Annotated in this window: 62 protein-coding genes and 1 riboswitch; of the genes, 27 read left to right on the top strand and 35 right to left on the bottom strand. The window is 60.4% G+C overall.

The features are described 5' to 3' along the window. Positions 1–482 precede the first annotated feature (482 nt). Positions 483–1,115 carry a LysE family transporter gene (locus E1K68_RS05420; protein ID WP_003188636.1) on the bottom strand — a complete coding sequence of 211 codons (633 nt, stop codon included), beginning with the start codon at positions 1,113–1,115 and terminating at the stop codon, positions 483–485. Between the two features lie 84 nt (positions 1,116–1,199). Between E1K68_RS05420 and E1K68_RS05415 the strand changes: the two genes are divergently transcribed. The 3 genes from E1K68_RS05415 (at position 1,200) to E1K68_RS05405 (ending at position 4,038) form a co-directional block, all read left to right on the top strand. Further along, entirely contained in the window at positions 1,200–2,165 is a 966-nt protein-coding gene (locus E1K68_RS05415; protein WP_032900979.1) for a 2-hydroxyacid dehydrogenase, read from the top strand. A 30-nt stretch (positions 2,166–2,195) separates the two neighbouring features. Beyond that, positions 2,196–3,194 (top strand): class I SAM-dependent methyltransferase, encoded by a 999-nt coding sequence (locus E1K68_RS05410; RefSeq protein ID WP_034134882.1) that lies wholly within the window; start codon positions 2,196–2,198, stop codon positions 3,192–3,194. A 51-nt stretch (positions 3,195–3,245) separates the two neighbouring features. Continuing rightward, a riboswitch (yybP-ykoY riboswitch) is annotated at positions 3,246–3,365 on the top strand. Between the two features lie 88 nt (positions 3,366–3,453). Then, positions 3,454–4,038, top strand: coding sequence for a TMEM165/GDT1 family protein (locus tag E1K68_RS05405; protein ID WP_003188631.1), 585 nt, complete (start codon positions 3,454–3,456; stop codon positions 4,036–4,038). Positions 4,039–4,158: 120 nt separating this feature from the next. Here E1K68_RS05405 and E1K68_RS05400 read toward each other — a convergent pair whose 3' ends face one another. From E1K68_RS05400 to E1K68_RS05385, 4 genes are all read right to left on the bottom strand, one after another. Next, entirely contained in the window at positions 4,159–4,977 is an 819-nt protein-coding gene (locus E1K68_RS05400; protein ID WP_003188628.1) for a M48 family metallopeptidase, read from the bottom strand. Between the two features lie 120 nt (positions 4,978–5,097). Beyond that, positions 5,098–5,718 carry an SOS response-associated peptidase gene (locus E1K68_RS05395; RefSeq protein ID WP_003188626.1) on the bottom strand — a complete coding sequence of 207 codons (621 nt, stop codon included), beginning with the start codon at positions 5,716–5,718 and terminating at the stop codon, positions 5,098–5,100. Between the two features lie 37 nt (positions 5,719–5,755). Further along, positions 5,756–6,016, bottom strand: coding sequence for a DUF2007 domain-containing protein (locus E1K68_RS05390; protein WP_003188624.1), 261 nt, complete (start codon positions 6,014–6,016; stop codon positions 5,756–5,758). Positions 6,017–6,027: 11 nt separating this feature from the next. Continuing rightward, entirely contained in the window at positions 6,028–6,210 is a 183-nt protein-coding gene (locus tag E1K68_RS05385) for a CPXCG motif-containing cysteine-rich protein (protein ID WP_003188623.1), read from the bottom strand. 132 nt (positions 6,211–6,342) lie between these two features. On the opposite strand from E1K68_RS05385, the gene E1K68_RS05380 reads away from it, so the two are divergent. Continuing rightward, positions 6,343–7,506, top strand: coding sequence for a 1-acyl-sn-glycerol-3-phosphate acyltransferase (locus E1K68_RS05380; protein WP_003188622.1), 1,164 nt, complete (start codon positions 6,343–6,345; stop codon positions 7,504–7,506). 164 nt (positions 7,507–7,670) lie between these two features. On the opposite strand, the gene E1K68_RS05375 is transcribed toward E1K68_RS05380, so the two are convergent. Beyond that, positions 7,671–7,928: a hypothetical protein gene (locus tag E1K68_RS05375; protein ID WP_003188621.1), complete on the bottom strand. Its 258-nt coding sequence runs from the start codon at positions 7,926–7,928 to the stop codon at positions 7,671–7,673. Positions 7,929–8,110: 182 nt separating this feature from the next. On the opposite strand from E1K68_RS05375, the gene E1K68_RS05370 reads away from it, so the two are divergent. Next, positions 8,111–8,320: a hypothetical protein gene (locus E1K68_RS05370; protein ID WP_003188620.1), complete on the top strand. Its 210-nt coding sequence runs from the start codon at positions 8,111–8,113 to the stop codon at positions 8,318–8,320. A 61-nt stretch (positions 8,321–8,381) separates the two neighbouring features. On the opposite strand, the gene E1K68_RS05365 is transcribed toward E1K68_RS05370, so the two are convergent. Beyond that, entirely contained in the window at positions 8,382–8,966 is a 585-nt protein-coding gene (locus tag E1K68_RS05365) for a YajG family lipoprotein (RefSeq protein WP_094774461.1), read from the bottom strand. 181 nt (positions 8,967–9,147) lie between these two features. On the opposite strand from E1K68_RS05365, the gene E1K68_RS05360 reads away from it, so the two are divergent. From E1K68_RS05360 to mqo, 3 genes are all read left to right on the top strand, one after another. Continuing rightward, positions 9,148–9,381 carry a hypothetical protein gene (locus E1K68_RS05360; RefSeq protein WP_003188617.1) on the top strand — a complete coding sequence of 78 codons (234 nt, stop codon included), beginning with the start codon at positions 9,148–9,150 and terminating at the stop codon, positions 9,379–9,381. Between the two features lie 550 nt (positions 9,382–9,931). Next, positions 9,932–10,108 (top strand): hypothetical protein, encoded by a 177-nt coding sequence (locus E1K68_RS05355; RefSeq protein WP_212614934.1) that lies wholly within the window; start codon positions 9,932–9,934, stop codon positions 10,106–10,108. Then, positions 10,109–11,617, top strand: a complete 1,509-nt coding sequence (mqo, locus tag E1K68_RS05350; RefSeq protein ID WP_137204037.1) for a malate dehydrogenase (quinone) — start codon at positions 10,109–10,111, stop codon at positions 11,615–11,617. A 109-nt stretch (positions 11,618–11,726) separates the two neighbouring features. Here the strand turns inward: mqo and E1K68_RS05345 are convergent, their stop codons facing one another. The 3 genes from E1K68_RS05345 to E1K68_RS05335 form a co-directional block, all read right to left on the bottom strand. Further along, entirely contained in the window at positions 11,727–12,014 is a 288-nt protein-coding gene (locus E1K68_RS05345) for a PA4642 family protein (protein WP_017845962.1), read from the bottom strand. A 196-nt stretch (positions 12,015–12,210) separates the two neighbouring features. Then, positions 12,211–12,678: a WbuC family cupin fold metalloprotein gene (locus E1K68_RS05340; RefSeq protein ID WP_003188613.1), complete on the bottom strand. Its 468-nt coding sequence runs from the start codon at positions 12,676–12,678 to the stop codon at positions 12,211–12,213. Positions 12,679–12,681: 3 nt separating this feature from the next. Further along, positions 12,682–13,239, bottom strand: a complete 558-nt coding sequence (locus E1K68_RS05335; RefSeq protein ID WP_003188610.1) for a hypoxanthine-guanine phosphoribosyltransferase — start codon at positions 13,237–13,239, stop codon at positions 12,682–12,684. Positions 13,240–13,403: 164 nt separating this feature from the next. On the opposite strand from E1K68_RS05335, the gene upp reads away from it, so the two are divergent. Beyond that, on the top strand, positions 13,404–14,042 hold the full coding sequence (upp, locus tag E1K68_RS05330) for a uracil phosphoribosyltransferase (RefSeq protein ID WP_003188608.1): 639 nt from the start codon (positions 13,404–13,406) through the stop codon (positions 14,040–14,042). Between the two features lie 2 nt (positions 14,043–14,044). Next, positions 14,045–15,319, top strand: a complete 1,275-nt coding sequence (locus E1K68_RS05325; protein ID WP_034134877.1) for a uracil-xanthine permease family protein — start codon at positions 14,045–14,047, stop codon at positions 15,317–15,319. Between the two features lie 123 nt (positions 15,320–15,442). On the opposite strand, the gene hisC is transcribed toward E1K68_RS05325, so the two are convergent. The 10 genes from hisC to E1K68_RS05275 form a co-directional block, all read right to left on the bottom strand. Beyond that, positions 15,443–16,495, bottom strand: a complete 1,053-nt coding sequence (gene hisC, locus E1K68_RS05320; RefSeq protein ID WP_034134876.1) for a histidinol-phosphate transaminase — start codon at positions 16,493–16,495, stop codon at positions 15,443–15,445. Between the two features lie 3 nt (positions 16,496–16,498). Continuing rightward, positions 16,499–17,815, bottom strand: coding sequence for a histidinol dehydrogenase (gene hisD, locus E1K68_RS05315; RefSeq protein ID WP_003188601.1), 1,317 nt, complete (start codon positions 17,813–17,815; stop codon positions 16,499–16,501). Positions 17,816–17,943: 128 nt separating this feature from the next. Beyond that, entirely contained in the window at positions 17,944–18,579 is a 636-nt protein-coding gene (gene hisG, locus E1K68_RS05310; RefSeq protein WP_003188599.1) for an ATP phosphoribosyltransferase, read from the bottom strand. Between the two features lie 220 nt (positions 18,580–18,799). Next, a complete protein-coding gene (gene murA / locus E1K68_RS05305) occupies positions 18,800–20,065 on the bottom strand; it encodes a UDP-N-acetylglucosamine 1-carboxyvinyltransferase (RefSeq protein WP_005784861.1) in 1,266 nt (421 codons plus the stop codon). A gap of 23 nt (positions 20,066–20,088) precedes the next feature. Beyond that, positions 20,089–20,328 (bottom strand): BolA family protein, encoded by a 240-nt coding sequence (locus E1K68_RS05300; protein WP_003188597.1) that lies wholly within the window; start codon positions 20,326–20,328, stop codon positions 20,089–20,091. 114 nt (positions 20,329–20,442) lie between these two features. Next, positions 20,443–20,748: an STAS domain-containing protein gene (locus E1K68_RS05295; RefSeq protein ID WP_003188596.1), complete on the bottom strand. Its 306-nt coding sequence runs from the start codon at positions 20,746–20,748 to the stop codon at positions 20,443–20,445. Beyond that, positions 20,745–21,392, bottom strand: coding sequence for an ABC transporter substrate-binding protein (locus E1K68_RS05290; protein ID WP_003188594.1), 648 nt, complete (start codon positions 21,390–21,392; stop codon positions 20,745–20,747). Before E1K68_RS05290 ends, E1K68_RS05295 begins: the two co-directional genes overlap by 4 nt. A gap of 11 nt (positions 21,393–21,403) precedes the next feature. Beyond that, positions 21,404–21,871, bottom strand: coding sequence for an outer membrane lipid asymmetry maintenance protein MlaD (gene mlaD / locus E1K68_RS05285; RefSeq protein WP_003188593.1), 468 nt, complete (start codon positions 21,869–21,871; stop codon positions 21,404–21,406). Beyond that, positions 21,871–22,668 (bottom strand): lipid asymmetry maintenance ABC transporter permease subunit MlaE, encoded by a 798-nt coding sequence (gene mlaE / locus E1K68_RS05280; protein WP_003188592.1) that lies wholly within the window; start codon positions 22,666–22,668, stop codon positions 21,871–21,873. The genes mlaD and mlaE overlap by 1 nt, the downstream gene beginning before the upstream one ends. Then, on the bottom strand, positions 22,668–23,477 hold the full coding sequence (locus E1K68_RS05275; RefSeq protein ID WP_003188590.1) for an ATP-binding cassette domain-containing protein: 810 nt from the start codon (positions 23,475–23,477) through the stop codon (positions 22,668–22,670). The genes mlaE and E1K68_RS05275 overlap by 1 nt, the downstream gene beginning before the upstream one ends. A gap of 309 nt (positions 23,478–23,786) precedes the next feature. On the opposite strand from E1K68_RS05275, the gene E1K68_RS05270 reads away from it, so the two are divergent. The 10 genes from E1K68_RS05270 to E1K68_RS05225 all read left to right on the top strand — a co-directional run bounded on the left by E1K68_RS05270 (position 23,787) and on the right by E1K68_RS05225 (position 30,795). After that, entirely contained in the window at positions 23,787–24,761 is a 975-nt protein-coding gene (locus E1K68_RS05270) for a KpsF/GutQ family sugar-phosphate isomerase (protein WP_003188589.1), read from the top strand. Then, a complete protein-coding gene (locus E1K68_RS05265; RefSeq protein WP_003188588.1) occupies positions 24,762–25,286 on the top strand; it encodes an HAD family hydrolase in 525 nt (174 codons plus the stop codon). Positions 25,287–25,294: 8 nt separating this feature from the next. Beyond that, entirely contained in the window at positions 25,295–25,867 is a 573-nt protein-coding gene (gene lptC / locus E1K68_RS05260) for an LPS export ABC transporter periplasmic protein LptC (protein ID WP_003188586.1), read from the top strand. Then, complete coding sequence (lptA, locus tag E1K68_RS05255) at positions 25,854–26,387, top strand: lipopolysaccharide transport periplasmic protein LptA (RefSeq protein WP_003188584.1); 534 nt, start codon at positions 25,854–25,856, stop codon at positions 26,385–26,387. The genes lptC and lptA overlap by 14 nt, the downstream gene beginning before the upstream one ends. Continuing rightward, positions 26,387–27,112, top strand: coding sequence for an LPS export ABC transporter ATP-binding protein (gene lptB, locus E1K68_RS05250; RefSeq protein WP_003188582.1), 726 nt, complete (start codon positions 26,387–26,389; stop codon positions 27,110–27,112). The genes lptA and lptB overlap by 1 nt, the downstream gene beginning before the upstream one ends. A 184-nt stretch (positions 27,113–27,296) precedes the next feature. Then, positions 27,297–28,790 carry an RNA polymerase factor sigma-54 gene (locus E1K68_RS05245; protein ID WP_003188580.1) on the top strand — a complete coding sequence of 498 codons (1,494 nt, stop codon included), beginning with the start codon at positions 27,297–27,299 and terminating at the stop codon, positions 28,788–28,790. Positions 28,791–28,865: 75 nt separating this feature from the next. Then, positions 28,866–29,171 (top strand): ribosome-associated translation inhibitor RaiA, encoded by a 306-nt coding sequence (gene raiA, locus E1K68_RS05240; RefSeq protein ID WP_003171804.1) that lies wholly within the window; start codon positions 28,866–28,868, stop codon positions 29,169–29,171. 10 nt (positions 29,172–29,181) lie between these two features. Continuing rightward, entirely contained in the window at positions 29,182–29,646 is a 465-nt protein-coding gene (ptsN, locus tag E1K68_RS05235) for a PTS IIA-like nitrogen regulatory protein PtsN (RefSeq protein ID WP_003188579.1), read from the top strand. A 2-nt stretch (positions 29,647–29,648) separates the two neighbouring features. Beyond that, positions 29,649–30,506 carry an RNase adapter RapZ gene (gene rapZ / locus E1K68_RS05230; RefSeq protein WP_057710931.1) on the top strand — a complete coding sequence of 286 codons (858 nt, stop codon included), beginning with the start codon at positions 29,649–29,651 and terminating at the stop codon, positions 30,504–30,506. Positions 30,507–30,522: 16 nt separating this feature from the next. Continuing rightward, positions 30,523–30,795 (top strand): HPr family phosphocarrier protein, encoded by a 273-nt coding sequence (locus E1K68_RS05225; protein WP_003188577.1) that lies wholly within the window; start codon positions 30,523–30,525, stop codon positions 30,793–30,795. Between the two features lie 122 nt (positions 30,796–30,917). On the opposite strand, the gene E1K68_RS05220 is transcribed toward E1K68_RS05225, so the two are convergent. The 6 genes from E1K68_RS05220 to pmbA all read right to left on the bottom strand — a co-directional run bounded on the left by E1K68_RS05220 (position 30,918) and on the right by pmbA (position 36,170). Then, a complete protein-coding gene (locus E1K68_RS05220) occupies positions 30,918–31,811 on the bottom strand; it encodes a ZIP family metal transporter (RefSeq protein ID WP_034134873.1) in 894 nt (297 codons plus the stop codon). A gap of 32 nt (positions 31,812–31,843) precedes the next feature. Beyond that, entirely contained in the window at positions 31,844–32,455 is a 612-nt protein-coding gene (locus E1K68_RS05215) for a superoxide dismutase (RefSeq protein WP_034134872.1), read from the bottom strand. Between the two features lies 1 nt (position 32,456). Next, the gene (locus E1K68_RS05210; protein ID WP_003188573.1) at positions 32,457–32,885 is read right to left on the bottom strand and encodes a hypothetical protein; all 429 of its coding nucleotides are present in this window, start codon (positions 32,883–32,885) and stop codon (positions 32,457–32,459) included. 27 nt (positions 32,886–32,912) lie between these two features. Further along, positions 32,913–34,289: a class II fumarate hydratase gene (locus E1K68_RS05205; protein WP_192002448.1), complete on the bottom strand. Its 1,377-nt coding sequence runs from the start codon at positions 34,287–34,289 to the stop codon at positions 32,913–32,915. After that, positions 34,282–34,677 (bottom strand): hypothetical protein, encoded by a 396-nt coding sequence (locus tag E1K68_RS05200; RefSeq protein ID WP_003188570.1) that lies wholly within the window; start codon positions 34,675–34,677, stop codon positions 34,282–34,284. Before E1K68_RS05200 ends, E1K68_RS05205 begins: the two co-directional genes overlap by 8 nt. 146 nt (positions 34,678–34,823) lie before the next feature. Continuing rightward, entirely contained in the window at positions 34,824–36,170 is a 1,347-nt protein-coding gene (pmbA, locus tag E1K68_RS05195) for a metalloprotease PmbA (RefSeq protein WP_212613849.1), read from the bottom strand. Positions 36,171–36,278: 108 nt separating this feature from the next. On the opposite strand from pmbA, the gene yjgA reads away from it, so the two are divergent. Beyond that, on the top strand, positions 36,279–36,800 hold the full coding sequence (gene yjgA / locus E1K68_RS05190; RefSeq protein WP_003188568.1) for a ribosome biogenesis factor YjgA: 522 nt from the start codon (positions 36,279–36,281) through the stop codon (positions 36,798–36,800). A 45-nt stretch (positions 36,801–36,845) separates the two neighbouring features. Here the strand turns inward: yjgA and tldD are convergent, their stop codons facing one another. The 8 genes from tldD to mreB all read right to left on the bottom strand — a co-directional run bounded on the left by tldD (position 36,846) and on the right by mreB (position 48,025). After that, entirely contained in the window at positions 36,846–38,288 is a 1,443-nt protein-coding gene (gene tldD, locus E1K68_RS05185; protein ID WP_003188566.1) for a metalloprotease TldD, read from the bottom strand. Between the two features lie 16 nt (positions 38,289–38,304). Next, complete coding sequence (locus E1K68_RS05180; protein ID WP_137204034.1) at positions 38,305–39,153, bottom strand: carbon-nitrogen hydrolase family protein; 849 nt, start codon at positions 39,151–39,153, stop codon at positions 38,305–38,307. A gap of 48 nt (positions 39,154–39,201) precedes the next feature. After that, positions 39,202–43,017: a YhdP family protein gene (locus E1K68_RS05175; RefSeq protein ID WP_212613848.1), complete on the bottom strand. Its 3,816-nt coding sequence runs from the start codon at positions 43,015–43,017 to the stop codon at positions 39,202–39,204. 78 nt (positions 43,018–43,095) lie between these two features. Continuing rightward, positions 43,096–44,553, bottom strand: coding sequence for a ribonuclease G (gene rng / locus E1K68_RS05170; RefSeq protein ID WP_003188562.1), 1,458 nt, complete (start codon positions 44,551–44,553; stop codon positions 43,096–43,098). A gap of 70 nt (positions 44,554–44,623) precedes the next feature. Beyond that, positions 44,624–45,220: a Maf family protein gene (locus E1K68_RS05165; protein ID WP_003188560.1), complete on the bottom strand. Its 597-nt coding sequence runs from the start codon at positions 45,218–45,220 to the stop codon at positions 44,624–44,626. Between the two features lie 51 nt (positions 45,221–45,271). Further along, the gene (gene mreD / locus E1K68_RS05160) at positions 45,272–45,760 is read right to left on the bottom strand and encodes a rod shape-determining protein MreD (RefSeq protein ID WP_003188558.1); all 489 of its coding nucleotides are present in this window, start codon (positions 45,758–45,760) and stop codon (positions 45,272–45,274) included. Continuing rightward, positions 45,760–46,848, bottom strand: coding sequence for a rod shape-determining protein MreC (gene mreC, locus E1K68_RS05155; protein ID WP_082628835.1), 1,089 nt, complete (start codon positions 46,846–46,848; stop codon positions 45,760–45,762). Before mreC ends, mreD begins: the two co-directional genes overlap by 1 nt. A 139-nt stretch (positions 46,849–46,987) precedes the next feature. Continuing rightward, on the bottom strand, positions 46,988–48,025 hold the full coding sequence (gene mreB / locus E1K68_RS05150; RefSeq protein WP_002555108.1) for a rod shape-determining protein MreB: 1,038 nt from the start codon (positions 48,023–48,025) through the stop codon (positions 46,988–46,990). A 210-nt stretch (positions 48,026–48,235) separates the two neighbouring features. Here mreB and gatC point away from each other — a divergent pair, with 210 nt between their 5' ends. From gatC to E1K68_RS05120, 6 genes are all read left to right on the top strand, one after another. Continuing rightward, positions 48,236–48,523, top strand: coding sequence for an Asp-tRNA(Asn)/Glu-tRNA(Gln) amidotransferase subunit GatC (gatC, locus tag E1K68_RS05145; protein WP_003188556.1), 288 nt, complete (start codon positions 48,236–48,238; stop codon positions 48,521–48,523). A 16-nt stretch (positions 48,524–48,539) separates the two neighbouring features. Next, positions 48,540–49,991, top strand: a complete 1,452-nt coding sequence (gene gatA, locus E1K68_RS05140; RefSeq protein WP_212613847.1) for an Asp-tRNA(Asn)/Glu-tRNA(Gln) amidotransferase subunit GatA — start codon at positions 48,540–48,542, stop codon at positions 49,989–49,991. A gap of 10 nt (positions 49,992–50,001) precedes the next feature. Then, entirely contained in the window at positions 50,002–51,447 is a 1,446-nt protein-coding gene (gene gatB, locus E1K68_RS05135; RefSeq protein WP_212613846.1) for an Asp-tRNA(Asn)/Glu-tRNA(Gln) amidotransferase subunit GatB, read from the top strand. 130 nt (positions 51,448–51,577) lie between these two features. Next, a complete protein-coding gene (locus tag E1K68_RS05130; protein WP_003188549.1) occupies positions 51,578–51,949 on the top strand; it encodes a septal ring lytic transglycosylase RlpA family protein in 372 nt (123 codons plus the stop codon). 26 nt (positions 51,950–51,975) lie between these two features. Next, positions 51,976–53,055: a calcium/sodium antiporter gene (locus tag E1K68_RS05125; protein ID WP_057710927.1), complete on the top strand. Its 1,080-nt coding sequence runs from the start codon at positions 51,976–51,978 to the stop codon at positions 53,053–53,055. Then, positions 53,052–53,435: a carboxymuconolactone decarboxylase family protein gene (locus E1K68_RS05120; RefSeq protein ID WP_003188545.1), complete on the top strand. Its 384-nt coding sequence runs from the start codon at positions 53,052–53,054 to the stop codon at positions 53,433–53,435. The genes E1K68_RS05125 and E1K68_RS05120 overlap by 4 nt, the downstream gene beginning before the upstream one ends. A 109-nt stretch (positions 53,436–53,544) precedes the next feature. Here the strand turns inward: E1K68_RS05120 and E1K68_RS05115 are convergent, their stop codons facing one another. Continuing rightward, the gene (locus E1K68_RS05115) at positions 53,545–54,486 is read right to left on the bottom strand and encodes an AEC family transporter (protein ID WP_003188544.1); all 942 of its coding nucleotides are present in this window, start codon (positions 54,484–54,486) and stop codon (positions 53,545–53,547) included. Positions 54,487–54,624 lie beyond the last annotated feature (138 nt).

Raw genomic sequence — 54,624 nt, 5'->3', positions numbered from 1 at the left:
CGACGGTAACCACGATGCGAAGCGAGCCGCTCTTGATCTGCTCTTGATCTGCTTTTGATCTTGATCTCAAGCGCCCCGTCAAACCACGCTGGCCGGAATTCGACAGTGATTTGGGGGGTAAACCGGCAGGGATGCCGGTTTAGCCGCCCCGCGCCATGGATGGCGCGTGGCGGCGCCCCCCCAATCACTGGCGGATTACGGGCACACCGAGCCTAGGCGAGGTGCCGAGTGGTGGGGCAAGAGCGTTTTGCTTACTTTTGCGCTTTTCAAAAGTGAGCCGCTGTCAGAGCGGAACCCTAAGCGGCCGTTACCGCAGCAATGGATATGTACACAATCCAACCGTGTTGACTGCCAGCCCGCCTTCGCGAGCAAGCCCGCAGTTGGATCGTTAGGATGTCAGGTAGGTAGGTGTCGGCTGTCAGGCCGACATCGCAGGCAAGCCAGCTCCCACATTTTGTCCCTGCCCGCTTGAGTGAACGCGCTTACTTCATGCTGGTGAAGGCCAACTTCACCCCAATAGCAATCAACACCGCGCCCATGGTCCGATCAAACCAATGCCCCATCCGCGCAAACCCCGCGCGTACACGCTGCTGGCTGAACAGCATGGCCACCAGGCAAAACCACAACGCCGTCGCCACCGCCAGGTACACCCCATAACCGGCCTGCACCGCCAATGGTGTGTGGGGGTTGATCACCACGGTAAACAACGACAGGAAAAACAACGTGGCCTTGGGGTTCAAACCATTGGTCACAAAGCCCGCAGTAAACGCGCCACGCGGGGTGCGCTCACCCGCTTCACGGTGCAACTCGCCCTCGGCCGCAGGCTTGGCCGGCTGGGCGCGCAAGGCCTTGAAGCCGATGTACAGCAGGTACGCCGCTGCCGCCCACTTCAACGCATTGAACAGCACAATGGACTGGGACACGATCAAGCCGATACCCAGCAACGAGTAACCCACATGCAGGAAAATCGCCGAACCGACGCCCAGTGCCGTCCATGTGCCGGCGCGGCGGCCATGGGTCACACTCTCACGCACCACCACGGCGAAATCCGGGCCGGGGCTGGCCACCGCCAGCAAGTGAATCAAGGCTACGGTCAAAAACTCGGCGACGTACATGCTCACTCCATTAAGTAACTGATTATTTCATCTGATAGGCTCGGCAGATTACGCCTTCGAACCTCGTCGCAAAAGGTACAGTTGATCATGAACAATCGCCGCGCCGTCTTCCTCGACCACCCTTCCCTGGACTTGGGCGACCTCGACCTCAGCGGTTTGCATGACTGCTTCAGCCAGTTGCAGTTGTTTGAACAGACCACGCCAGAAAATGTGCTGGAGCGCTTGCAAGGCGCCCAAGTCGCCATCAGCAATAAAATCCCGCTCACGGCCCACACCCTGGCCGCCTGCCCCGAGCTCAAGCTGATCCTGGTGTCGGCCACCGGCACCAACAATATCGACCTTGAAGCCGCCCGCGCCCACGGCATCACTGTGAGCAACTGCCAGGGCTATGGCACGCCGTCGGTGGCCCAGCACACGATCATGCTGTTGCTCAACCTCGCCACGCGCTTGAAGGACTACCAACAGGATGTAGCCGCGGGCAAATGGCAGCAGGCCAAACAGTTTTGCCTGCTGGACCATCCGATCGTCGAACTGGAAGGCAAAACCCTCGGCCTGCTCGGCCACGGTGAACTGGGCAGTGCCGTGGCACGCCTGGCTGAAGCGTTTGGCATGCGTGTGGTGCTCGGCGCGATACCTGGGCGCCCTGCCCGCGCCGACCGTGTGCCGCTGGATCAATTGCTGACCCAGGCCGATGCGCTGACCCTGCATTGCCCACTCAACGAGCACACCCGCGACTTTATCGGCGCTCGTGAACTGGCGTTGCTCAAACCCGGCGCGTTTATCGTCAACACCGCACGCGGCGGCTTGATCAATGAACAGGCCCTAGCCGACGCACTGCGCAGTGGTCATCTGGGCGGCGCGGCGACTGATGTGCTGAGCGTCGAGCCACCCGTCAATGGCAATCCGCTGCTGGCTGGGGGCATTCCACGGTTGATCGTCACACCCCACAACGCCTGGGGCAGCCGCGAAGCGCGGCAGCGCATCGTCGGCCAACTCACGGAAAACGCCCTGGGCTTTTTCAGCGGCGCCCCGCTGCGCGTCGTCAGTTGATAAACTGCGCCCCTTTTCAAGGAGCAGACTATGGATCCGCGCAGTGAAGTACTGCTTCGCCAGGCCGAACTTTTTCAAGGCAACCTGCTGCTCGTGGGTTTGCCTGCCGACGATTTGCTTGGGCGCCTGCCCAACGCCCACGGCTGGTGCTGGCATGCCGGTGACCAGGCGGCGCTCGATGCGCGCTTCGCCGAACGCAGCCAGTTTGGCGTGACAGTGCCCGAGCGCGCCTTTGATGCGGCGGTGATTTTCCTGCCCAAGTCCAAAGACCTCACCGACTACCTGCTCAATGCCGTGGCTGCGCGCCTGCCGGGCGCCGAGCTGTTTCTGGTGGGCGAGAAAAAGGGCGGTATCGAAAGCGCCGCCAAACAGATGGCTCCGTTCGGCAAACCGCGCAAGCTCGATAGCGCACGGCATTGCCAGTTGTGGCAGGTCACCGTCGCCAACGCGCCGCAAGCCGTGGCGCTTGAGAGCCTGGCGCAGGTCTTCGACGTACCGCTGGCCGAAGGCCCGCTGAAGGTCGTGAGCTTGCCAGGTGTGTTCAGCCATGGGCGCCTGGACCGCGGCACCGAGTTGTTGCTGGAGCACTTGGACAAGCTGCCCAGCGGCAACCTGCTCGACTTTGGTTGCGGCGCGGGGGTGCTGGGTGCTGCGGTCAAACGCCGCTACCCGCATAACACCGTGACGATGCTGGACGTGGATGCCTTCGCCGCCGCCAGCAGTCGTCTGACTTTGGCAGCGAACGGCCTGGAAGCCGAGGTATTGACCGGTGACGGAATCGACGCGGCGCCCATGGGTTTGAACGCGATTTTGAGCAACCCGCCGTTCCATGTCGGCGTGCACACCGATTATTTCGCCACGGAGAACCTGCTGCGAAAAGCGGCGAAACACCTGGCAAAAGGTGGCGAACTTCGCCTGGTTGCCAATAGCTTCCTGAAGTATCAACCACTGATCGAAGAGCATTTGGGCATCTGCGCAATCAAGGCCGAAGGCAATGGTTTTCGCATTTACCGTGCCAAGCGCCCCTGAGGGAGGTTTGAAAAAGAACGCTTGCCGAATGGGTTTTGCCTAGGCAGAATCCGCAGCGTCCTAGGGGAGTAGTCTCCCACGAGCGCCATGCTCGTCCGGCATACGTCAACATACTTGGTCAGCAGACCATGGCGTATGCGACCCAGGAGTCCGCACAGACGGACCGGGGTTTGACAAGACCTATGACACGCACACCTTACCCGGGGCGGGAAGGCTGTACGTGTCATAGCCGTGTCGACCCGCCCCTGGAAACTACCTGATGCTGGATTCACTACTCGTTCCTACCGCAATCGTTGCCTTGGCCGAAATCGGCGACAAGACGCAACTGCTCGCACTCATCCTTGCCGCACGCTTTCGCAAACCCTGGCCGATCATCGCCGGCATTGTCGCCGCGACCCTGGCCAACCATGCGGCGGCCGGTGCCGTGGGCGCCTGGTTCGGGAGTTTCTTCTCGGATGCGGTGCTGCACTGGATCCTCGCCGCAAGCTTCTGCGCCACGGCGCTGTGGACCCTGGTGCCGGACAAACTCGATGATGATGAAGCCAGTACCACCCGTAAGTTCGGGCCCTTCCTGACCACCTTGATTGCGTTCTTCCTCGCCGAAATCGGTGACAAGACCCAGATCGCCACAGTGATGCTGGCGGCGCAATACCCGGAATTGTGGCTGGTGATTATCGGTACCACCCTGGGCATGCTGATTGCCAACGTGCCGGTGGTGCTGGCGGGGAATTTTGCCGCGGAGAAACTGCCGCTGACCTTGATTCGTCGCTTGGCGGCTACGGCGTTCTTCGTGCTGGCGGTTATTGCGGTGTACAAGGCCATGCAAAGCAGCGGCTGGATCTAAGCCCTGATGCCTGTAGGAGCGAGCTTGCTCGCGAAAAACTCACCGGCGCCGCGTTTATTCAGGCAACACGCGTTATCGCTGACGTTTCTCGCGAGCAAGCTCGCTCCTACACGGCGTCGATCAGGACTTCTTGGCCTGCTGGTAGAGCGGCATCACCTTCGGAATCGCCGCCTGCAACGACGCGATGCGGCTGTCGGAAGCCGGGTGTGTGCTCATGAATTCCGGTGGTGCGCCTTCCGAAGCCTTGGCCATCTTGTTCCACAACGTGATGGCCGCGTTGGGGTTGTAGCCAGCGCGGGCGGCCAGTTCCAGGCCGATCAGGTCGGCTTCGTTTTCATTGCTGCGGCTGTTGGGCAAGGTCATGCCGTAGTTGGCCACGGTATCGGCCAGTGCCAGGCTGTCTTGGCCGAGACCGAATATTGCCCCGGCGCCCTGCTTGGCCATCTGGATACCGTAGGCCTTGGACATGGCTTCGCGGCCATGCTCACGCAAGGCGTGGGCGATTTCATGGCCCATTACCGCAGCCAGTTCGTCATCGGTGAGCTTGAGGTTGTCGATCAAGCCGCTGTACACCAGGATCTTGCCGCCAGGCCCGCAGTTGGCGTTCATCTCATCGCTTTTGATCAGGTTCACGTCCCAGTTCCACTGGGCGGCATCCGCGCGGAAAGTCGGCGCCTGGGCGATCAGGCGCTTGGCAATGGCCTGCACGCGCTTGGCGTTGGCGCTGCTCTTGTCCAGCACCCCTTTGCTGCTGGCTTCACCCAGGGTCTGCTGATAAGACTGGGCATACATCTGGTCGACTTCCTGACTCGACAGCATGCTGAACATGTACTGCTTGCGCTCTACCCCAACGGCGCCGCCGCTGGTGGTATTGACCGACTGACAACCCGCCAGCAGCATCGCTGCAACCAAACCGCTTACCACCAATGACTTCTTCATGAACACGCTCCCTGAAAACATGGCGCGTATCGTAGGCGGTCATTTGTATCTGCGCCAGATACACCAGACGTTTAACCGCTGAATTTCAGATACATCCGAACGTGGAACGACTGACAAAGCTCACGCCGGGGTCAGGCATTCCGGCCCGTTGAGCTTCGGATCGTTGACCATATTGGCCAGTACCCGCTCGCGCAACGCAGCAGGCTCAGCCGCCAGCATGCCCTGCAGCACATGAAGCGGTGTCGCGGGGTCGAGCCAGGCGGCCTGCCCTGCCGCGTCCAGGATCAATGGGCGCCGCTGACTCTGTGCCGCCTGGGTGACCACGGCCGTGCTCAGCCATACCTGCTCCTGCACCGGATACGCTTCCCAGATCGCGGCAAAGAATAGCGTTGAGCCCTCCCCCGGTGTGAGCCAGTACGGGCGCTTGCGCTGGGTGCCGCGCCATTCATAAAAGCCATTGGCGGGCAGCAGGCAACGGCGCTGGCGGAATGCTTCTCGGAACATCGGCTGTTCGGCCAGGGTTTCGGCGCGGGCGTGAGCCGGGGTGCGCGACAGGTCGGTGAGCCAGGGCGGCGTCAGCCCCCAGCGGGCACGCGCCAGGGTGAGCTGGCCCTCGCTCAGGCGCTGGATCAGCACCGAATCATTGGGGGAAATGTTCCACTGGGCCTGCTGATCGGCGGGGAAGCCGGGCAAGGCAGCAAAGGCAGGGTTCCAGCGAAACAGGGCATAACGTCCACACATGGGGCAACACGACTCTTGGGGTAAACCGACCGACAGCCTAACAGACCAATACGTCGGGAAAGCTGTCGGGTTCGTCGCCGGGCAACGGTTGTGCGCCGATATAGGCAGTGATCAGCTCGCGGGCGCTGGCGGCCTGGTCATTGTCGACCTCCAGCCCCAGCAAGCCGAATATCGGCAACTCGCCCGTGCCGCCGAGCAGGTGGCGCCCCACCAAATGCGCCTCGATGCCTTCACTGGCAAGCATCTGCTGCAGCAGCTCGCCCTCCATGAGGTTTTCCGGTTCGTAGATTCGCTGCATGGGCGTACCTGTTATTCATTTTCGCTGCGGGTTTCAAGCATCCACTCTTCACCATGAACTTGCAGGTCGAACGTGATCGGCCGGCAACACACTTGGCAGTCTTCTATATAGGTCTGGTCCCCGCCAGACAAATCCACTGTTGTCTCGACCGCTTCGCCACAATAAGGACAATCGTACATCGCAGTTTCCAGCATCGCAGTCTCCAAGGTGACTTGTGCGTATAATCGCCGGTCTATTTACAGGGCTATTTCCGGCAGAGCCAGTTTACTCACGCCGCCCCTGCTATTTCCTTTACTTACCCTAGCCGTTTCTAACAAGAGAGCATGATGGGCGAATTCGATACCATCCGACCTTACAACGACAGCGAAGTCCCGGCAGTGCTGGCGCGTCTGTTCAGTGACAAGGCCTTTCTGGACATCCTGACCCACTTCCGCTTCCCGCGCTTTGCCGGCGCCCTGGGCTGGCTGCTCAAGCCGATGATCGCGCGCAAACTGCGCCGCGAGTTCGCGGGCGTCACCACCGTGGCCACGCTGCAAGACAAAGTCGAGTACTACGTCGACCACACCATCGACCGGGCGACCGACGGCGTGACCTATACCGGCGTCGAGCAGCTCAAATCCGGTACCGCCTACCTGTTTCTGGCCAACCACCGCGACATCGTGATGGACCCGGCCTTCGTCAACTATGCCGTATACCACGCCGGCCTGCCGACGCCACGCATCGCCATCGGTGACAACCTGCTGCAAAAGCCGTTTGTCAGCGACCTGATGCGCCTGAACAAGAGCTTCATCGTGCACCGTTCGATCACCGGGCGAAAGGAGAAGATGGCGGCTTACAACCTGCTGTCGGCCTACATCAACCATTCGATCCGCAACGACTGCCAGTCGATCTGGATCGCCCAGGCTGAAGGCCGGGCCAAGGATGGCGATGATCGTACCGAATCGGCGATCCTCAAGATGTTCCACGTCAGCCGCAAGGACGAGCCGTTCGCCGAAGTCATCCAGTCGTTGAACCTGACGCCGGTGTCCATCAGCTACGAGTACGACCCTTGCGATGCCGCCAAGGCCCGCGAGCTGTATATCCGCGCCACCACCGGTACCTACAGCAAGGCACCGGGCGAGGACGATGTGAGCATTGCCCTGGGCATTACCGGCTATAAAGGCCGGGTGCACGTGAACTTTGCGCCGCCGATCACCGAGCGCTTTGAAGACACCAAGCTGCTGGCGGCAGAAATGGACCGGCAGATCCTGGGCGGCTATCGCTTGTTCCCGGTGCACTACCTGGCGTACGCGCAGTGGAGTGATGCCGACCCGCAACTGCAGGTGCCCAAGGCCGCGGACGTGTTCCCGGCCGATGAGCTGGCCAAGGCCAAGGCGGAATGGGAGCGGCGCTTGAACGATTGCCCGGCGGAGCACCGGCCTTACCTGGTGGTGCAGTATGCGACGCCGGTACGCAACCAATACCGAGTCAAGGCTGGGATCCCCCTGTAACAGTGAGCCCACAGGGGATATGTGGCAGGCGCTGATTCTGCAGGCAGTACATGGCCAGTGTGGGAGCTGGCTTGCCTGCGATAGCGGTGGTTCAGTTAAAGATCCAGTGGCTGATACACCGCCTTCGCGGGCAAGCCCGCTCCAACATTTGACTTGCAGTAGCCTTAAAAGCGAGTGCTGAGCCAGGAGATGGCCAGGGCCAGGCCAAGGCAGGCGAACCCGACGCGGTACGCCAGGCGATGCGCCCGTTCGGTGCGCGTATCCAGAAACAGCATCGGCTGGTCGATAGCGCGCTCTTCGCTGCGCAGGGCCAGGTCGGCCATCGCACGCTGTGCATGCAGGCGGGTGATGAACAGCACCCAGGCGCCCGAGCAGGCAACCAACAGGGCAACAATATTAATGAGCAGTGCGGGCAGCGCCATCGCAAACCTCGGTGAACCAGTGTTCGGGTATCAGTCCAGATACACACCTGAACGACAGTCGCCTCCTGCGCCTTTAATGCTCCTTCCCCATGGACGGCTAATGTATCCAGTAATTTACGCCGTCACCTGAACGTCACCTTAACAAGCCACTCTGTTGCCCTTCGACGCTTGAGGAGCTTGTCATGTTGCATGCGCAAAACCAGGATCGGCTGTACCTGATCGCCCAGAGCGAGGAACAGGAGGCGCTGATCGGCAGCCTCGCGTTCAACGTTCAGGACCGCCATTGGCTGGTGTATTGCGCCCTCGGCGGGCATCAGCATGCCGACCTGCCGGAGCTGGACTTGCTCACCGGCGTGAGCATGCTGGACTTTTATGTCGATACGGCGGCATGACCAAACTACAGGCACAAAAAAACCGGGCTCAGTGATGAGCCCGGTTTTTTTTATAAGCGGCTTATTGCGCGCTGAGCAGTTGACCGATGCTTGGGTCCTTGAACAGGCGGGTCAAGGCATCGCTGAGCACGTCGCTGACCAGCTTGGTGTTGGTTTCCTGGTTGGGAGACATGCCGAAACGCTGGTTGAGCGAGGCAGCGTAGCGGCCACTGTAGCGGCGAGTACCGGCGCTGACGTCAGACTTGAAGGTGGCGCCGATGGAAGCCTCGGTCACGTACAGGCCGTCTTTGGGCGACTGGTATTTCAGCTCGGCCAGGGTCACGGTCAGTTGCGGCACGCCTGGCGAGTTGGTCGGCGTAAAGCCCAACAAGCGCACAGCAGCTTCAGCCTGGGCCTGCAACTTGGGCAGCACATCCTGGCCGCTCACCGAAATCAGCGCGGTCTCAGGGTACAGGCCGCCACGTGAACCCAGGGTTGGCGACGGGCGACCGTCGACCACGCGCACCGACACCGGCTGGCCGTGGCCTACCGCAGCCAACGGCGCAGTGACTTTAGGTTGCGGGCTGAGTTGTTGCGGGCTGTTGGCGCAGCCGACAAGGGTCAAACTGGTCACAGTGATCAAACCGAACAACAGGCGTTGCAACATCGCATTTCTCCAGGACTAGGTGCAGACAGGTCGCCAGTATAACGGTGCACGCGCGCCACTCACCAGCGATCCTGAACGGCGGCTGAAGCCCTGTGCAAATTACAAATTCGCATAAATTCGTCACTCCAGTGTCATGCCACACTGGCAACCTTCAAGCATGTAACACACCAGGTACACAGCCATGCGCCTTCTCAAGACCCTGTTCATGTCGCACGCCCGTCATCGCCACTTTGCCCTACTCGACGCCCACGGTCATTGCCTGGCCTTCAAGCAGTGCAGCCTGCCGCCCGTCGGTGAAGGCTGGGTGGAAGTGACCGAGACTCACCTGGGCTGGATGCACCGCCCACTGCCCGCCAGCGCCCGGGTCAGCCCGCAGGTTTTTCGCCCACGGCACCGGCAAGCGTTGGCCTCCTGACCGGCGCCCTAATAAAAGTCATAAAACACGCCCATTTCCCTGGCGTTCTTCGCTACAATCTCCCCCCGATTATAAGGACGTCTCCTGATCGGGCCTCGCAGCATCGTTAATGCCCAGGCATTAGCCCCCAAATCGCCCACAGAGAGCCGCCCACACAGATCGAGTGAAGCTGGCGTGCTTGCTGTTTCCTTTGCAAACCACCCCGTCTTTTATCGAATCTGCCAGAGCTGCCATTGCGCTCGGCCACTTGAGTTGTTTGCCCGTTTTGCCGCGTGTCGGCAGAGATTTGCGGGCCAGGTGCCAGGCTGGGGCAGCCCTTTTTTGAGGTTCACGTCTTCAAAAGAGCGTGAAAAAACGGGTTTTCACAACTTCACAAGAGTGTGGCGAGCAAATGAATAGTTTGGCGTTTGTACAAGCACCATCAGCGTCTGGAACAGCCCAATTACACAGGACCGAGCACGCCTCAAAAACCGGAGCTTGAGCCTGTCCGCTACGGATTGGTTGCACGAATCGCACGCTTTGACCATAAGTCGAATTGCCACAGGCGCCCATGAATGCGTTCATAGGCACATTAGCCCGGCAGGAAGCGTGTGCTGAAGTTGCAAAGAATTGCGAATCGGACATGGCGATCCTGGCCATGGGTAACCTGGGGCAACACGTGAACCGCCCCGTCACTCCTGGCAGCCATGCCGACAATTTGGTGCTGCAGATTTTGGAGACGCGTTAAATGGCGCATAACGAAGCAGTCGACGTAGTACTGGTAGGGGCCGGCATCATGAGTGCCACCCTGGCCGTACTGCTCAAAGAGCTCGACCCCGGCCTCACGCTGGAAGTCGTTGAGCTGATGGATTCGGGTGCCGCGGAGAGTTCCAACCCGTGGAACAACGCCGGTACCGGCCACGCGGGGCTGTGTGAGCTGAACTACACGCCGCAGGCCGCCGATGGCTCCATCGACATCAAGAAAGCCGTGCACATCAACACCCAGTTCGAGGTGTCGAAGCAGTTCTGGGCTTACCTGACCAAGAAGGGCACCTTTGGCTCGTCCAAGTCGTTCATCAGCCCGGTGCCGCACCTGAGCTTCGTGCAGGGCGACAAAGGCGTGTCCTTCCTCAAGAAGCGCTTTGAGACCCTCAGCCAGCACCACGCGTTTTCGGACATGCACTACACCGAAGACCGCAGCGAAATGGCCGAGTGGATGCCGCTGATGATGCCGGGCCGCCCGCTCGACGAAAAAATCGCCGCCACCCGCGTGATGAACGGCACCGACGTCAACTTTGGCGCGCTGACCAATCAGTTGCTCAGCCACCTGACCAGCTCGCCGGACGCCCAGGTCAAGTACTGCAAACGCGTGACCGGCCTCAAGCGCAACGGCGCAGGCTGGACCGTGAGCATCAAGGACGTCAACAGCGGCAACAGCCGTGACGTCGATGCCAAGTTTGTGTTCCTCGGCGCTGGCGGTGCGGCGCTGCCGTTGCTGCAGGCCTCGGGCATCGAAGAGAGCAAAGGCTTCGGCGGCTTCCCGGTGAGCGGCCAGTGGTTGCGTTGCGACAACCCGGAAGTGGTCAAGCAGCACCAGGCCAAGGTCTACAGCCAGGCTGCCGTGGGTTCGCCACCGATGTCCGTGCCGCACTTGGACACCCGCGTGGTGGATGGCAAGAAATCCCTGCTGTTCGGGCCATACGCCGGCTTCACCACCAAGTTCCTCAAGCACGGCTCGTTCCTTGACCTGCCGATGTCGATTCGCGCCGGCAATATCGGCCCGATGCTGGCCGTGGCCCGCGACAACATGGACCTGACCAAATACCTGGTCAGCGAAGTGCGCCAGTCCATGGAACAGCGCCTGGAATCCCTGCGCCGCTTCTACCCCGAGGCGAAAGCCGAAGACTGGCGCCTGGAAGTGGCCGGCCAGCGCGTGCAGATCATCAAGAAAGACCCGAAGAAAGGCGGCGTGCTGCAATTCGGCACCGAGTTGGTCGCAGCCAAGGACGGTTCGCTTGCGGCGCTGTTGGGTGCCTCCCCAGGCGCCTCGGTGACCGTCTCGATCATGCTGGAGTTGATCGAGCGTTGCTTCCCGCAGAAAGCTGCCGGTGAATGGGCCACCAAGCTGCATGAGATCTTCCCGGCGCGCGAGAAAGTGCTGGAGACGGACGCCGAGCTGTATCGCAAGATCAACACGCAGAACAACATCAGCCTTGAGCTGGTGGAGCAAAGCAACGAGGCTGAAAGCTACGCGTGAGGTCGTGACGCAGAGCGTCACAGAATGCATTCCCACGCAGAGCGTGGGAACGAGCGCGAAACGCCCCGGTCTCTCATGAGGCCGGGGCGTTTTTTTGTGGCTCGGATAATCAGCCGCGGGCGTTGTCGATCAGCTCGATGTATTCGGCGGCGTTACGCTGGTCCTTGATCAGGTCAACGAAGGTCTGGCCATGCTCATCCTTGCCATCCAGGTCCAGGCCTGCTGCCTTGAAGAACCCCAGGAAACGCTCGAAGTCGTCGATACGCAGGCCGCGATAGGCCTTGATCAGTTTGTGCAGGGACGGCGACGTCGCATCAACCGGCTCGAAGTCCAGGAACAACTTGATCTGGTCGTCACCGATTTCGTCGCCAATCACCTGTTTCTTATCTTTACGCATTACCGACTCCAGCCTGCAGACATTTACACGGGGCTAGAAGTCTACCTGCGCGACGCCGGATGTGGGAGGGGGCTTACCCTAATACCTGTAGGAGCGAGCTTGCTCGCGAAAAACTCAAAGGCGCCGCGTTTATTCAGGAAGCACGCGTTATCGTTGACGTTTTTCGCGAGCAAGCTCGCTCCTACGATTTCAGTGTTCAGTCGAACTGGGCAAGCATCCAGCGGTGATACTCCGCCATCCCCACCTCGCCTTCACGAGGCGCCCAGCTTGCCAGTTCGCCATCGCCAACAGGACGATAAGGGCCTGCTTTGCATTCAAACATGATGCTGTCTGGCTCCAGCACCACCAGGCCATGAAAAACGCCGGGCGACAGGTCGACGCCCTGGCATTCCCCGCCCGCTTCCAACACACGCTTGCTCAACACTTTGCCCGTCTCGCTGAAAATCAGGATTCCCAGACGCCCTTTGAGCACCAGCAAGGTCTCAGCCTTATCGGCGCTCAGGTGACGGTGAGGCTGCACATAGGTGCTGGGCTGCAAACCCACCGCCATGCGATGACAAGGCTCTTGCATCTCATGGAAGTTAACGTTTTGACGGCCACGGGGATTGGCGGCCGCTTTCTCGGCCAACTCGGCAAACAGCGTCTGATCAAGAAAGCGGGCCATCGATTACATTCCTTTAACGGCGTAGATGCCATTGGCGTTACGCCAGTAGCCCTTGTAGTCCATGCCATACCCGAAGATATAACGGTCGACGCACGGCAACCCGACAAAGTCAGCTTTCAGCTCTGGGCGGGCCTTGCGGTCGTGGTCTTTGTCGATCAACACAGCAGTGTGCACTTTGCGTGCGCCGGCATGTTTGCAGAAGTCGATGATCGCACCCAGGGTGTGACCTTCATCGAGGATGTCATCGATGATCAGCACATCGCGGTCGATGAACGACACTTCCGGCTTGGCCTTCCAGAACAAGTCGCCACCGCTGGTCTCATTGCGATAGCGGGTGGCGTGCAGGTAAGAGGCTTCCAGCGGGAACTGCAGGTGAGTGAGCAATTTACCGGCGAAGATCAGGCCACCGTTCATCACGCAGAAAACCACCGGGTTGGTGTCGGCCATTTCGCGGGTGATGTGCGCGCCGACCTTGGCGATCGCTGCTTCGACTTGCGCTTCGGTGTACAGGCAGTCAGCCTCGTGCATGATTTGACGGATATGCTCGAGATCAGCAGACATGGCGCTCTCCAAGGGGGTGCTGTGGCAAGAAAAGCGGGCGAAGGTACGCTTCTCGTGCGCTCCAATCAAGCCTTTATGGACTAACGTACTTGATGTCTATAGGACAACACCCTCGGATAGATTAATCTAGGCCGGTTTTTTTGCCCGCCGCCGGAGCCTTTCCTATGCCCACTCGCGAGATCCGCCACCCGCTGATCCGACACAAACTCGGCCTTATGCGCCGTGCCGACATTAGCACGAAGAACTTCCGTGAGCTTGCTCAGGAAGTCGGAGCGTTGCTCACTTACGAAGCCACCAAGGATTTGCCCTTGGAAACCTACGAGATCCCCGGTTGGGCCGGCCCCGTACAGGTGGAGAAAATCGCCGGTAAGAAAATTACCGTCGTCCCTATCCTGCGCGCCGGTATCGGCATGCTTGAAGGTGTACTCAGCCTGATTCCGGGCGCCAAGGTCAGCGCCGTGGGCGTGGCCCGCAATGAAGAAACACTGCAGGCCCACACCTACCTGGAAAAACTCGTCCCGGAAATCAACGAACGCCTGGCCATGATCATCGACCCGATGCTCGCCACCGGCAGTTCCATGGTTGCCACCATCGACCTGCTGAAAAAAGCCGGTTGCCGGGACATCCGCGCCATGGTGCTGGTGGCCGCGCCCGAGGGCATCGCCGCCGTCGAGAAGGCCCACCCGGATGTACAGATCTACACCGCGTCCATCGATGAGCGCCTGAACGAACACGGCTACATCATCCCGGGCCTGGGCGATGCCGGTGACAAGATCTTCGGCACCAAGCAGAAGGACGCGTGAGCATGCAGGATGAATTCAACGACCCGCTTTGGCGCCAGATCCTGTCTGGCGCACAAATGCTCTTCGTAGCATTTGGCGCGTTGGTGTTGATGCCGCTGATCACAGGTCTTGATCCAAACGTCGCGCTGTTTACCGCAGGCCTGGGCACATTGCTGTTCCAGGTGGTGACAGGGCGGCAGGTGCCGGTGTTTCTGGCATCGAGCTTCGCGTTCATCACTCCGATCATTCTCGCCAAGGGCCAGTTCGGCCTGGCGGCGACCATGGGCGGCGTGATGGCGGCGGGTTTCGTCTATACGTTCCTGGGCCTGGCCGTGAAGGTCAAGGGCACCGGTTTTATCGACCGGCTGCTGCCGCCCGTGGTCATCGGCCCGGTGATCATCTCGATCGGCCTGGCCATGGCGCCGATTGCCGCCAACATGGCCATGGGCAAGTCCGGCGACGGTGCCGAGTTGATCCATTACCAAACGGCGATGCTGATCTCGATGCCAGCACTGCTCACCACTTTGATCGTGGCCGTGTTCGGCAAGGGCATTTTCCGCCTGGTGCCGATCATCTCCGGCGTGCTGGTGGGCTTTGCCATGTCGTTCTACTTTGGTGTGGTCGACACGGCTAAGATCGCCGCCGCACCGTGGTTCGCCCTGCCCCACTTCACCGCGCCGGAGTTCAACTGGCAGGCGATCCTGTTTATCGTCCCGGTGGCCCTGGCCCCGGCGATCGAGCATATCGGGGGTGTGATTGCGGTAGGCAGCGTGACCGGCCGCGATTACCTGAAAAAGCCTGGCCTGCATCGCACGCTGCTGGGTGACGGTATCGCCACCACGGCTGCCGGCATGTTTGGCGGCCCGCCGAACACCACCTACGCCGAAGTGACCGGCGCCGTGATGCTGACCAAGAACTACAACCCGAAAATCATGACCTGGGCGGCAGTGTTTGCCATCAGCCTGGCGTTCATCGGCAAGTTCGGCGCGCTGCTGCAGAGCATCCCGGTGCCGGTGATGGGCGGGATTCTGTGCCTGCTGTTCGGCTCGATTGCTGCGGTGGGGATGAACACGCTGATTCGCCACAAGATCGACCTGGGCGAGGCGCGCAACCTGGTGATTGTGTCGGTCACCCTGGTGTTCGGGATTGGCGGTGTGCTGGTGGGTACCGGCAACGGCCCGGATGATTTCGGCCTCAAGGGCATTGCCCTGTGTGCGGTGGTAGCGATTGGCTTGAACTTGCTGCTGCCGGGCAATGATGGCTGGAAGAACAAGAAGCCGGATGAGCCGTTGATCTAAGCCTTCCAGTTTTCTGGTGTAGCTGATGGCCTCATCGCGGGCAAGCCCGGCTCCCACAGGGAAATGCGTTTTCCTGTGGGAGCCGGGCTTCCCCGCGATGAGGCCCTTACAGCCTGTAAAGAATTAGAGCTTGCCGAGCCCGTCGATCAGCGCCTGGTTCTGCTCCGGCGTCCCGATGCTGATCCGCAGGAACTGGGCAATCCGCTCCTGCTTGAAGTGCCGCACAATCACCCCTTGCTCACGCAACTTGGCGGCTAGCCCTGCAGCGTCATGCCGCGGGTGACGCGCGAAGATGAAGTTCGCCGCCGACGGCAACACCTCAAACCCCTTGCTCTCTAATTGCGCGACGACCTGGTTGCGGCTGTCGATCACCCACTGAGTGGTCTTCTCGAAGTATTCACGGTCGTCAAACGCGGCCGCCGCGCCAACAATCGCCAACCGATCCAATGGGTAGGAGTTGAAGCTGTTCTTGACCCGCTCCAGCGCCTCGATCAGGTCTGGGTGGCCCACGGCCAGGCCCACACGCAAACCGGCCAGTGAGCGCGATTTGGACAGGGTCTGGGTCACCAGCAGGTTCGGGTAACGGTCCACCAGGCTGATGGCGGTTTCGCCACCGAAGTCGATATAGGCCTCGTCGACCACCACCACCGAATCTGGGCTGGCCTTGAGGATCTGCTCTACCGCGTCCAGCGCCAGTACGCAGCCGGTGGGCGCGTTCGGGTTGGGGAAGATAATCCCGCCGTTGGGCCTGGCGTAGTCAGCGACGCGAATCTGGAACTGCTCGTCCAATGCCACCGCGTCGAACGTGATGCCGTACAGGCCGCAGTACACCGGGTAGAAGCTGTAGCTGATATCCGGGAACAGCAACGGCAGATCGTGCTGGAACAGGCCGTGGAAGATGTGCGCCAGGACTTCATCGGAACCGTTGCCGAGGAACACCTTGCCGGCGTCGATCCCGTAATACCTGGCCACGGCCTGCTTGAGCAGGTCGCTGTTGGGGTCCGGGTACAGGCGCAAGTTGTCGTTCAACTCGGCCTGCATTGCCGCCAGCGCCTTGGGCGATGGGCCGTAGGGGTTTTCATTGGTGTTGAGCTTGACCAGCTTGGTCAGCTTCGGTTGCTCACCGGGCACGTAAGGCACCAGGTCCTTGACGAAAGGGCTCCAGAATTTGCTCATGCCTTACTCTCCCTTGACGATGCGGTATTCAGCGCTGCGTGCGTGCGCGCTGAGGGATTCACCACGGGCCAGCACCGAGGCGGTCTTGCCCAGCTCGGAAGCGCCTTGTGGCGAGCAGAAGATAATCGACGAGCGCTTCTGGAAGTCGTACACCCCCAGCGGCGACGAGAAACGTGCAGTGCCGGAGGTCGGCAACACGTGGTTAGGGCCGGCGCAGTAGTCGCCCAGGGCTTCGCTGGTGTGGCGGCCCATGAAGATCGCCCCGGCGTGACGGATCGACGGCAACCAGGCCTGTGGGTCCGCTACGGACAGCTCAAGATGCTCCGGTGCGATGCGGTTGGCCACTTCGATGGCCTGCTCCATGTCACGCACCAGAATCAGCGCACCACGGCCGTTGATCGACTTCTCGATGATCTCGGCACGCTCCATGGTCGGCAGCAGTTTATTGATGCTGGCGGCGACCTTGTCGAGGAACTCGGCATCGGGGCTGACCAGGATCGCCTGGGCGTCTTCATCGTGCTCCGCCTGGGAGAACAGGTCCATGGCGATCCAGTCCGGGTCGGTCTGGCCGTCACACACCACAAGGATTTCCGAGGGGCCGGCGATCATGTCAATACCGACCTGGCCAAAGACATGGCGCTTGGCGGTGGCGACGTAGATATTGCCAGGGCCAACCACCTTGTCGACCTTCGGCACGCTTTCGGTGCCATAGGCCAGTGCTGCAACGGCCTGGGCGCCACCGATGGTGAACACGCGGTCGACGCCGGCGATGCAGGCGGCAGCCAGCACCAGCTCATTGATTTCGCCACGCGGGGTCGGAACCACCATGACCACTTCGGTCACGCCGGCGACTTTGGCCGGGATGGCATTCATCAACACCGACGATGGATACGACGCTTTACCGCCCGGCACGTACAGGCCGGCGCGGTCCAGTGGCGTGACCTTCTGGCCCAGCACCGTGCCGTCGGCCTCGGTGTAGCTCCAGGAGTCCTGCTTCTGTTTTTCGTGGTAGCTGCGTACCCGCGCCGCTGCGACTTCCAGGGCTTCGCGCTGTGGCGCGGTGATGCGCGTCAGCGCCAGCTCCAGGCGTTCACGCGGCAGGATCAGGTCGGCCATGGACTTTACGTCCAAGCCGTCGAACTGGCGGGTGAAGTCCACCAGCGCCGCATCACCGCGTTCGCGCACGGCCTTGATGATGTCGAGCACCCGCTGGTTGACCGAGTCGTCAGACACGCTTTCCCAGCTCAGCAGATGATCCAGATGATGGGCGAAATCCGGGTCGGCAGCGTTGAGTCGGGCAATTGCAGTGGACGTGGTCATAGCGAGGGCCTCAATAGAATTGGCAAAAACTCAGGCGCCCTAAACTAGCAGTCGTTTCCGCTTGGGCACCTGAGAATTCTGGCTATGAGGCGGATAGACGGGCGCAGCTCTTCAGCTACGCGGGTGAGTCAACCGCGGTGTCGAGACTCCACTGCCTTGCGCAGGGTGTCGATCAACGCCTGGATACGGGCGTGCTGCATCTTCATCGATGCCTTGTTGACGATCAGGCGGGAGCTGATGTCAGCGATGAAATCCTGGGGTTCCAGACCGTTGGCACGCAGGGTGTTGCCGGTGTCGACCACGTCGATGATCTTGTCGGCCAGGCCGATCAGCGGTGCCAGCTCCATGGAGCCGTAGAGCTTGATGATATCGACCTGACGACCTTGTTCGGCGTAGTAGCGCTTGGCAACGTTGACGAACTTGGTGGCGACCCGCAGGCGGCCCTTGGGCTCGACGTCACCGACGCGGCCGGCGGTCATCAGTTTGCACAGGGCGATGCGCAGGTCCAGGGGCTCGTACAGGCCCTGGCCGCCGTATTCCATCAGCACGTCCTTGCCGGCAACACCCAGGTCGGCGGCGCCATGTTCAACGTAGGTCGGCACGTCGGTAGCCCGCACGATCAGCAGGCGCACGTCGTCCTGGGTCGTGGGGATGATCAGCTTGCGGCTCTTGTCCGGATTCTCGGTCGGCACGATGCCCGCTTCAGCCAGAAGCGGCAACGTGTCGTCAAGGATGCGGCCCTTGGACAGTGCGATGGTCAACATGGGAAATGTCAGTCCTTCATCAGGCTATTGCTGTCCGGTCACAAACGGCGCCAGACACAGATCGAGGCCATGACAGCCTCGATTTGAAACAAACCAGTGTTTGTCGGAGCCAGCTTGCTCGCGAAGAACGTCAACGATAACGCGTTTATTCAGACTTCACGCGGTGACCATGAGTTCTTCGCGAGCAAGCTCGCTCCTACATCCTACAGTGCAGTGGGGGTTAGCCCGGTACGCGGCGGATTTTTGCGCCGAGCATCTGCAGTTTCTCTTCGATGCACTCATAACCACGGTCTATGTGGTAGATGCGGTCGATCAGGGTGTCGCCTTCGGCGCACAGTGCCGAGATTACCAGGCTGGCCGAAGCACGCAGGTCGGTGGCCATGACTGGCGCGCCCTTGAGCTTGTCGATGCCGGTGACGATAGCGGTGTTGCCTTCGACCTGGATCTTGGCGCCCATGCGGTGCAGTTCATACACGTGCATGAAACGGTTTTCGAAGATGGTCTCGATCACGGCACCGGTGCCTTCGGCAATTGCGTTCAGGGAGATGAACTGCGCTTGCATGTCGGTCGGGAACGCCGGATACGGAGCAGTACGCACGTTGACAGCTTTTGGCCGCTTGCCGTGCATGTTCAGCTCGATCCAGTCTTCGCCAGTGGTGATCTCTGCGCCGGCTTCCTTGAGTTTTTCCAGTACGGCTTCAAGGATGGTCGGATCGGTGTCCTTGACCTTCACGCGGCCACCGGTCACGGCAGCGGCAACCAGGTAGGTGCCGGTCTCGATGCGGTCAGGCATGACTTTGTAAGTGGCGGTGTGCAGACGCTCTACACCATCAATAGTGATGGTGTCGGTGCCAGCGCCGGAAACTTTGGCGCCCATGGCGTTGAGGAAGTTGGCCAGGTCGACCACTTCCGGCTCACGCGCGGCGTTTTGCAGCACGCTGCGGCCTTTGGCCAGGGCAGCGGCCATCATAATGTTCTCGGTACCGGTGACGCTGACGGTATCGAAGAAGAAGTTCGCGCCACGCAGGCCGCCTTCCGGCGCCTTGGCCTTGATGTAGCCGCCTTCGACGTCGATGACTGCGCCCATGGCCTCAAGGCCACGGATGTGCAGGTCGACCGGACGCGAACCAATGGCGCAACCGCCAGGCAAGGCCACTTCGGCTTCGCCGAAACGGGCAACCATCGGGCCCAGCACCAGGATCGACGCACGCATGGTTTTCACCAGTTCGTACGGGGCGATCAAGGTCTTGATGGTGCGCGGGTCGATTTCGACCGCCAGCTTCTCGTCGATCACCGGCTCAATGCCCATGCGACCGAACAGTTCGATCATGGTGGTGATGTCGTGCAGGTGCGGCAGGTTGGCCACAGTCACCGGGCCATCGCACAGCAGGGTCGCTGCCAGGATCGGCAAGGCGGAGTTTTTCGCACCGGAAATGCGGATCTCGCCATCAAGGCGGGCACCGCCGGTAATAATCAATTTATCCATAAGAATCTCGACGCCTTGGGGGCTCAGGTGCGCTCGGCCCAGGCCGCGCGGCTGAAAAATTTCATAGTGACCGCATGGATGCTGCCATCGGTGATCCATGGGTTCAAATGGGCATAGATCTGCTGCTGACGCTTGACCGGGCTCAATGCCGCCAGTTCATCGCTAATCACGTTCAGCTGGAAATTGCAGCCTTCGCCTTCAACTTCTACAGTCGTTTCCGGCAGCTTTCCTTCAAGGAAGCTCTTAACTTCTAGGGCCTGCATGCTCAACCTCTATCGGCGCCCAGTGCGCACGGGTCGCACATCATACAAAAAAGCCCCGCGCCTGCGAACCCCGCATAGCAGGACTCTGACGGGGGGCTTCTTTAATAATGTGTATTAAGGATGCGCCAAAAGCTCGGTCAAACCGGAAACTTCGGCAATTTCGCGCATGTCTTCTGGCAACGCACGGATGCTGACCGGTTTTTTCGCCGCCTCGGCATCACGCATGAAGCACAGCAACAACGACAGGCCAACACTGCTGGACTTGGTCACCGCCGAGCAATCGAGCACCAGTTCTGGCGCCTTGCTGGCCTTGATCAGCGCCTGGCCCTGCTTGCGCAGGTCAGGCCCGGTGCGGTAATCCAGCACGCCGCTGAGGAACAGCTCGCCGGCATCGCCGATACGAACAGCCGACTCGGTCATTGCGCAGGCTTCCCGGCAGCTTTGTCGGTTTCTTCCTTGGCCTTGGCCACTTCACCGGCCCAACCATTGATGGTCTTGTCCAGGTCGTTGCCATTGCGCTGCATTGCGTCGGCGAACTGATCACGGAACAGCTTGCCGATGTTGATACCGTTGATGATCACGTTGCGCAGTTTCCACTCGCCGTTGATCTTCGTCAGGGTGTAGGACACTGGGTACACGGCGCCATTGCTGCCGGAGACTTTCATCCCGACTTCAGCACGGTCGCCCGACTCGTCCTTGGGCGCATCAACGACAATGCCCTGGTTGTTGTATTCCAGCAGAGCGTTACCGTAGAACTGGAACAGGCCCTTCTTGAAGTTTTCCTGGAACGTCTGCATCTGCGCAGGCGTAGCCTTGCGCGAATACTTGACCGTCATGATGCTTTTGGAAATACCTTCAGCATCGACCACAGGGCCAACGATCGTGTTGAGCGCGTTGTAAAACTTGGAAGGGTCTTGCTTGTACTGTTCTTTGTTAGCCTTGAGGTCAGCCAGCATTCTGCTGGTAGTGTCCTGCACCAAATCGTGGGCAGAACCTGCCGCGTTGGCCATTATCGGCAATGCTGCAAGCAGTACCAGCAGGCCACGTCGCAAGGTAGAGATCATGAACAGATTCCTCATTTGGCGTCTTTATTGACCGTATTGAGCAAAAATTTTCCGATCAGGTCTTCAAGCACCAGCGACGACTGTGTGTCGTGGATGGTCGAACCATCCTTGAGCAGGGCTGTTTCCCCGCCCACGCTGACACCGATGTACTTCTCGCCCAGCAACCCCGCAGTGAGGATAGATGCTGTGGAGTCAGTCGGCAGATTATCCACCTTCTTGTCCAGTTGCATCGTCACCCGACCGGTAAAGCTGTCGCGGTCCAGATCGATTGCCGTGACCTTGCCGATGGTGACACCGGCCATGGTCACTTTGGATCTGACCGTCAAACCGGCGATATTGTCGAAGTACGCGTAAAGTTTATAGGTATCGGCGGTAGGGCTGGCCGAAAGGCCGCTGACTCGCAGGGCCAACAACAGTAAAGCCAGGATGCCAGCCAGCAAGAAAAGGCCGACACCGATTTCCACAGTGCGGTTTTGCATCAGAAATCTCCAAACATCAAGGCGGTCAAAATGAAGTCAAGGCCCAGTACCGCCAGCGAGGCGTACACAACGGTCTTGGTAGTGGCACGGCTGATCCCCTCTGAAGTGGGCTCGCAGTCATAGCCTTGGAATACGGCAATCCAGGTCACCACAAAGGCAAAGACAATGCTCTTTATGATGCCGTTGAGCACGTCACCGGTGAAGGTCACGCTGTTTTGCATGTTGGCCCAGTAGGAGCCGTCGTAGACCCCCAGCCAGTCAACCGCCACCCACGAACCGCCCCAGATACCCACCACGCTGAAGATCATCGCCAGCAACGGCAGGGAAATGAAGCCGGCCCACAGGCGCGGGGCAACAATGTACTTGAGCGGGTCCACGCCGATCATTTCCAGGCTGGACAGCTGCTCGGTGGACTTCATATTGCCGATTTCAGCAGTCAGCGCCGAACCTGCACGCCCCGCGAACAACAAGGCGGTGACCACGGGGCCAAGCTCACGCAACAGAGTCAGGGCCACCATCTGCCCTACCGCCTGCTCCGAGCCGTAGCTGGACAGGATATTGAAACCCTGCAGCGCCAGCACCATGCCGATGAACACGCCGGAGACCACGATGATCACCAGGGACATCACCCCCACCGAGTGCAGCTGCTTGACCAGCAGGCCAAAGCCGCCGCCGATGCCGCCGCGCCCCAGCAAGGCGTGGAACAGGAAAATGGTCGAACGCCCCAGCACTTCGACGATGTCGATGCCCGAGCGACCGAAAAGGCGAACCTTCTCGATAAGAGATGTCTTGCGCATCAGCGCTTCCCCAGAAGATCTGAGCGGTAGTCCGCTGCCGGAAAGTGAAAAGGCACCGGGCCATCGGGGTTGCCGGTCATGAATTGGCGAATACGCGGGTTATCGGCATTCATCAACTCTTCAGGCGTACCCTGCCCCAGCACCTGACCATCACCTACTACATACAGGTAGTCGGCAATGCTCGCGGTTTCGGCCAGGTCGTGGGACACCACGATACTGGTGATCCCCAGTGCATCGTTGAGCAGGCGGATCAGGCGCACCAACACGCCCATGGCGATCGGGTCCTGGCCCACGAATGGCTCGTCGTACATGAGGATCTGTGGGTCGAGGGCGATGGCCCGTGCCAGGGCGACACGGCGCTTCATGCCGCCGGACAACTCGTCCGGCATCAGGTCGATGGCACCGCGAAGGCCCACGGCCTGCAGTTTCAGCAACACGATGTCACGAATCATCTCGTCGGACAGCTGGGTGTGCACCCGCAGCGGGAAGGCCACGTTTTCGAACACATCGAGGTCGGTGAACAGCGCGCCGCTCTGGAACAGCACGCCCATGTGCTTGCGCGCATCGAACAGATCGCTACGCGACAGCGTCGGCAGGTTCTGGCCGTTGACCCACACTTCCCCGGCACTGGGGCGCAATTGCATGCCCATCAGGCGCAACAGGGTGGTCTTGCCGCAACCGGAAGGCCCCATGATGCCCGTGACCTTGCCGCGAGGAATGCGAATATCGACGTTATTGAAGATGCTGCGCGTCCCGCGCTTGAAGGTAAGACCCTTCAGCTCGACCGCGTAGGCGTTATCGGCACTCATCTAATCTCCTTGGGATGCAGCCTTTCACTCAGACACCATGTGTGCGACTTTGGTTTTCAACTGATGCGCAATAGTAAGGCACATGGGTTGGGCGGACCGAACTGGCGGCGAACTATATCACTGCTGGTACAGAGCGCCCAAGGCCGGAACAGCGCTGGTTCAGATTTGAGACAGGGAAAAACGTTGCTTGCTATGTTACCGAAGGTGCTTTTCAGTTATCCCGCGCACAAAGCCTGACGAACTTGCGTGAGGGAATCGATCATTACCGCTATAATCGCCGACTTTTCGTCAGGCTATACGATTTCAGACATGAGCCAATCCAGCGACCTTATTCAATCCGCACAACGCACCATACGCCTTGAGCTTGAAGCCGTAGAAGGCTTGCTGGCGCATATCGACGCGGATTTCGTGCGCGCCTGCGAGATGATTCTGGCCAGCAAGGGCCGCGTTGTGGTGGTCGGCATGGGCAAGTCCGGCCACATTGGCAACAAGATCGCCGCGACCTTGGCGAGCACCGGGACCACGGCGTTTTTCGTGCACCCGGCCGAAGCCAGCCACGGCGACATGGGCATGATCACCAAGGATGACGTGATTTTGGCGCTGTCCAACTCCGGCACCACCAACGAAATCGTGACCCTGTTGCCGCTGATCAAGCGCCTGGGCATCCAGATGATCAGCCTCACAGGCAACCCTGAGTCAACGCTGGCCAAGGCCGCCGACGTCAACCTGAACGTGCACGTGGCCCACGAGGCCTGCCCGCTGAACCTGGCGCCCACCTCCTCCACCACCGCCGCACTGGTGATGGGCGATGCCCTGGCGGTGGCACTGCTGGAGGCTCGCGGGTTTACCGCTGAAGACTTCGCGTTTTCCCATCCCGGTGGTGCACTGGGCCGTCGCCTGTTGCTGAAAGTGGAAAATGTGATGCACAGCGGCACAGAATTGCCGAGCGTTCCACGCGGCACCCTGCTGCGGGATGCGCTGATGGAAATGACCCGCAAGGGCTTGGGCATGACCGCCATCGTCGAGACCGATGGTCGGCTGGCGGGGATCTTCACCGACGGCGACCTGCGTCGCACCCTGGACCGCACCATTGATATCCACACCGCCACCATCGACGCCGTGATGACCCCTCACGGCAAGACCGCGCGCGCCGAAATGCTCGCGGCTGAAGCGTTGAAGATCATGGAGGACCACCGGATAGGCGCACTGATCGTGGTCGACCACGATGATCGGCCGATCGGGGCCCTTAACCTTGGCGACTTGCTGCGCGCAGGAGTGATGTAAATGACCAGCGACCTGATGCAACGCGGTAAAAACATCAAACTGGCGATTTTCGACGTTGACGGCGTGCTGACGGATGGCCGCCTGTACTTCCTCGAAGACGGCAGCGAATTCAAGACCTTCAACACCCTCGACGGCCAAGGCATCAAGATGCTGATGGCAGCGGGCGTGCAAACCGCAATTATCAGCGGTCGAAAAACACCGGTTGTGGAACGCCGCGCACAAAACCTCGGTATTCCTCACCTGTATCAGGGCCGCGAGGATAAACTGGTGGTGCTGGACGAGCTTCTTGGCCAACTCAACCTAAGCTATGAACAGGTCGCCTATCTGGGCGACGACCTGCCAGACCTGCCGGTGATTCGCCGGGTGGGCCTGGGCATGGCCGTCGCGAATGCCGCAGCGTTTGTGCGCGAACACGCCCATGGCATCACCACCGCCCGTGGCGGCGAAGGTGCCGCCCGCGAGTTCTGCGAGTTGATCCTGCGTGCCCAGGGCAGTCTTGAAGCGGCCCACGCCGCCTACCTATAGAGCGTTATATGCTGAGCAAAAAGATTCGCAACTTCCTGTTATTCGGGGTCATCGCCGCGCTGCTCCTGGCGGTGGGCTACTGGAATATCAGCCCGGAGCGCTTTCTCGACAAGCCTGTTGCGCAGGTTGACGAAGGCCTTATCGACTATTACGCCACCAATGCCTACAGCATTCAGTACCTGCCCGACGGCAAGGTGCAGTATGAATTGACGTCGGACAAGGTCGAACACTTGAAGGTAGCCGACGTTAGCCTGCTGACCAATCCGGACCTGAACCTGTATCGCGGCACCGAATTTCCCTGGCACGTCACCAGCAAGCGTGGCGAAGTGAACGCGGACGGCACCGAAGTTGAACTGATCGACTCGGTTCGCGTCGCACGTACAGACGCGCAGAACCGCGACACCATCATTACCAGCAGTCGCATGACCGTATTCCCACAGAAGCAATATGCGCAGACCGAGCAAGACGTTAGAATCGACGGCGCTGGCGGTGTATCGACTGGCAAGGGAATGAAAGCGTATTTGAAAGAAAGCAGGATACACCTGCTATCGAACGTAAGAGGACAGTATGAGGCTCGTTAAAACCCTCCCTATTTTGCTCGGTCTGGGCGCAGCACTGGGAAGCGTGAGCGCCTGGGCTCTGCCGAACGATAGCCAGCAACCGATCCATATTTCGGCTGACGATGCACAGCTCGATGACAAGAAAGGTGTCGCCACCTATACCGGCGGCGTGATCATCACCCAGGGCTCGATGAAGATTACCGGTAACACGGTGACTCTGACGCGCACCCCCGCAGGCGACATTGACGTGGTGACGTCGGTGGGCAACCTGGCTTATTTCGAGCAGAAGCAGTCCGCCACCGACACCGGCCCGATGAAGGGCTACGGCAAGACCATCCAGTATCACGCCCAGCAGAATCGCATCGTACTGATTGACCAGGCCAAGGTGCTGAGCCCGGACGGCAACTCCACGGAAGGTGAAAAAATCACCTATGACACCGTGAAGCAGATCGCTAACGCCGGTCGCGCCAACGGCAACAAGGTCACCGCACCCCGCCCACGCATCGACATGGTTATCCAGCCGAAGAAGAAGGCCGAGTAATGGCAACCCTGAAAGCCCAGCATCTGGCCAAGGCCTATAAAAGCCGCCAGGTGGTACGCGACGTCAGCCTGTCGATCGACAGCGGCCAGATCGTCGGCCTGCTAGGCCCTAACGGTGCCGGCAAAACCACCTGCTTCTATATGATCGTCGGGCTGGTCCAGGCAGACCAGGGTCGTGTATTGATCGACGACCTGGACGTCAGCCACCAACCCATGCACGGCCGTGCACGGGCAGGTATCGGCTATCTTCCCCAGGAAGCGTCGATCTTCCGCAAACTGTCGGTAGCCGACAACATCATGGCGATCCTCGAGACCCGCAAGGAACTTGATCGCGATGGCCGCCGCCAGGAGCTGGAAAGCCTGTTGCAGGAATTCCACATCAACCACATTCGCGACAACCTCGGCATGAGCTTGTCCGGTGGTGAGCGTCGCCGCGTGGAAATCGCTCGCGCCCTGGCGACTGCGCCGAAATTCATCCTGCTGGATGAACCCTTCGCCGGTGTCGACCCGATTTCGGTGGGTGACATCAAGCAGATCATCCATCACCTCAAGGCCAAGGGCATTGGGGTGCTGATCACGGACCACAACGTACGCGAGACCCTGGATATCTGCGAAACCGCTTATATCGTCAACGATGGTCAGCTGATTGCCGAAGGCGATGCCGAGACGATCCTGGCTAACGAGCTGGTGAAGGAAGTGTACCTGGGTCACGAGTTCCGCCTGTAAACACAGGGGTATCGCGCTTTTCCCTTGAGCGCGCGGGAGTCAATAGAAACCTCGGTTTTTTTATTGTTACCGCGCTCTAGGCAAAGGCCCCGAGATCAGGCATATAATTTGCTTATGTTTGGCGCTCACGCGCCCTGTCGTGGATGGCGCATTGCGCCGGCGAATAAGGTGTTAAGCCCCTGCCATGAAACCATCGCTAGTCCTGAGAATGGGCCAGCAGCTGACGATGACACCGCAGCTGCAACAGGCCATCCGCCTGCTCCAATTGTCGACCCTGGACCTGCAACAGGAAATCCAGGAGGCCTTGGAGTCCAATCCGATGCTCGAACGCCAGGAAGAAGGCGACGACTTCGACAACGCAGATCCGCTGGCCGACAACATCGAGCAAAAACCCAATCCCGACGTGCAGGAACCCTCCTATCAGGAAACCGCCCCGACGGTGGACAACCTGGAGGAAGGCGACTGGAATGAACGCATTCCCAACGAGCTTCCCGTGGACACCGCATGGGAAGACGTCTACCAGACCAGCGCCAGCAGCCTGCCGAGCAACGATGACGACGAGTGGGACTTCACCACCCGTACGTCGGTGGGCGAGAGCCTGCAGAGCCACTTGTTGTGGCAACTGAACCTGGCGCCGATGTCCGATACCGATCGCCTGATCGCGGTCACCCTGATCGACTGCATCAACAACCAGGGCTACCTGGACGAAACCCTCGACGAGATCCTCGAGGCCTTCGACCCGGAACTGGACATCGAACTGGACGAAATCGAAGCCGTCCTGCACCGCATCCAGCAATTCGAACCCGCCGGCATTGGTGCCCGCACGCTCAGCGAGTGCCTGTTGCTGCAACTGCGCCAACTGCCGGCCAAGACGCCATGGCTCACCGAAGCGCAACGGCTGGTCAGTGACTACATCGACCTGTTGGGCAGTCGCGACTACAGCCAACTGATGCGCCGCATGAAGCTCAAGGAAGATGACTTGCGCCAGGTCATCGAGCTGGTGCAAAGCCTCAACCCGCGTCCGGGCTCGCAGATCGAATCCAGCGAAGCCGAATACGTGGTCCCCGACGTCATCGTGCGCAAGGACAACGAACGCTGGCTGGTGGAGCTGAACCAGGAGTCGGTACCGCGTCTGCGGGTCAACCCGCAGTACGCCGGTTTTGTGCGCCGCGCTGACACCAGCGCCGATAACACCTTCATGCGCAACCAGTTGCAGGAAGCGCGGTGGTTCATCAAGAGCCTGCAAAGCCGCAACGAAACCCTGATGAAAGTCGCGACCCAGATCGTCGAGCACCAGCGCGGTTTCCTGGAATACGGCGACGAGGCCATGAAGCCTCTGGTGCTGCACGACATCGCCGAAGCCGTCGGTATGCACGAATCGACGATTTCCCGGGTCACCACGCAGAAATTCATGCATACCCCACGGGGTATTTATGAGCTGAAATACTTTTTCTCCAGCCACGTCAGCACCTCCGAAGGCGGCGAATGCTCGTCCACGGCGATCCGCGCGATCATCAAAAAACTGGTTGCCGCGGAAAATCAGAAAAAGCCGTTGAGTGACAGCAAGATCGCTGGTTTACTGGAGGCACAAGGCATTCAGGTCGCCCGTCGAACCGTCGCCAAGTACCGCGAGTCCCTAGGGATCGCGCCTTCCAGCGAGCGTAAGCGTTTGATGTGACGGGCGGGCCACAGCGTTCCAGTGGTGGGTATTCCTGCCCACCGCTTTATGCACTGGCAACGAAGGAGAAGCTGTATGCAAGTCAACATCAGTGGACACCAGCTGGAAGTCACCAAGCCCCTGCGTGAATACACCGAGAGCAAACTGAACAAGCTTGCGGGGCATTTTGACAAGATCACCAACGTGCAGGTCATCATGGAGGTCGATAAGCTCAAGCAGAAAATCGAGGCCACCCTGCACGTACCGAATGCCAAGCTCGTCGCCAATGCGGAACATGAAGATATGTACGCGGCAATCGACTCGCTCTACGACAAGCTCGACCGCCAACTCATAAAGCATAAGGAAAAGAATCTGCACCTGATGCAAGGTACAGGTCGTTAACTCTCCCCCCATGATCCGACTTGAAACCATCCTGACCCCCGGCCGTTCGCTCGTGAACGTGCCGGGCGGCAGTAAAAAGCGCGCCCTCGAACAAATTGCCAACCTGATCAGCAGCCAAGTGCCTGAGCTGGAGATGCAAGATGTTTTCGAAGCCCTGATCGCCCGTGAAAAACTCGGCTCGACCGGTTTTGGCAACGGCATCGCCATTCCTCACTGCCGTCTCGAAGGCTGCGATACCCCGGTCAGCGCTCTGCTGCACTTGGAAAAACCCATCGACTTCGACGCCATCGACGGTGCCCCGGTTGACCTGCTGTTCGTTCTGCTGGTCCCGCAAGCCGCCACCGATGCGCACCTGGAACTGCTCCGGCAGATCGCCAGCATGCTGGACCGCAAGGATGTACGCGACAAACTGCGCAGCGCCTCCAGCAATGAAGCGTTGTACCAAGTTGTCCTGGATGAACAAAACGGGCAGTAATCATGCGTTTGATCATCGTCAGCGGTCGCTCCGGCTCGGGTAAGAGCACCGCCCTCAATGTGCTTGAGGACAACGGCTTCTATTGCATCGACAACCTGCCAGCCGGCCTGCTGCCAGAGCTGGCGGAACGTGCATTGATCCATACCGAATTGGCACAGCCACTTGTGGCTGTCTCGATTGATGCGCGCAACCTGCCCAGCCACCTCTCGCGGTTCCCGGAACTGCTGGAAGAAGTGCGTGTCAAGCACATTCATTGCGATGTGCTGTACCTGGATGCCGACGAAGAAACCCTGCTCAAGCGGTTCTCCGAAACCCGTCGACGCCACCCCCTCAGCAGTGCCAACCGCTCTCTGGCCGAAGCCATCGAGGACGAGACCAAACTGCTGGGGCCGATCATTGACCTGGCCGACCTGAAGATCAACACCACCAACCTGAACCTGTATCAGTTGCGCGATGCGATCAAGCTGCGCCTGCTGAACCAGCCTGAGCCGGGGACGGCGTTTCTGGTCGAGTCGTTTGGCTTCAAGCGTGGCATGCCGGTCGATGCCGACCTGGTCTTCGACGTGCGCTGCCTGCCCAACCCTTACTGGAAGCCGGAATTACGCGATCAGTCCGGGCTGGATCAGCCTGTGGTCGACTACCTGGCCGCGCAACCCGACGTAGAAGAGATGTTCCAGGATATCTCCAGCTACCTGCTCAAATGGTTGCCGCGCTTTGCCGCCAGCAATCGGGCCTATGTCACCATTGCCATTGGCTGCACCGGCGGCCACCACCGCTCGGTCTATTTGACTGAACGGCTGGGCCAGGTGCTGCAACAAACCCTCAAGAACGTCCAGGTTCGCCACCGCGACCTGAGTTGAAAGGAACACCTGCGCGATGCCTGCTCTGGAAATTGAAATCATCAACAAGCTGGGCCTGCACGCCCGGGCGTCGGCTAAATTCGTCGGCGTGGCCGGGCAGTTCCCCTGCCAGATCCGTGCTGGGCGTACGCCAGAGTCCATGGTCGATGGCAAGAGCATCATGGCGATGATGATGTTGGCGGCCGGGAAAGGCACCAAGATCCACCTGAGCACCGAAGGTGAGCAAGAAGACGAAGCAATGGCCGCGCTGGTCGAGTTGATCAACAACTACTTCGACGAAGGCGAGTAACCCCTACTGTAGGAGCGAACTTGCTCGCGAAAAACGTCAACGATAACGCGGGCATCGTTGTTTAACGCGGTGCTCTTGCGTTCTTCGCGAGCAAGCTCGCTCCTACATAGATAAAGCCATCCTCAGCCCAACGCCGTATCCATCACCATCATCAGGCAAAACCCGAGGCATAGCCCAAGGCTGGCGAGCTTTTCATGGCCATTGCGGCGCGATTCGGGGATGACTTCATGAGTCACCACCAGCAACATTGCCCCGGCGGCCAGCGCCAAACCCAACGGCAATAGCACTTCGGCAAGGCTCACCAGCCATGCGCAGAGCACCGCAAATACCGGTTCAACCAAGCCCGATGCAGCGCCAATCAGGAAGGCCTTGACCCGCGACATTCCCGCTCCCGCCAATACCAACGCAATCACCAGCCCTTCGGGGACATCCTGCAGGGCAATGCCCATGGCGAGGCTGTCGGCATCCGTCATGCCTCCGCCCGCCGAAACACCCACAGCCATGCCTTCAGGAATGTTGTGCGCAATGATGGCAAACACGAATAACCAAATACGCGGCGGGATAACCGGCTTATCCGCTGTACCCACCAGCATTTCCGGGCTGGCGCCAGAGACCTTGCGGTCCACCAGGTACAGGCCGAACGCTCCGAGCATGATGCCGAAGCTGATCAGGCCACCGGCGCCCCAGGGTGACAGCCCCAGGCTTTCAGCAGCCGCGATACCCGGCACGACCAGGGAAAACGCGGTCGCCGCCAGCATCACACCAGCCCCAAAGCCCAGCAGGGTATCGCTCAGCGCCATCGGCATGCGCCGAATCACCAACACCGGCACCGCCCCCAGCGCGGTGCCGAGCGCGCAGATCGCCCCGCCCTGCAAAGCACGCAGAATGCGCGGTTCCAGGTTCAACCAGGCCAGCCCATGGGCCACCAATAACGCAGTACCTGCCAATAGCAGCAGCGTGCCAAACGCATAACGAAACATTCGTACGCTACCGATCGCCAGTGTTTGAGTGCCCATAGTCGGCCTTAGATCTTGTTATGGAGTGAGTGTCAGGCCAAGGCCGCCTGATAGCGCGCGGCAACTTCCGGCCAGTTGATGACGCTGTAAAAGGCATTGATGTACTCGGGTCGTCGGTTTTGATATTGCAGGTAGTAAGCGTGTTCCCAGACGTCCAGACCGAGGATGGGTGTATTGCCGCTCATCAGCGGGCTGTCCTGGTTGCCGCTGCTTTCCACCACCAGCGTTTTCTGCGGCGTAACGCTCAACCAGGCCCAGCCGCTGCCGAAACGCGTCAACGCCGCCTTGGTGAACGCCTCCTTGAAGCTGTCGAAACCACCCAATTGCTCGTCGATAGCCTTACCCAGCGCGCCATCGGGTTTGCCGCCCCCTGTCGGTGACATGACTGCCCAGAACAACGAGTGGTTCGCATGCCCGCCTCCTTGGTTGACCACGGCAGCGCGTAATTTCTCCGGCAATGTTTGGACGCTGGACACCAGCTTCTCCACCGGCCAGCCGGCGAACTCAGTGCCCTCGACCGCAGCATTGAGGTTATTGATGTAGGTCTGGTGGTGCTTGGTGTAGTGAATTTCCATGGTTTGCGCGTCGATATGCGGCTCGAGGGCGTCGTAGGCGTAAGGCAAGGCCGGCAAGGTATAGGTCATATCAATGTGCTCCATAGTGGGACGTGGACGTTGGCGTCGCAGCACTGCCCAGTAGCCGATGAGTGCGTGGGTATTCGCCGTGATCGCTGATGAAATTCAGCAGCTCGACGTAGGTCTTGCTGCTCTGGCGCAGCGCGGCCTCGCGCAATGACGGGCTGAGGCGCGGGTCCTGCATGGTCTGCAAAAGGCGCTGATGAATAGCGCACAGGTATTCCGCGCTTTCCTCAGGCTGGTTCAGACGCAAGTGCAGGTCTGCCAGGTTGTGATGGGAAATGACGCAAGCGGCCACCGCTTCGTCAGCATCCGCCCAGCGTTCGAACAACACTTGGGCCAGGGCCAGGGCTTGCAGATAGGCCTCGCGAGCGTCAACCAGCTCACCCGCCATAAAGCAGCGATTGGCCCGTTCGATCGTGCGTTTCCAGTGCTCCATGGTGAGCCTCCAAAGCAGGGTCGTTGATTACACGCCGCCAGCCGTGAGCTTTTCCGGGTCCAGCAGGACTTCCAGTTGGCTGCGCGGCAGGTCGGTATGTTCGAGGGCGACCTCGATCACCGGGCGGCCTTGCTGATACGCCTTCTTGGCGATTTCAGCGGCTTTCTGGTAGCCGATGATCGGGTTAAGTGCGGTGACCAGGATCGGATTGCGTGACAGCGCTTCCTTGAGCTTGGGTTCGTTGACCTTGAAGCTGGCAATGGCCTTGTCCGCCAGCAACCGGCTGGCATTGGCCAGCAACTCCAGGCTGCTGAGCAGGTTCTGGGCAATGATCGGCAGCATCACATTCAGCTCGAAGTTGCCCGATTGGCCGGCCACGGTGATCACTGTGTCATTGCCGATGACCTGGGCAGCCACCATGGCGGTCGCTTCCGGGATGACCGGGTTGACCTTGCCCGGCATGATCGACGAGCCCGGCTGCAGCGCCTCCAGTTCGATTTCACCGAGGCCAGCCAATGGGCCGGAGTTCATCCAGCGCAGGTCATTGGCGATCTTCATCAGTGACACCGCCGTGGCTTTCAACTGGCCAGAGACTGCAACGGCGGTGTCCTGGGAGCCAATCAGCGCGAACAGGTTCTTGCCAGGGGTGAACTTCACCCCGGTCAAAAGGCTCAGTTGCTGGCTGAAGCGCCCGGCAAACTCGGGGTGCGCGTTGATCCCGGTACCGACCGCCGTGCCGCCCTGTGCCAGTGCTTGCAGCGCCGGCAGCAGGTCCTGCAAGTGGCCGATATTGGCCTTGAGCTGCTGCGCCCAGCCGTTGAGCACCTGGCTCATGCGCACCGGCATGGCGTCCATCAAATGCGTGCGGCCGGTCTTGATGAACGGGTGAACTGCCTCGGCTTTTTGCTCGATGACCTGCACCAGATGCAGCAGGGCCGGCAGCGTTTGCTCATGCAGCACCAACGCGGCACTGACGTGGATGGTGGTGGGGATGATGTCGTTGCTGCTCTGGCCGCAATTCACATGATCGTTGGGGTTAACCGCCTCGCCCAGCAAACGGCTGGCAAGCGTCGCGATCACTTCATTGGCGTTCATGTTGGAGCTGGTGCCGGAGCCGGTCTGGAAGATATCCACCGGGAAGTGTTGCATGTAGTCGCCTTCCAGCAGGCCTTGGGCGGCATCGACAATGGCCTTGCCCTGCCCTTCGCTGATTTGCTTGAGGTCGACGTTGACCTTCGCGGCGGCGGTCTTGGCCAGGATCAGGGCGCGGATGAATTGCGCCGGCATGGGTTGATGACTGATCGGAAAGTTGTTCACCGCACGCTGTGTTTGTGCGCCATACAAAGCTTCTTGCGGCACATGCAGTTCGCCCATGCTGTCGCGTTCGATACGGGTGTTACTCATCATTAGATCCTTGCACCAAGTCAGAAACGGAAATCGAAGGCAGTAATTCGCAGCTCGCCAATTGCCAGGCAAAGGTCTGCCAGCGCTTGAGGCGGCAGGCACAGTGGGAGAGTTTTTCCAGGTCGCGCAGTGGCCGCCAGGCCTGGTCCAGGCACAGGGAGCGCCAATGCCAGGGCAAGGCGACATCAGCGGCGGTGTCGATCAGCAAGCGGAATGAGGTTTCGGCGATCGTCCACGGATGGGTTGCGGTGCAACACGCCAAGTACCGACCTTCGTTCAGGTAATGCTCGATCAGGCGGGGTTCATTGGGATCCAGGCCACAGCGAATCTGGCGGCTCATCCAACGCCAGCTTTCCAGATAGGGATCCTCATGCAGGACAGAACTCATGAGCCACACTCACTCGGTAATGATATTTATTATTAAATGATATTGAGAATCAAAACAAGAGTGGCCTATTGATCCTGCGAAAAGAGCTGCAATAAAAAAGGCGCGCCATCTTGCGATGGCGCGCCTTTTGAGGACGTGCTGGAGGATTAGCTGCCAGCGACCGTCATGCGTTCGATCAGCACCGAACCCGTACGGATATTGCTGCGCAGTTCCAGGTCGTTACCCACGGCAACGATCTGCTTGAACATATCGCGCATATTGCCGGCGATGGTCACTTCCTGGACGGCGAACTGAATTTCGCCGTTCTCCACCCAGAAGCCCGCCGCACCGCGCGAGTAGTCACCGGTGACCATGTTCAGGCCATGGCCCATCAATTCAGTCACCAGCAACCCACGCCCCATACGCCGCAACAACGCGGCCTGGTCTTCATCGCCATGGGTCACGAACAGGTTATGAACGCCGCCCGCGTTGGCGGTACTGGGCAGGCCCAACTTGCGACCGGCATAAGTGCCCAGCACATAAGACACCAGCTCACCTTTCTCGACAAACGGCTTGGCATAGGTCGCCAAGCCATCGCCGTCGAACGACGAACTGCCCATGACGCGCATCAAATGCGGGCGCTCGTCGATGGTCAGCCACTCAGGAAACAGCTTCTGGCCGATGGCGCCTTCCAGGAACGAAGACTTGCGATACAGGTTGCCTCCGGAAATCGCCCCCAGGAAGCTGCCGAATAAACCACCGGCCAACTCTGCGGAAAACAGCACAGGCACTTCGCAGGTCGGCACCGGGCGCGCGCCCAGGCGGCTCGCAGCCCGTTGCGCCGCACGCTGGCCAATGCTTGCAGGGTCTGCCAGTAAATCGCCTTGGCGGTTTACGTCGTACCAGTAATCACGCTGCATCTGCCCGTTGGCTTCGGCAATCATCACGCAACTGAGGCTGTGACGCGTGGAGGCATAACCACCGATAAAGCCATGGCTGTTGCCGTAGACGCGACAACCCTGATGGGTGCTCAAGGTGGTGCCGTCCGCATTCTTGATGCGGGCATCGGCATCGAAGGCTGCCGCTTCGCAGGTCAGCGCCAGCTCGATGGCTTGCTCAGGGGTAATATCCCAGGCATGGAACAGGTCGAAATCCTGCACTTCCTTGGCCATCAGCGCTTTGTCGGCCAGGCCCGAGCTTTCATCCTCGGACGTGTGCTTGGCAATCGCCAGTGCCGCGGCGACGGTCTCGCGAATCGCCTCAGGGCCACTGGCGGAAGTGCTGGCCGAGCCTTTTCGCTGGCCCGCGTACAAGGTAATGCCAAACCCTTGGTCACGATTGAATTCGACCGTTTCCACTTCCCGCTGGCGCACCGAAGTCGACAAGCCTTGCTCCAGCGACACCGCCACTTCACAGGCGCTGGCCCCTTGGCGCTTGGCTTCGGCAAGGATCTGCTCGACTTGTTCCTGCAGTGCCGGTAACGCTTGTGGACCGACGCTTTGGGCTGCACTCATGGTTTTCTCCACTCAAATTCTGCTTTCGGTAATGGCCATCGAGCGACCGGGCCGGACAAGCGGCCCCCGACTGGTTATCATGGCGGCGTTTCTTTGCGGACTGCCACCATGGTTGATTCTTACGACGACTCCCTCGATGGGGAGAAAAGCAAAACCCAGGTCAAACGCGAGCTGCATGCTCTGGTTGACCTTGGCGAGCGCCTTACAACGCTCAAAAAGGATTTGGTTGCCAAACTGCCACTGACCGACGAAATGCGTCGGGCCCTGGCGGATGCGCCCAAGCACACCGCGAATATCGCGCGTAAACGGCACATCTCGTTTATCGGCAAACTGATGCGCGATCAAGACATTGACGCCATTCTGACTTTGCTCGATCAAACCGATGCCTCCACTCGCCAGTACAACGAACGCTTCCACAACCTGGAACGTTGGCGTGACCGCCTGATCTCGGGCGATGACGCGGTGCTGGAGAAATTCGTACTGGACTACCCGGACGCGGACCGCCAGCAATTGCGCTCCCTGATCCGTCAGGCTCAGCACGAGCTGGCGCATAACAAGGCGCCAGCCACCAGCCGTAAAATCTTCAAGTACATCCGTGAGCTGGACGAGACTCAACGCGGCCTGCGCTGATCCTCTTCCCCGGGTGGCGGTCTTCGCCACCCGAAGCTCCGGTTCCTACGATCCCGTGCCACCCACGGTAATCGCATCAATTTTCAAGGTTGGCTGGCCGACACCTACCGGCACCGACTGCCCATCCTTGCCGCACGTGCCCACGCCGCTGTCCAGCGACAGGTCGTTACCGACCATCGACACTTTGCTCATGGCTTCCGGCCCGTTACCAATCAACGTCGCCCCTTTGACCGGCGCGGTAATCTTGCCGTCTTCGATCAGGTACGCCTCGCTGGTGGAGAACACGAACTTGCCGCTGGTGATATCAACCTGGCCGCCGCCGAGGTTGGCGCAGTAGATACCGCGTTTGACCGAGGCAATGATTTCTGCCGGATCGCTTTGGCCACCGAGCATGTAGGTGTTGGTCATACGCGGCATTGGCAGGTGCGCATAGGATTCACGGCGACCATTACCGGTGCGCGCCACGCCCATCAGGCGGGCGTTGAGCTTGTCTTGCATGTAGCCCTTGAGCACGCCGTTCTCGATCAGGGTGGTGCATTCGGTCGGCGTACCTTCGTCATCGACACTCAGCGAACCACGGCGGCCAGCCAGGGTGCCGTCATCGACAATGGTGCACAGCTTGGACGCAACCATTTCGCCCATGCGCCCGCTATAGGCGGAACTGCCCTTGCGGTTGAAATCGCCTTCCAGGCCATGGCCCACGGCTTCGTGGAGCAACACGCCAGACCAACCCGAGCCCAGCACCACCGGCAAGGTGCCGGCCGGTGCCGGTATCGCCTCCAGGTTGACCAATGCCTGGCGCAGCGCCTCACGGGCATAGCCCATGGCACGGTCGTCAGCGAGGAAATAACGGTAGTCGGTGCGCCCGCCGCCGCCATGGCCACCGCGCTCGCGGCGCCCGTTCTGTTCGACGATCACGCTCACATTGAAACGCACCAGCGGCCGCACATCCGCCGCCAGCCCACCGTCGGTGGACGCCACGAGGATGCGCTCCCACACGCCGGCCATGCTTACGGTCACTTGCTGGATACGCGGGTCCAGAGCGCGGGTAGCTGCGTCGATACGCTTGAGCAGCTCGACTTTTTCCGCACGGCTGATCACTTCCAAGGGGTTATCCGGCGCATACAACTGGGCCACGTCCTGGGTACTGAATGCCTGCACCGTGCCATTCTGGCCGGCACGGGAAATCGAACGGGCGGCACGCGCCGCCAGGCCCAAGGCCTCCAGGGTGATCGCATTGCTGTAGGCAAAGCCGGTCTTCTCACCCGATTGCGCGCGAACGCCTACGCCCTGGTCAAGGTTGAAACTGCCTTCCTTGACGATCCCATCTTCCAGCGCCCATGACTCGGAAATCTGCCCCTGGAAATACAGGTCAGCCGCATCGATACCCGGCCCGGCCAGATCGCCGAGCACGGTTTGCAGGCTTTCGATGGTCACGCCACCGGGTGCCAGGAGGTGATCACTGACTGAGGACAACAACTCGCTCATAGGTTTGGCCTTAAATTCATCGTTCTGAAGCAGGCCGCTGCGCGCCCTGCGAGAAAAAGCGCCGGTGATTGGCCACCGGCATGCGCGCCCGTATCGACGCCTGTTCACTGCTATCGCGTTCGGCCAGTAACACCGCTTCGCCTTGATCCTGTTGCGCCAGCACTCGGCCCCAAGGGTCGACAATCGCTGCGTGGCCAAAAGTTTCCCGTGGCCCTGGATGCACACCACCCTGGGCGGCCGCCAGCAAGTAGCACTGGGTTTCAATGGCCCGCGCACGAATAAGCACATCCCAGTGCGCAGCCCCGGTCACCGCCGTGAAAGCCGAAGGCGCGGTAATCAGTTCAGCCCCCGCCGCGCGCAACTCGCTGTACAGCTCCGGGAAACGCAGGTCGTAACACACCGTCAACCCCACACGGCCCACCGGCGTATCCGCCACCACCACCTGGTTACCGAAAGCATAGTCGTCAGATTCGCGATAACGACCGCGAGCGTCCGCTACGTCCACATCAAACAGATGGAGTTTGTCGTAGCGAGCGACGATTTCACCCTGATCGTTGATCAGCAGCGAGCAAGCATTGGGTTTGGCGTGGGGCTGGTCCTGGGGCGGCAACGGCAATGTGCCGGCCACTATCCATAAGGTGAGGTCGCGGGCGACCTGTTTCAACCAGGGCAGCACAGGCCCTTGGCCCAACGCCTCGGCGCGGCCAATGTCGGCCACATCGCGGCGCCCCATGGCGGCGAAATTCTCTGGCAGCACCGCGAGTTTCGCGCCGCCGGCCGCCGCCTGTTCCAGCAGGCGACGCGCCTGGGCGAGGTTGGCCAGCACGTCACTCTGGCTGACCATTTGAATTACCGCAAAGGACATGGGCCGACACTCCATACAGGGCATGGGGCCATGCTACTCCACAGGCTCTCAGTTTGGCTTTTCAAATGGCTTGTCGAAGGTGATTTTCGGATCCTTCCAAGGGCCCTGCACCTTGTATTGCACACTGGCAAAGCGCGAAACCCGGTCACCGATCAGCTTGTCGATCAAAAACAGCGCACCACCAATGGCCGGTGCACCGACAATCAGCGCCGCAATCGGCAGGTTGTTGGTCACAGGCAAGGTGACCAGCAACTTGGCGTCGACGCGATCGGCAACCAGATCCAGGGTGCCGTTAAGCTCAAGATTGGTGGAAGGCCCGGTCATGGTGATGGGCTCGCGGGTCACGAACACACCATTACTGGCGGCCAACAAGCCTTTGACCCGGTCATAACTCAAACCCTTGCCGAACAAGTCGGAAAAGTCCAAACGCAAACGCCGGCCAATGGAGTTGAAGTTAAGCAGGCCAAACACTCGCAATGCCTGGGCCCCGCCCTCCACTTCGACGAACTGACCTTTACGGAACGCAGCATCCAGGCTGCCGGAAAAGCGCTTGGGCCCGACCCAGGCCGGTGAACCCGGCCAGCGGCCATCCACGTCCAGATGAAAGTCTTCGCTGGTCACCGTAGGCGCAAAACCCCACCCTTTGAGCACGTCGGCAATGTTACGGCCGTCGAGGCGGCCCTTGTACCAACTGCTGCTGGCGCCTGGCGCACCTTCCCAGCCCCCGGCGCCCTTGAGCAACATGCCCTTGAGGCCAAGGTCGAGGTTATTGAAAGCCAGGCCCTTGGCGGTCGGGCGGATTCTCAGCGACCAGGCGCCGATCAGGTCCGAGCCCTGGAACAATTGGTCGACGGCAATATCCAGGGCCGGAATGCTCTTGGGGTCGATATCGGCCAGCGGGTCCGGCGCGTTTTCGTCCGCCTGCGCGGTTGGGTCTGGCGCAGGCAATTTCACATACTTGAGGTTGACTGCAATCGGCGCGCCTTTGGCGTCCGGCAGGTTCACCGTGCCCTTGGCTTGCTGGCTATCGAGTTGCAGGCCCCAGGCCGCTGGTTTGCGATCGAGCTGCAAGCTGACCTGGTCAAACTGGGTACCAAACCCGGTCAGCTTGCCCACCTTGAAGTCCGCACCGCTGAGCAGTTGCTTGGCATTGCCACCTGGATCATTGCCCGCGTAGCGATCCACGAGTTTCTTCCAGGGATCGATATCCAGTTCCGACAGCACGCCACGAATGCGCAGGCCCTTGGCCCCCGGCAGCACGGCATCACCATCGCCTAGGAACAGTTCGCCGCGGCCATCATTGAACTTGTCCGGCGGCGCAGCAAAGGTGAAGTTAGCCAGCTCGCCGTAATCAAACCAGTAACGGCGCTCAGCGCCCTGCAAAGTCATGCGAAAGGTGCTGTCACGTCCCTGGCTGGCCGGCATGCCGAACGGTGCCGGCAGGTCCACCGCGACACCCTTGAGGTTGGAATTGACCATTAACTGGCTGTCTGCGCCGTCGAGGATCACTTGCAACTGGTAGGGAATATCGCCGGAGACCGGCAACGGCTGGCTGATTTTCAACCAGTCCGTGAGGCGCTTGACGGTGACCTGACCATTGGCGGTCACGCGAGTGCTGATATTACCCGGCTTGCCTTCGGCAAAAATCTGCGCCGTGATGGGGCGGTCGAACGCCTGGGCCGAAATCTTCTGCCCGCTCAGGCCCTTGGCGCTGTCGAAGCGAAAATCACCCTTGAGCTGGGTCAGTTCCAGGGGCGGTTCCGCCAATTGCAGGCGCGCCTTGTCGGTCTTGAAGTCCACCACGATCTTGGGCTCAGTGCCTTTGGCCAGCGGTACGTCCAGGTCCAGGCTACCTTGCAGGTCGCCCTCGCCTTTCCAACCGGCGAACGTAGGCGCCGTGCCGATAGGGGCTTCTTGAAGGATCTTCAGGCCGTCGCCCAAACCGCCGGAGAACCCGCCCGTGAGCAGCAGATGACTGTCCCCGCCCGCTGGGGCGTGGGGGATATTGACGTAGACATCCTTGACCTGGGTGTCGAGCAACTGGCCCTTGCTCGCCAGGATGCGTACGCCGCTTTCCTCGACGAACACTTCACCATTGACCTTGTTCACATGAGGCCAGCCGGGCTGGAAGGCCAGTTCGGCATCATGCACCTTGAAGAACAGGCTGATATTGCGCGACGCCGGCAGCGCATTGTGGCTCAGCGAACCCTGGTACTGGAAGAAGCCTTCGTCCACCGCGCCCTTGAGGATCGCCGTGCGCAGCCATTCATCCAGCGCCGGGCTCAACACGGCCGGTAGGTACTTGGGAGTGAAACGGCCATCGCCATCGACCATGCCGACCCGCAGGTCCATGTAGTCTTCCTGGCTGTGGTCGAAATGCAGGCGAATCAGGAAGTCCGCCGCCACCTTGCCTTCCTCGCCCAGTACCTTGATATACGGGGCAATCAGGGTGAAGCCTTGCTTGTCCAGCTTCCAGGTCAGGCGCGCATTGGCCTGGATGTACTGCCAAGGTTTGGCGAAGATCGGATACAGATGCAAGGAAAAGTCCTTGCTGTCCATGCGCAACTCGCCCTGGCCCAGGTCGCCACTGATGCTGCCGGACACATTGCGTGCGGCCGGCGCGCCAAAGTAGGCATCGAAGCCGACACGCTCCAGGTTGGCGGCAAAACTGAGTTTGCGGTCAGTGGTGTCTTGTGGTCGGAAGTCCACCAGCACATTGCGTAACAGGCCGGTGGCTTTGAGGTGTTCGACGGCCTTGGCAAAGCCGTCCGGCAGCGGTGCCAAGGCGTTGAGCAGCGGTGTGATGGGAGTGAGGTCGAGACGATCGGCCTGCAACTTCCACACTTCCTGCTCCTTGTCGGTGGCCAGGCTTTGCTGCAATTGCAGACGCGACTCCCAACGGGTTTCGCCAATGTTCATCGCCAGGGAATCGAACAGCACCTTGAGGCCAGTGTCACTGCGCTTCAGGTAGGCGGTCAGGGCCAGGTTTTCAAGGTGTACCGGCTTACGGTCGGCGTAGCTGCCCTTCACTTGGGGCGAATTGAGGCGTACCGCCGCGCTTTGCACCGTACCCTTGGCCCAACTGAGCCACAACTCGCCGCCGGCCTTCAATTGCGTCAGCTTCCATTGCTGGGTCAGCCTCGCGGGAATCCACTTGGCCCAGTCGCTTTGCGGCAGGCTCAGGTAGGCATCGACCTCAGCGTCTTGCCACTGGCTGGCGCGAATGCGGCTACGCAGGCTGACGGCCAACGGTTGGCCATCGGGCAAGGTCAGGCGAGCGTCCAGACGCTGCTGGCTCATGCCGGTATGCAGGCTCAGGCCCACATAGGTCACGGTCACCGGCGCCTGGTCGAACGGTTGCAGGGTCACCTGGCTGTCCAGCACCGACACGCGCTTGACCATTTGCATGCGCGTCAGCAGTTGCTGCGGGTCCAACGGCTGGTCGTCCTGCACCGGCAAGCCTTGCAGGGTCCAGCGGCCGTCCTGGTCTTCCTTGACACTCAGTTGCAGGCCACTGACTTGCAGATGAGCGATGCGCACTTCGCGGGCCAACAGGCTGGCCCATATATCCGGCACCACTTCCACCTGGTCCAGGCGCAAGGCACTGCTACCCTCGCCGACCATGACGTCGTGAGCCAGCAATACCGGGGCAAACCCGCTCCAGCGGCCTTCAAGGCTACCGATATGCAGCGGCGTCTCCAGCGCCGCCTGAGCCTTGGCTTCGACTTCGGCGCGGTATTCGGCCACCAGCGGGGTGAGTTCGCGCCCCAGGCTCACGTACACCGCTGCCAATACCAGCAACAAGGCGCACAGGCCCAGGCCCCAACGGGTCAAAGCGGCAAAAAAGCGTATCAGACGCTCCATGTCAGGCGACCCTCAAAAAACAGTTAGCGGACGGCAGATCAAGGTCTGCCGGTCTCGAAGAAAGTGCACAGCTGGGGATCAGAGCAACACCACGTCGTATTGTTCCTGTGAATACATGGTTTCGACCTGGAAGCGAATGGTGCGACCGATAAAACTTTCCAGTTCGGCGACGTTACCGGACTCTTCGTCCAGCAGGCGATCCACCACCTTCTGATTGGCAAGTACTCTATAACCTTCGGCCTGGTAGGCGCGTGCCTCGCGCAGGATCTCGCGGAAAATCTCGTAGCAAACCGTTTCCGGGGTCTTCAATTTGCCGCGGCCCTGGCAGCTGCTGCACGGTTCGCACAGTACCTGCTCAAGGCTTTCGCGCGTGCGCTTGCGGGTCATCTGCACCAGGCCCAGCTCGGTGATGCCGATGATGTTGGTCTTGGCGTGATCGCGTTCCAGTTGCTTCTCAAGCGTACGCAGCACCTGGCGCTGGTGCTCTTCATCTTCCATATCGATGAAGTCGATGATGATGATGCCGCCCAGGTTGCGCAGGCGCAGTTGGCGGGCAATAGCGGTAGCCGCCTCGAGATTGGTCTTGAAGATGGTCTCTTCAAGGTTGCGATGGCCCACGAATGCGCCGGTATTGACGTCGATGGTGGTCATGGCTTCTGCCGGGTCTACCACCAGGTAGCCGCCGGACTTGAGTGGCACCTTGCGTTCCAGGGCTTTCTGGATTTCGTCTTCGACGCCATACAGGTCGAATATCGGCCGCTCGCCGGGGTAGTGTTCCAGGCGATCGGCGATTTCTGGCATCAACTCAGCGACAAATTGCGTGGTGCGCTGGAAGGTTTCCCGCGAGTCGATGCGAATTTTCTCGATCTTCGGGCTGACCAGGTCGCGCAGCGTGCGCAGCGCCAGGCCGAGGTCTTCATAGATGACGCTGGGCGCGCCGATGGTCTTGATCTGTGCGTCGATCTGGTCCCACAGGCGCCGCAGGTAGCGAATATCCATGAGGATTTCATCCGCGCCAGCGCCTTCTGCGGCGGTGCGCAGGATAAACCCACCCGCTTCCTTGATGCCCTCGGCGGCGACGCAGTCGCTGACCACCTTCTTCAGGCGCTCGCGCTCGGCTTCATCTTCGATCTTCAGGGAAATGCCCACATGGGCGGTGCGCGGCATGTACACCAGGTAGCGCGAGGGAATCGACAGCTGGGTGGTCAAGCGGGCGCCCTTGGAACCGATAGGGTCCTTGGTGACTTGCACCACCAGGCTCTGGCCTTCGTGCACCAGGGCGCTGATGCTTTCCACCGCAGGGCCTTCGCGCAGGGAAATTTCCGAGGCATGGATAAACGCTGCACGGTCCAGGCCGATGTCGACGAAGGCCGCTTGCATGCCCGGCAATACGCGCACCACCTTGCCTTTGTAGATATTGCCGACGATCCCGCGCTTCTGGGTGCGCTCGACATGCACTTCTTGCAGAACACCGTTCTCTACCACCGCCACGCGCGATTCCATCGGCGTGATATTGATCAGAATCTCTTCACTCATGGCTGGGTCTCGTTCAGGCGTTTTCACAATAGTGACCGGTCGCTTAAGGCTTGGCGCTGGAATACGGCGTTCAGCACACGGTAAGGTTTTGCCAACAGGGTATGCCGAATTGGGCGAGCAGTTGCGCGGTTTCGCAGACTGGCAGGCCCACCACGGCGGAATAACTGCCATTAAGCCCGGCCACAAACACCGAACCCAGCCCTTGGATAGCATAGCCGCCAGCCTTGTCCTGCGGTTCGCCACTGTGCCAGTAGGTGGTAGCCTCCTGCACAGAAACCTCGCGGAAACGTACACGGCTGCTGACACATCGGGTTTCACATTGCTGGCCGTCGGTCAGGGCAATGGCGGTAAGCACTTCATGCTCGCGGCCGGAAAGGGCCATCAGCATGGCCAGTGCATCAGCCTGGTCCACCGGTTTGCCCAGGATCCGCCCGTCGACAATCACCGCCGTGTCGGCCCCTAGCACGCAGGTGTTTGAGGTGTGGCCAAGCGCAACAAAACCCGCCGTCGCCTTGCCCCGCGCAAGGCGCTCGACATAGGCAACGGCAGGTTCGTTGTTAAGGGGCGTTTCATCAATAGCGGCGCTGACCAGGGTAAAGGGCACACCGATCTGGACCAGCAGTTCACGTCGCCGCGGGGAGCCCGAGGCCAGATAAAGCGAATTCATTGCAGCCTCTCCCTGTGGGGTTCGATAACCAGGCAGAGCCTCGCAATCCATTCAATTGATTTTATAGCGACGACGCAGCCCACGCAGGCCAAAACTGATCCAGGGCCACAACAAGGCGCTGACCAGCGCCGGCAAGACCAGCGCCAGGGTCGGCTGGCGGTTGCCAGTCAACGCGCTGAGCCACAGTTGCACCAACTGCGCCAGGCCGAAGATCACCAGGATCACCAAACACTGCTGCCACATCGGGAACATGCGCAAGCGCTGTTGCAACGACAGCACCAGAAAGGTAATCAGGGTGAGGATCAACGCGTTCTGGCCCAGCAAGGTGCCATACAGCACATCTTCGGCCAACCCCAGGCACATCGCCGTGACCATGCCCACCTTGTGCGGCAGGTTCAATGACCAGAACGCCAGCAACAAGGCCAGCCAGAGCGGGCGCAGGATTTCCATAAACTGCGGCAGCGGCGAAACGCTGAGCAGCAAGCCGATGGCGAAGGTCAGCCAGACGATCCAGCCATTGCGTGAATGAGTACCGGCCATTATTGCTCCCTCTGCCGTGTGGTGGTCGGAGCGGTGCTCGGCGCAGTGGCCGGGGGTTTGGCTACAGCCGGCTTAGCCGGGCGCGCGTTGTGCGCTGCCGGTTGAGCGGGCGTTGCCGCCGGTGCCGGTGCAGTTGTTGCCGCAGGGGCAGGCGGACCGACGAAAGCCGGTTTCGGCACCGTGGCCGGCACGATAGGCGCGGTACCATTCTGCTGGTCTTCCGCTTCCTGGGCCTGGGCGGCGTCGTTGGCGCGCTCTTCCGGGGTGCGGTTGTCGCTGAACACCAACAGCAGGTAACGGCTGCGGTTCAGCGCGGCAGTCGGTACCGCCCGAACGATAGCGAACGGCTGGCCGGAATCGTGGATCACTTCCTTGACCGTCGCCACCGGATAACCCGCCGGGAAGCGCTGGCCCAGGCCAGAACTGACCAGCAGGTCGCCTTCCTTGATATCCGCAGTGTCGGCCACATGGCGCAGCTCCAGGCGTTCCGGGTTGCCGGTGCCGCTGGCAATCGCGCGCAGGCCGTTACGGTTGACCTGTACCGGGATGCTGTGGGTGGTGTCCGTCAGCAACAGCACCCGCGAGGTGTAGGGCATCAACTCCACCACCTGGCCCATCAGGCCACGGGCGTCGAGCACCGGCTGTCCAAGCACCACACCGTCGCGCTCACCCTTGTTGATGATGATGCGGTGGGTAAAGGGGTTGGGGTCCATGCCGATCAGTTCGGCCACTTCGACCTTTTCGTTGACCAGCGCGGAAGAATTGAGCAACTCGCGCAGCCGAACGTTCTGCTCGGTGAGGGCCGCCAGCTTTTGCATGCGCCCCTGCAACAGCAGGTTTTCAGTCTTGAGTTTTTCGTTCTCGGCGACCAGTTCGGTGCGGCTGCCAAATTGGCTGGACACACCCTGGAATAGACGTTGCGGCAGGTCGGTGATCCAGTAGGTCTGCATCAACACCAGCGACATCTGGCTACGCACCGGCTTGAGCAGTGCAAAGCGGGCATCGACCACCATCAGCGCGACCGAAAGCACGGTCAGCACCAATAAGCGCACACCCAATGAGGGGCCTTTGGCGAAAAGCGGTTTAATAAGCCGCTCCTCCCAGGCAAATGTTCTCTTTATTCATACGGCATCAAACCGGCCTGGATGCAGATTGAAGAAGATAAACGCCAACAGGCAGCACTGCAAAGTGCTGCCTGCCGACGAAGCATGAACCATCCAGGCAATCTTATTCGCTGGAGAGCAGGTCCATGGTGTGTTTATCCATCATTTCCAGCGCACGACCACCGCCACGGGCAACACAGGTCAGCGGGTCTTCGGCGACGATCACCGGCAGGCCGGTTTCCTGGGCCAGCAACTTGTCGAGGTCGCGCAGCAAGGCGCCACCACCGGTCAGTACCAGGCCACGCTCGGCGATATCGGAAGCCAGCTCCGGCGGCGATTGCTCCAGGGCGCTTTTCACCGCCTGAACGATGGTGGCCAGGGACTCTTGCAGAGCCTCCAGCACTTCATTGGAGTTCAGGGTGAAGGCACGTGGAACGCCTTCGGCCAGGTTGCGACCGCGCACATCGACTTCGCGCACTTCACCGCCTGGGTAAGCGGTGCCGATTTCCTGCTTGATGCGCTCGGCGGTGGATTCGCCGATCAGGCTGCCGTAGTTACGACGCACATACGTGATGATCGCTTCGTCGAAACGGTCACCGCCCACGCGTACGGATTCGGCATACACCACACCGTTCAGGGAAATCAGGGCGATTTCGGTGGTACCACCACCGATATCCACCACCATCGAACCGCGTGCTTCTTCAACCGGCAGGCCGGCACCGATCGCAGCGGCCATCGGCTCTTCGATCAGGAAGACTTCACGGGCACCGGCGCCAAGGGCCGATTCACGGATGGCGCGACGCTCAACCTGGGTGGACTTGCACGGAACGCAGATCAGCACGCGAGGGCTGGGCTGCAGAAAACTGTTTTCGTGAACTTTGTTGATGAAGTACTGCAGCATCTTTTCGCAGACGCTGAAATCGGCGATCACGCCATCCTTCATCGGACGAATGGCAGCAATATTGCCTGGTGTACGGCCGAGCATGCGCTTGGCCTCGGTGCCAACGGCAACGACACTTTTCTGATTACCATGGGTCCGAATGGCCACAACCGATGGCTCATTCAGAACGATACCGCGCTCGCGCACGTAAATAAGGGTGTTGGCAGTGCCCAGGTCAATGGAGAGATCGCTGGAAAACATGCCACGCAGTTTCTTGAACATGGGGAAAGGACCCTAGGCAACGCGTGGGTAAAAAAGTGCGGCAAACTCTAACAACGACAGGGATTTTGGGCAAGGCGCCAATGTGCTAAATTGGCCGACTTTCTGTGCACCAACCCCCACAATCGCGGCCTTATGACCGTAGAAATGCGGTAGTGTTCCGACAATCTAACACACGGACGCCCTCCGTTCTGTTTTCCACTGGAGAATCCCATGGCGCTTGAACGCTCCGACGTGGAAAAAATCGCACATTTGGCCTCGCTTGGCCTTAATGATGCCGATCTTCCACAGACCACCGCAGCCCTGAACAGCATTCTCGGGCTGGTCGACCAAATGCAAGCCGTGAATACCGACGGCATCGAGCCCCTGGCTCACCCACTGGAAGCCAGCCAGCGCCTGCGCGCAGACGTCGTGACCGAACGCAATAATCGCGAGGCCTACCAGTCCATCGCGCCAGCGGTCGAAAACGGCCTGTACCTGGTTCCGAAAGTCATCGACTAAAGGGAAAGAGCCTTTCATGCATCACATGACTCTGGCCGAGATCGCCCGCGGTCTCGCCGACAAATCGTTTTCCAGCGAAGAGCTGACCCAGACCTTGCTGGCGCGTATCGCCGCGCTCGATCCGAAGGTCAACAGCTTCATCAGCCTCACCGAGGAGCTGGCCCTGAGCCAGGCCAAGGCCGCCGACGCCCGTCGCGCCAACGGTGAGAACGGCGCGCTGCTTGGCGCACCGATCGCCCACAAGGACCTGTTCTGCACCCAGGGCATTCGCACCAGCTGCGGCTCGAAGATGCTCGACAACTTCAAGGCGCCCTACGACGCCACTGTGGTCGCCAAGCTGGCCGCTGCCGGTACCGTGACCCTGGGCAAGACCAACATGGACGAATTCGCCATGGGCTCGGCCAACGAGTCGAGCTACTACGGCGCGGTGAAAAACCCGTGGAACCTTGAACACGTGCCGGGTGGTTCGTCCGGTGGTTCGGCGGCGGCCGTGGCCGCGCGCTTCCTGCCCGCCGCTACCGCCACCGACACTGGCGGTTCGATCCGCCAGCCAGCGGCCTTCACCAACCTCACCGGCCTGAAGCCGACCTACGGTCGTGTGTCTCGCTGGGGCATGATTGCCTATGCGTCCAGCCTCGATCAGGGCGGCCCGTTGGCACGCACCGCTGAAGACTGCGCAATATTGTTACAAGGCATGGCAGGCTTCGATAAACAGGACTCCACCAGCATCGACGAGCCCGTGCCGGACTACAGCGCCAGCCTGAACACCTCGATCAAGGGCCTGCGCATCGGCGTGCCGAAGGAATACTTCAGCGCCGGCCTCGACCCGCGTATCGCCGATCTGGTGCAAAACAGCATCAAAGAGCTGGAAAAACTTGGCGCCGTGATCAAGGAAATCAGCCTGCCGAACAACCAGCATGCGATTCCCGCCTACTACGTGATCGCGCCAGCAGAGGCGTCTTCCAACCTGTCGCGTTTCGACGGCGTGCGCTTCGGCTATCGCTGCGAAAACCCGAAAGACCTCACCGACCTGTACAAACGCTCCCGTGGCGAAGGCTTCGGCAGTGAAGTGCAGCGCCGGATCATGGTCGGCGCCTACGCCCTGTCGGCCGGCTACTACGACGCGTACTACCTCAAGGCGCAAAAAATCCGTCGCCTGATCAAGAACGACTTCATGGCCGCCTTTGAAGAAGTCGATGTGATCCTCGGCCCGACCGCGCCGAACCTGGCGTGGAAGATCGGCGCCAAGACCGGCGACCCGATCGCCGAGTACCTGGAAGACCTCTACACCATCACCGCCAACCTCGCGGGCTTGCCGGGCTTGTCCATGCCCGCAGGTTTCGTCGATGGCCTGCCGGTGGGCGTACAATTGCTCGCCCCGTATTTCCAGGAAGGCCGCCTGCTCAATGTGGCGCACCAGTACCAGTTGAACACCGACTGGCACACCCGCACCCCTACCGGCTTCTGAGGAGAACACTATGCAATGGGAAGTTGTAATCGGGCTGGAGATTCATACCCAGCTCGCCACCCAATCGAAGATTTTCTCCGGTAGCGCCACCACGTTCGGCTCTGAGCCCAATACCCAGGCCAGCCTGGTAGACCTGGGCATGCCCGGCGTGCTGCCGGTGCTGAACCAGGAAGCGGTGCGCATGGCGGTGATGTTCGGCCTGGCGATTGACGCCGAGATAGGCCAGCACAACGTGTTTGCGCGCAAGAACTACTTCTACCCGGACCTGCCCAAGGGCTACCAGATCAGCCAGATGGAACTGCCGATTGTCGGCAAGGGCCACCTGGACATTCCCCTGGAAGACGGCACCATCAAGCGTGTCGGCGTCACCCGTGCGCACCTGGAAGAAGACGCCGGCAAAAGCCTGCACGAAGAATTCCCGGGCGCGACCGGTATCGACCTGAACCGTGCCGGCACGCCGCTGCTGGAGATCGTGTCCGAGCCGGACATGCGCAGCGCCAAGGAAGCCGTGGCCTACGTCAAGACCATCCACGCGCTGGTGCGCTACCTGGGCATCTGCGACGGCAACATGGCCGAAGGCTCGCTGCGTTGCGACTGCAACGTGTCGATCCGCCCCAAGGGTCAGGTTGAGTTCGGCACCCGCTGCGAGATCAAGAACGTCAACTCGTTCCGCTTCATCGAGAAGGCGATCAACAGCGAAGTACGTCGCCAGATCGAGCTGATCGAAGACGGCGGCAAGGTGATCCAGCAAACGCGCCTGTACGACCCGAACAAAGACGAAACCCGCGCCATGCGCAGCAAAGAGGAAGCCAACGACTACCGCTACTTCCCCGACCCGGACCTGTTGCCGGTGGTGCTGGAGGATTCCTTCCTCAATGACATCCGCGCCACCCTGCCGGAACTGCCGCAGCAAAAACGCGAACGCTTCCAGGAACAGTTCGGCCTGTCGGTCTACGATGCCAGCGTATTGGCCTCCAGCCGCGAACAAGCCAACTACTTCGAAAAAGTCGTGAGCATTGCCGGCGACGCCAAGCTGGCGGCCAACTGGGTGATGGTCGAGCTGGGCAGCCTGTTGAACAAACAGGGCCTGGAAATCGACGAAGCGCCGGTCACCGCCGAACAACTGGGTGGCATGCTGCTGCGCATCAAGGACAACACCATCTCCGGCAAAATTGCCAAGACTGTGTTCGAAGCGATGGCCGTCGGTGAAGGCAATGCCGACGAGATCATCGAGAAGCGTGGCCTCAAGCAAGTCACCGACAGCGGCGCCATCTCGGCCGTACTCGATGAAATGCTCGCGGCCAATGCCGAGCAGGTCGAGCAATACCGCGCGGCAGACGAAGCCAAGCGCGGCAAGATGTTCGGCTTCTTTGTCGGCCAGGCGATGAAAGCCTCCAAGGGCAAAGCCAACCCGCAACAGGTGAACGAACTGCTCAAAAGCAAGCTCGAAGGCTGATCCATGATCGTTCCCACGCTCTGCGTGGGAACGTCTCACGGGACGCTCCGCGTCCGCTTTTGTGACGCGTAGCGTCACCAGCTGCATTCCCACGCAGAGCGTGGGAACGATCCAACGGGGACATCTTGAAATGAAGCGTCTACTCGGCCTCCTGGCCTTGTCCTCCCTGCTGGCCGGTTGCGCCAGCGGCCTCATCGACCCCAACGGCTACGACGAAACCGGCACCGCGTCCTATTACGGCGCCAAGCACCATGGCAAGAGAACTGCCAGCGGTGAACCTTTCAACCAGAACGCCTTGACCGCCGCCCATCGGCGCCTGCCCTTCGGCACCCAGGTCAAGGTGACCAACCTCGACAACAACCGTTCTGTCGTGGTGCGTATCAATGATCGCGGCCCGCATACCCGTGGCCGCCTGATCGACCTTTCACGCAAGGCTGCCGAGCAACTGCGCATGCTGAGCAGCGGTACCGCGCGGGTTCGCGTGCAAGCCCTGAACAACTGATCGAGGCAGCCTTGAGCATTTTCGGATTGAACGCCCTATCGCCCTGGAGCCTGCTCGAACTGGTGGGCGGCCTGATCTTGCTGATCGTCGGCGCTGAAATCCTGGTGCGCGCTGCGGTGCGCCTGGCGGCCAGCCTCAAGGTGCGGCCACTGATCATCGGCTTGAGCATCGTCGCCTTCGGCAGCAGTGCGCCACAGATGACCGTCAGCCTGCAGGCCACGCTGGCTGGCAACACGGACATTGCCGTAGGCAGCGTCATCGGCAGCAGCATCTTCAATATCCTCGTGACCCTGGGCTTGTCCGCACTGATCATTCCACTGCGAGTCTCGCGGCAGCTGGTGCGCGTGGATATCCCGGTGATGATCGTCGCCGGCCTGCTGGTGTTTATCCTGGCCGCCAATGAAATGCTGACGCCCTTCGATGGCGCCGTGCTGCTGGTGGCGCTGCTGGCTTACCTGGGCGTATTGCATTACCAGACACGCCACTCCCGCCGCCCGCGCACCCTCGACACCGTGGCCAAAGCGCCATGGCTGAGCAGTGTGCTGCTGATGCTCGGCGGCTTGCTGGTGCTGGTGCTGGCCGGGCATTTGTTGCTCGGCGCAGCGGTTGAGGTGGCGGGCGATCTCGGATTATCGGAGCGCGTCATCGGCCTCACGTTGATCGGCGTCGGCACCTCGCTGCCGTGCCTGGCCACGTCGCTGATCGCCGCCTTGCGTGGCGAACGGGAGATCGCCGTGGGCAACGTGATCGGCAGCAACCTGTTCAACCTGCTCGGCGTGCTGGGTTTTACCGCCCTGGTGGCGCCGACACCGCTGTCGGTATCGCCCAACGCCCTGGACTTCGATTTACCAGTGATGCTCGGCGCCATCATCCTGTGCCTGCCGGTGTTCTATACCGGCTACCGGGTAACACGCATCGAAGGGGTGGTGCTGCTGGGGCTGTACCTGGCCTACGGCCTGCATGTGATGGCGTTCACCACCGGCATGCCGCTGGCCAACAAGCTTGAACAATTGATGCTGTATTACGTCCTGCCGGCGTTAGGCGCTCTGCTGTTATTCACCTCACTGCGCGCCTGGCACCGCCAACACAAGAGGGAATCGCAATGACCGATCAGAAAAAGCCAGGGGTTGAAGTGCGTCGCCAAGTCATGGGCGATGCGTTCGTCGACCGCGCCCTGGGCAATGCAACGGCGTTCACCCAACCGCTGCAGGACTTCGTCAATGAGCACGCGTGGGGCAGCGTCTGGAACCGCGAAGGCTTGCCACTCAAGACCCGCAGCCTGATCACCCTCGCCGCCCTCACCGCCCTCAAGTGCTCGCAGGAACTCAAGGGGCATGTGCGCGGTGCGCTGAATAATGGCTGTACGGTTGAAGAGATTCGCGAAGCGCTGCTGCATTGCGCGGTGTATGCCGGGGTGCCGGCGGCGATTGATGCATTTCGGGCGGCGCAGGAAGTGATTGAGGCGTATCAGGCCGATCAGCAGTGACTGCCAGATAGCTATCGCAGGCAAGCCAGCTCCCACATGTGGATGTGTGAATACCTTCAAGTGTGGGAGCTGGCTTGCCTGCGATGGGGCCTTAAGCTGCCCGCCTATTTCAGATCCAACCACCCGCCTGCAACACAAAAATCCCGATATTCGTGGTCACCGCCGCCATCAGCGTGGTGATCACGATAATCGCCGCCGCCAGTTCATGATTCCCTTCCGCCGCCCGAGCCATCACAAAGCTCGCGGCCGCAGTCGGCGCGCCGAAATACAGGAACAGAATCCCCAACTCCGGCCCTCGGAACCCCAGCAACCACGCGCCCAGAGTCGCGATCACCGGGAGCCAGATCATCTTCATCAGGCTTGCGCTCAACGCCATGTTGCCGCTCTTGCGCAACGCGGCCATGGACAAGGTGCCGCCGATGCAAATCAACGCCAACGGCAGCGTGGTGTCGGACAGGTACTGCAAGGATTTCTCAAGCCAGCCGGGCACGCCGATCTGGAAGTACGCGAACGGCGTGGCGACGATCACGCTGATAATCAGCGGGTTGGCCAATACACTTTTGAAGATGCTCCACGGGTCGGACTTGATCACCGGGCTATACACCGCCAGCACAATGGTCGACAGCGTGTTGTAAAAGAGGATCACCAGCGCGGCGAGGATCGCGCCCAGGGATATGCCGTAGTCGCCGTACATACTGGCCGCCAGCGCCAGGCCGATGACCCCGTTATTGCCACGAAACGCACCCTGGGCGTAGATGCCTCGGTCTTCGCGCTTGCAACGAAAGATCGCCCAGCCCCAGGCCATGGCAAAGCTCACCAAGGTGGCGACGCAAAAGTAGATCAGCAGCCCCGGTTTGAGCGCCGAGTGCAGGTCGGCATGCAGAATGCCCAGGAACAGCAGCGCCGGCATGGCAACGTTGAACACCAGGGACGATGCGGTGTGGATAAAGTTGTCGTTGATCCAATTGATGCGCTTTAGAAACACGCCCAGGAACAGCATGGCAAACACCGGCGCGGTGATGGTGAGGGTGGTGAGGAAGATTGCCAGCATGCCGGGGAGAACCTTGGTGGGCGTCGTTAGTTGGCTAATGATAAGCCAGTACGAGCGGGTTCGTGTGGGCAACGCACTTCAAATGTAGGAGCGAGCTTGCTCGCGAAAAACGTCAACGATAACGCGTGTTAACTGAAT

Origin of the sequence: Pseudomonas sp. B2021 (assembly GCF_018135665.1) — a bacterium.
Lineage (GTDB): Bacteria > Pseudomonadota > Gammaproteobacteria > Pseudomonadales > Pseudomonadaceae > Aquipseudomonas > Aquipseudomonas lactis.
Note: the sequence above shows the minus strand (reverse complement) of the source record. Positions and strands in the feature narration are given on the sequence as shown.

Coding starts and splice junctions, on each gene's coding strand:
- gatA (WP_212613847.1), top strand. CDS start 48,540: ATGCATCACATGACTCTGGCCGAGATCGCCCGCGGTCTCGCCGACAAA.
- lptB (WP_003188582.1), top strand. CDS start 26,387: ATGGCAACCCTGAAAGCCCAGCATCTGGCCAAGGCCTATAAAAGCCGC.
- E1K68_RS05245 (WP_003188580.1), top strand. CDS start 27,297: ATGAAACCATCGCTAGTCCTGAGAATGGGCCAGCAGCTGACGATGACA.
- E1K68_RS05200 (WP_003188570.1), bottom strand. CDS start 34,677: ATGAGTTCTGTCCTGCATGAGGATCCCTATCTGGAAAGCTGGCGTTGG.
- E1K68_RS05175 (WP_212613848.1), bottom strand. CDS start 43,017: ATGGAGCGTCTGATACGCTTTTTTGCCGCTTTGACCCGTTGGGGCCTG.
- upp (WP_003188608.1), top strand. CDS start 13,404: ATGCCCACTCGCGAGATCCGCCACCCGCTGATCCGACACAAACTCGGC.
- E1K68_RS05300 (WP_003188597.1), bottom strand. CDS start 20,328: ATGCAGGCCCTAGAAGTTAAGAGCTTCCTTGAAGGAAAGCTGCCGGAA.
- E1K68_RS05115 (WP_003188544.1), bottom strand. CDS start 54,486: ATGCTGGCAATCTTCCTCACCACCCTCACCATCACCGCGCCGGTGTTT.
- hisC (WP_034134876.1), bottom strand. CDS start 16,495: ATGAGCAAATTCTGGAGCCCTTTCGTCAAGGACCTGGTGCCTTACGTG.
- gatC (WP_003188556.1), top strand. CDS start 48,236: ATGGCGCTTGAACGCTCCGACGTGGAAAAAATCGCACATTTGGCCTCG.
- E1K68_RS05120 (WP_003188545.1), top strand. CDS start 53,052: ATGACCGATCAGAAAAAGCCAGGGGTTGAAGTGCGTCGCCAAGTCATG.
- E1K68_RS05205 (WP_192002448.1), bottom strand. CDS start 34,289: ATGAGTAACACCCGTATCGAACGCGACAGCATGGGCGAACTGCATGTG.
- E1K68_RS05345 (WP_017845962.1), bottom strand. CDS start 12,014: ATGCGTAAAGATAAGAAACAGGTGATTGGCGACGAAATCGGTGACGAC.
- E1K68_RS05390 (WP_003188624.1), bottom strand. CDS start 6,016: ATGCAGCGAATCTACGAACCGGAAAACCTCATGGAGGGCGAGCTGCTG.
- E1K68_RS05210 (WP_003188573.1), bottom strand. CDS start 32,885: ATGGAGCACTGGAAACGCACGATCGAACGGGCCAATCGCTGCTTTATG.
- E1K68_RS05290 (WP_003188594.1), bottom strand. CDS start 21,392: ATGATCTCTACCTTGCGACGTGGCCTGCTGGTACTGCTTGCAGCATTG.
- mqo (WP_137204037.1), top strand. CDS start 10,109: ATGGCGCATAACGAAGCAGTCGACGTAGTACTGGTAGGGGCCGGCATC.
- gatB (WP_212613846.1), top strand. CDS start 50,002: ATGCAATGGGAAGTTGTAATCGGGCTGGAGATTCATACCCAGCTCGCC.
- E1K68_RS05405 (WP_003188631.1), top strand. CDS start 3,454: ATGCTGGATTCACTACTCGTTCCTACCGCAATCGTTGCCTTGGCCGAA.
- E1K68_RS05225 (WP_003188577.1), top strand. CDS start 30,523: ATGCCTGCTCTGGAAATTGAAATCATCAACAAGCTGGGCCTGCACGCC.
- E1K68_RS05130 (WP_003188549.1), top strand. CDS start 51,578: ATGAAGCGTCTACTCGGCCTCCTGGCCTTGTCCTCCCTGCTGGCCGGT.
- E1K68_RS05270 (WP_003188589.1), top strand. CDS start 23,787: ATGAGCCAATCCAGCGACCTTATTCAATCCGCACAACGCACCATACGC.
- rng (WP_003188562.1), bottom strand. CDS start 44,553: ATGAGTGAAGAGATTCTGATCAATATCACGCCGATGGAATCGCGCGTG.
- hisD (WP_003188601.1), bottom strand. CDS start 17,815: ATGACCACGTCCACTGCAATTGCCCGACTCAACGCTGCCGACCCGGAT.
- E1K68_RS05215 (WP_034134872.1), bottom strand. CDS start 32,455: ATGACCTATACCTTGCCGGCCTTGCCTTACGCCTACGACGCCCTCGAG.
- E1K68_RS05165 (WP_003188560.1), bottom strand. CDS start 45,220: ATGAATTCGCTTTATCTGGCCTCGGGCTCCCCGCGGCGACGTGAACTG.
- E1K68_RS05340 (WP_003188613.1), bottom strand. CDS start 12,678: ATGGCCCGCTTTCTTGATCAGACGCTGTTTGCCGAGTTGGCCGAGAAA.
- E1K68_RS05265 (WP_003188588.1), top strand. CDS start 24,762: ATGACCAGCGACCTGATGCAACGCGGTAAAAACATCAAACTGGCGATT.
- E1K68_RS05365 (WP_094774461.1), bottom strand. CDS start 8,966: ATGTTGCAACGCCTGTTGTTCGGTTTGATCACTGTGACCAGTTTGACC.
- ptsN (WP_003188579.1), top strand. CDS start 29,182: ATGATCCGACTTGAAACCATCCTGACCCCCGGCCGTTCGCTCGTGAAC.
- hisG (WP_003188599.1), bottom strand. CDS start 18,579: ATGTTGACCATCGCACTGTCCAAGGGCCGCATCCTTGACGACACGTTG.
- mreD (WP_003188558.1), bottom strand. CDS start 45,760: ATGGCCGGTACTCATTCACGCAATGGCTGGATCGTCTGGCTGACCTTC.
- murA (WP_005784861.1), bottom strand. CDS start 20,065: ATGGATAAATTGATTATTACCGGCGGTGCCCGCCTTGATGGCGAGATC.
- E1K68_RS05295 (WP_003188596.1), bottom strand. CDS start 20,748: ATGACCGAGTCGGCTGTTCGTATCGGCGATGCCGGCGAGCTGTTCCTC.
- E1K68_RS05380 (WP_003188622.1), top strand. CDS start 6,343: ATGGGCGAATTCGATACCATCCGACCTTACAACGACAGCGAAGTCCCG.
- E1K68_RS05375 (WP_003188621.1), bottom strand. CDS start 7,928: ATGGCGCTGCCCGCACTGCTCATTAATATTGTTGCCCTGTTGGTTGCC.
- E1K68_RS05325 (WP_034134877.1), top strand. CDS start 14,045: ATGCAGGATGAATTCAACGACCCGCTTTGGCGCCAGATCCTGTCTGGC.
- E1K68_RS05275 (WP_003188590.1), bottom strand. CDS start 23,477: ATGAGTGCCGATAACGCCTACGCGGTCGAGCTGAAGGGTCTTACCTTC.
- raiA (WP_003171804.1), top strand. CDS start 28,866: ATGCAAGTCAACATCAGTGGACACCAGCTGGAAGTCACCAAGCCCCTG.
- E1K68_RS05355 (WP_212614934.1), top strand. CDS start 9,932: ATGAATGCGTTCATAGGCACATTAGCCCGGCAGGAAGCGTGTGCTGAA.
- E1K68_RS05400 (WP_003188628.1), bottom strand. CDS start 4,977: ATGAAGAAGTCATTGGTGGTAAGCGGTTTGGTTGCAGCGATGCTGCTG.
- E1K68_RS05385 (WP_003188623.1), bottom strand. CDS start 6,210: ATGCTGGAAACTGCGATGTACGATTGTCCTTATTGTGGCGAAGCGGTC.
- E1K68_RS05220 (WP_034134873.1), bottom strand. CDS start 31,811: ATGGGCACTCAAACACTGGCGATCGGTAGCGTACGAATGTTTCGTTAT.
- tldD (WP_003188566.1), bottom strand. CDS start 38,288: ATGAGCGAGTTGTTGTCCTCAGTCAGTGATCACCTCCTGGCACCCGGT.
- E1K68_RS05410 (WP_034134882.1), top strand. CDS start 2,196: ATGGATCCGCGCAGTGAAGTACTGCTTCGCCAGGCCGAACTTTTTCAA.
- mreB (WP_002555108.1), bottom strand. CDS start 48,025: ATGTTCAAGAAACTGCGTGGCATGTTTTCCAGCGATCTCTCCATTGAC.
- E1K68_RS05360 (WP_003188617.1), top strand. CDS start 9,148: ATGCGCCTTCTCAAGACCCTGTTCATGTCGCACGCCCGTCATCGCCAC.
- E1K68_RS05420 (WP_003188636.1), bottom strand. CDS start 1,115: ATGTACGTCGCCGAGTTTTTGACCGTAGCCTTGATTCACTTGCTGGCG.
- E1K68_RS05180 (WP_137204034.1), bottom strand. CDS start 39,153: ATGTCCTTTGCGGTAATTCAAATGGTCAGCCAGAGTGACGTGCTGGCC.
- E1K68_RS05395 (WP_003188626.1), bottom strand. CDS start 5,718: ATGTGTGGACGTTATGCCCTGTTTCGCTGGAACCCTGCCTTTGCTGCC.
- rapZ (WP_057710931.1), top strand. CDS start 29,649: ATGCGTTTGATCATCGTCAGCGGTCGCTCCGGCTCGGGTAAGAGCACC.
- lptC (WP_003188586.1), top strand. CDS start 25,295: ATGCTGAGCAAAAAGATTCGCAACTTCCTGTTATTCGGGGTCATCGCC.
- mlaE (WP_003188592.1), bottom strand. CDS start 22,668: ATGCGCAAGACATCTCTTATCGAGAAGGTTCGCCTTTTCGGTCGCTCG.
- mlaD (WP_003188593.1), bottom strand. CDS start 21,871: ATGCAAAACCGCACTGTGGAAATCGGTGTCGGCCTTTTCTTGCTGGCT.
- yjgA (WP_003188568.1), top strand. CDS start 36,279: ATGGTTGATTCTTACGACGACTCCCTCGATGGGGAGAAAAGCAAAACC.
- E1K68_RS05370 (WP_003188620.1), top strand. CDS start 8,111: ATGTTGCATGCGCAAAACCAGGATCGGCTGTACCTGATCGCCCAGAGC.
- lptA (WP_003188584.1), top strand. CDS start 25,854: ATGAGGCTCGTTAAAACCCTCCCTATTTTGCTCGGTCTGGGCGCAGCA.
- E1K68_RS05335 (WP_003188610.1), bottom strand. CDS start 13,239: ATGTCTGCTGATCTCGAGCATATCCGTCAAATCATGCACGAGGCTGAC.
- pmbA (WP_212613849.1), bottom strand. CDS start 36,170: ATGAGTGCAGCCCAAAGCGTCGGTCCACAAGCGTTACCGGCACTGCAG.